We start from the raw sequence: 55,950 nt of genomic DNA on the forward strand, positions 1-55,950 counted from the left end.
AGCAGCAGCAGGATCGAGCCGACGATGTCGAAGGATCGCTTCGCGAAGCGCCGGTACCCCTCGAGCCGAGGGAAGTCGACGTGAACCAGGGGAAGGCCGGCCACGGGCTTCGCGTGGATGCGCGGGCCCGCGACGTCGGTGAGCGCGGGCGCGACGACCCAGCTCACATCCCGTTCGGCCATCGCCCAGCCGAGCCGGCGCATCGCGGTCGGATTGATCTCGTCGGCACCGGTGAGGATGAGGGTGTCGGCGCCGGTGGCGTCGATGGCCTCTTTCGCCTCATGCAGCGGGGCGAGCACCGGCACGTCGCCGATCATGTCCGAGACGCCGTGCGGGGTGACGGCGCCGACGATCACGTACCCCGTGCCGTGGGTGCTGCGGATCTGCTTCACGACATGCGCGATCTTCTCGCGATCCCCGAGGATGACCGCTCGATAGACGTATTCTCCGGCCGACTGGCGTCTGCGCAGCCACTGGCGGCACCACCACCGTCCCAGCAGCAGCCCGGTGAGTCCGACGGGCAGCGCGAAGAGGAAGAGCGTACGGGCGACCTCGATGCGCAGGAAGAACGCGAAGATCACGATCGCCGCGAAGACGAACAGGGTCGAATCGACCACGCGCCTGTACTCGAGCACCCCGTGGCCGACGATGTGACGGTCGCGAGTGTCGAACGCCGCGAGCGTGAGCATCCAGAGCAGGCCGACGATGGTGAGCGGCACGAAGTACGGCACGTCGTCGGGCCCGTTCGGCCACACGATGCTGGCCTGCAGACCAGGCAGCATCAGCAGGCCGAAGACCACCAATGTGGCGACGAGGATGATCACATCCGTGTAGAGGAGTCGTCTCGAGTAGCGGCGCACCCACGATGGCACACGCCGTCGCTGGATCGTCGCGCCCGCCGCACCGGAGATGGACGGGGCTGCGGGGGCAGTCCTCGGTCTGGTTCCGGAGTACGAGGGTCGTGGGAGGAACGCACTGTTCCCCTTGTTCGACTCGGTCGTCACGTCATCCGCTCTGCATTCTTGTACTGCAGCACCTCGCCGCCCCTCAGCGGCCGGGTGGATATACCAGGATAATACTCATCACCGCTCATTTTCGGCCGAGCGGCGCGTCGGATCCGGCCGCTGGGCGTCAGTCTCGCCCGAAGATGTCGCGGGTGTAGACCTTCTCGGCGACATCGTCGAGGGCATCCGTCGCCCGGTTCGCGATGATCACGTCCGAGCGCCGCTTGAAGTCGTCGAAGTCGCGCACGACCTCCGAGTGGAAGAACTCCTCGTCTTCGAGCGTGGGTTCGTAGATCACGACGGTCAGCCCCTTGGCCTTGAGCCGCTTCATGATGCCCTGGATCGACGACTGCCGGAAGTTGTCGGAACCGGACTTCATCACCAGACGGTAGATGCCGACCGTCTCGGGGCCGCGGGAGAGGATATCGGCGGCGACGAAGTCCTTACGGGTGCTGTTCGCCTCGACGATCGCCGCGATGAGGTTCTGCGGCACCTCGGAGTAGTTCGCGAGGAGCTGCTTCGTGTCCTTCGGCAGGCAGTATCCGCCATAGCCGAACGACGGGTTGTTGTAATGCGAGCCGATGCGCGGATCGAGCCCCACGCCCTCGATGATCTGACGCGTGTCCAGCCCGTGCACGGCGGCGTAGGTGTCGAGCTCGTTGAAGTAGGCGACGCGCAGCGCGAGATAGGTGTTGGCGAAGAGCTTGATCGCCTCGGCCTCGGTCGAATCGGTGAGCAGCACCGGCACGTCGGTGTCGATGGCTCCCTCGACGAGCAGATCGGCGAAGCGCCGGCCGGCGGGGCCGCGGTCTCCCACCACGATGCGCGACGGATGCAGGTTGTCATAGAGCGCGCGACCCTCGCGCAGGAACTCGGGCGAGAAGATGATGGTCGCTTCGGGGTGCTGTGCAGCCAGCCCCGCGGTGAAGCCGACAGGCACGGTCGACTTGATGACGACGATCGCGCGAGGGTTGACCTCGAGCACGACGCGCACGACCGACTCGACCGAAGAGGTGTCGAAGAAGTTCGCGACCTCGTCGTAGTTGGTCGGCGTCGCGACGACCACGAAGTCGGCGTCACGGTAGGCGGCCTCGGCATCGAGCGTCGCGGTCAGATCGAGCTCGCCAGTGGTGAGGTACTCCTGCAGCTCGTCATCGATGATGGGCGAGAGCCTGTCGTTGAGAAGATCGACCTTGTGCGGGTCGATGTCGACAGCCACGACTTCGTGGTGCTGAGCGAGGATGACGGCGTTCGACAGGCCCACGTAGCCGGTGCCGGCGATGGCGATCTTCATGACGTCAAGGCTATCTGGCCGAAAGGGGTCAGATTACCCGCGTAACTGCCGCAGATAGACTCGAGTGCCATGGCCGTGCCTCCTCTGACCTCGATCGTCATCCCGGTCTTCAACGACGAGAGCACGATATCTGCCGCGCTGCGGAGTGCACGCAGGCAGACGGTAGAGCAGATCGAGATCATCTGCGTCGACGACGCGTCGACCGACGGCACGGCAGCGGTGGTCGAGAGGCACCGAGCCGAGGATCCTCGGGTGCGACTGGTGACGCATCCCCGGAACCTCTCGGCTTTCCAGTCGCGACGCACGGGCATCCTGGCCGCTCGGTCGGAGCGCGTGCTGTTCCTCGACGGCGATGATGAACTCGCGCTCGATGCGGTTGAGAAGGCCCTGACTGCGGCGGATGCCTCCGAGGCCGACCTCATCGGCTTCGGCGTCACCGTGATCGAGAAGGACGGCCGCACGGGCGGCTCGTACGAGCGCAGGCTGCAGCCGGCGCACCGGCACCTCGACGGCACCGAGGTGCTGCGCGGACTGTTCCCGGTCGGGCGAGCCGCACAGGGCCAGCTGTGGCGCATGATGTTCCGCACCCGTCTCCTGAGGGAGGCGTATGCGCTGCTCGACGACGACCTGGTGTTCCCTCGCGTGAACGACCTGCCCCTGATGCTCCTCGTCGCGGCGCTCGCCTCGTCGTACGTGTCGATCGACGACCGGCTCTACCTCTACCACTTCGGTCGCGGGGGGAGCGGACACGACGTCGACAGCGTGGAACGTGCGCGCTTCTACACCTCGGCGATCGACCCGATCACCGCCATCGCCCCCGCTGTCGACGAGCTCGCGTCGAGGCATCCCGACCCCGGGCTTCTACGCGAGACGTACGAATCGGCGCGCCTGTCGATCGTCGGCTACGTGTGCTCTCAGCTCATCGACCGCAGCGACGGGGCCATGCTCGGCGCCGCGCTCGCCCATCTGCACACCGTCGCTACGGCGCACGACATCGTGCATGCGGCTGCGCGGTTCTACCCCCGCACGCTGAGCACACTGAAGTTCCACACGCCGCCGCAACCCGCCGAGCGGATCGCCGCGCGCAACGTGCTGCTCGTGACCTCGACGCTGCGCACAGGCGGGGTCACGGCGGTGATCTCCTCTCAGGCGCAGTACCTTCGCGCGGGCGGGCACCGTGTGACAGTGGTCGCCCGAAGTGCGGGGAGTGAGCCGGCAGCCGTCCCCCCTGGTGTCGAGTTCGTCGAGTTGACCGGTCGCACCCTCGTCGACCGCCTCGAGAACTGGGGTCGGATCATCCGCGATCGTCGCGTCGACGTCGTGATCGACCATCAGGTGCTCTACACCGATTCGTGGCCTGAGTTCGCCCTGATGGCTCGGGCCGAAGGTGCCGCGACCGTCGGATGGATGCACAACTTCGTGGGCCGCCCGCTCTACGAGGGCAACGGCCGGCTGTCACTCATCGAACGCTGCGCCGCCACTCTCGACCGGCTCGTGGTGCTGTCGCCCCTGGATGTCGCGTACTTCCGGCTGCGAGGAGTGCGGAACGTCGCGTGGCTGCCGAACCCGCCCTCCCCGCTGCTGCTCGAGTCGTCCGTGAACCCGGTGCAGAAGCAGGCGCCCTCGGGACGCATCGAGCTGCTGTGGTGGGGCCGACTCGAGCAGCGCACCAAGCAGGTGTACGAGCTGATCGAGATCGGCGCCCAGCTGCGCTCTCTGGGCGCAGACTTCCGTCTCACCATCGTCGGACCCGACTGGGACGACGTCACGGCGGCCAGGTTCAACGCGCGGTCGCGTCGGCGGGGCCTCGGTGCGCAGGTCGTCGCGGTGGGTCCGCTGCGAGGTGCGGCGCTGCGAGACGCCATCGACTCCGCGCACATGTTCGTCTCGACGAGCATCATCGAGGGCTACCAGCTGACCATCGCCGAGGCACAGGCCCGAGGGCTGCCTGTGGCGATGTACGAGCTGCCGTGGCTGACGCTCGTGCAGGGGAACGAGGGCATCGTCTCGGTGCCGCAAGGGGACGCACGCGGGTTGGCGCGGCGGATCGTCGAACTCAGCGGCGCTCCCGAGCGCTACGTCCGACTGTCGCGAGCGTCGCAGGAGGCTGCTGATCGAGCGGTGTCATACGACTTCGCGCGGCTGTACGAAGACGTCGTCGCCGGCACTCTGCCGGATGAGTTCACGCCCGAGCCGAACCAGGACGATGCCCGGCGGCTGCTGGGGCTGCTCGTCTTCTTCGCGGAGCGCGGACGGGGCGGACAGCGTGCATCGACGCCGGATGCGGGGCTCGCGACGCGACTGTGGAGGTCGGCAGCACCGGCCGGTCGGGCGGCGCTGAAGCTCGCCCCCGGGCTCCGGCCTGTCGCGCATCGCGCGAAGAAGTGGCTCGGCGCCCGCTAGCGGACCCGGCCGTCCGGCGGGAAGGGCTATGTCGCCGGCGGTTCCTCGGAGCCGACGGGAGGCGGTTCTTCCGTGATGGGAGGGGGCTCCTCCGAGGGGGGAGGCGGCTCTTCGGTGGGCTCGGGCGCCGGAACGGTGGGCTCCGCGGTGGGCACGGGAATCGTCGGCAGTGAGGGCACGGTCGGCGCGGGCGCAGGCGACGTCGGAGGCTGCGACGGGCTGCTGGCCGGTGGCTGCTGCGGTGAGACGGGCAGGGGGAAAGTGGGCTGACGCGGGTCCTCGGGCGGCGCGGTCGGATCGATCTGACGCGTCACCGTCACAGCCTTCGAGACACGCGTGCCGTCTTCGCCGAGCGCAGTGAGCGTGTAGCTCTCGGAGTCGCTCGCACAGGGGAAGGGGAGCGTGGCGTTCGTCGCCTTCGGCGGCATGGTCGCCGGTGGAGCGGAAGAGTCGATCACCGTCGAGGTCAGGGCGACCTGAACGTTGGTCGCGTCGGTGACCTCCCAGCTGAAGGTGGCCAGCGCGGATGCGTCCTCGCTCGCGCACACGACCGGAGCCTTGGCCGCGCTGAACGTGACGACGGCCGGCTGGGCAGCCGCGGGCTGACCAGTGCTCGCGGCGGGGCGCGGAGAGGACGAACCGGCAGGAGCGGCTGCTGCGCCGCTCGTTGCGAGGGCGAAGGCCGCGCCGATGCCGATGGCGGCGAGGATCGCGCCCCCGGTGATGATCGCTGCGATGACACGTCTGCGGACGCGTCTGTCCGCCTCGCGCTGATAGCGCTCGCGGCGGGTCGCTGCACGGGCGTCGCTCTCGGCACGCGCGAGGGAGCGCTTCGTCTCCTCCGCGGCCTCACGAGGACTCGCGGGCTCGAGTCCTCGCAGCAGCTCGTCGAAGATCGACAGGCCCGCATCTGCTTCGGCGGCCTTGCCGGCAGCGGGTCCGCCGGGTGCGCTTGCGGTCGCCGGTCCGAGGCCAGCGGATGCCGGCTTCTCCGTCTTGGTCGCCGGTTTCGTGACGGGCTTCGAAGCCGCGCCGACGGCGACGCTCTTCGGATCCTTGGTCCACTTCACGTAGTCGGCGATCACGTCCTCGGCCGGGCCGTCGGCTCGGAGCTCGCCCTTGTGCACCCACAGCACACGATCGCAGGTGTCTCGGAGCGAACCGACCGAGTGGCTCACGATCATGACGAGCCCGGCGCTCTTGCGCAGCTCGGCGATGCGCTTCTCGCTCTTGAGCCGGAAGCGGCGATCGCCGACGGCAAGGGCCTCATCGACGAGCAGGATCGAGTGCGCCTTCGCCGAGGCGATGGCGAAGCGCAGCCGGGCGCCCATCCCGGCCGAGTAGGTGCGCATCGGGTGGTGGATGAACTCGTTCAGCTCGGCGAAGTCGGCGATCGGGTCGACCTGGGCCGCAGCCTCTTCGGCGCTGAAGCCCATCGCGAGAAGGCCGAGCTTGATGTTGTTCTCGCCCGAGAGGGAAGGAACCAGGGCCGCGTTGACGCCGAGAAGCACAGGCCTGTCGCGTGCCCAGATGGTGCCTTCGGAGGTGGGGACGAGACCGCTCATCGCGCGGAAGAGGGTCGACTTGCCTGAGCCGTTATGGCCGACGACGCCGATCGTCTCGCCCTCGGATGCCGTGAAGGTCACCCCGCGCAGAGCCGGCACTGTCTTCAGGCCACGCCCACCGCGGAGGGCGGCGGCGCTGAACAGGCGCTCTCGGGGGCCCATCCGCTTGCCCGAGGCGTAGACGCGGTAGTTGACGTGCGCGTTGTCGGCGACGATCATCGGCCGGGGCATCGCGGGCTCCAGCAGCTCCAGCCGGCCGTTCTGAGCGGATTCACTCGCCAAGGCCGTACCTCGCTTCAGCACGCCAGAAGAAGACCACGCCGAACAGCAGTGTGACAACGGCCCACACGGGCGCGAGGATCCATGCGATCGGCGGAGCCGTGTATGACTGCAGCAAGACGTCGCGTGCGATCCCGATGAACCCGTACGTCGGGATCATCTGAACGAATCCGAGGATCACGGGATGATCGGCGAGCGCGCCGTCGACGTCGAAGAAGATGCCCGTGGCGTACAGCAGCACGCGATTCATGATCGGGATGATCAGCTGCACATCGCGTGCATGCACTGAGAGGCGCGCAGCGATGAGCGCGCAGCCGAAGTTGAAGACCGCCATCACCGCGAGCAGGGGGAAGATCAGCAGCCACGACCAGGCGAGAGGCTCGCCGAACGCGAGAAGAATGACGAAGATCAGCCCGACGACGGGGATCATGCGCAGGGTCTCCTCGATCACGATCGAGGTCGGCAGCAGGATCCGCGGGAAGCCGAGGCTCTGCACGAGTTTGCCGTTGTTCGTGATCGATTTCGCCCCGCCCAGCAGCGACTGCGTGAAGAACTCGAAGAGGCAGATTCCGATGATGATGAACTGCGCGTACCCATCGGGTCTGGCCGAGCTCGACAGGATGAAGCTGAACATCGTGCCGTAGATGAGCGCCATCGAAAGCGGCCGCATGACCAGCCACAGGATGCCGAGCCGGTTCTCGAGCAGGCTGCCGATCAGGCGGTGGGCGGCGAAGGTGGAGGCGAACTGGCGTCGTCGCCATGCCTCGACCAGGTAGGCGCCCAGAGGAGGACGCTGGCCGACCGGGTGCAGCCCATCGAGTCCGGGGGACGACACGTCAGCCATGTTGCCGTGCCTCTTTCGTGATCGGATTCCGCCGCGGGCTCCGCGTGCGGGCTGGGGTGGCCTGGCACGGGGGACGGAGCGGGCGGCAACGTGCTGGGGGAGGTCGGGCGCGCGAGCGTGACCCGGATCCACGCGGGAAATCCGCGTAGATAGGATCTAATCTAACCCGTGTCTCCCGAATACGGGATCCGCGAGAGCGCCCGCTCCGCGAACGTAAGCCTGGAGGGCATGTGGCCGACGACGCGCGGATCTCCATCGTCATGCCGCTTTTCGACGATGAGAAGCATGTGTCGGCGGCTCTGCAGAGCTGTCTGGACCAGACGCTCCGTGAGATCGAGATCATCTGCGTCGACGACGCGTCGACCGACGGCACCGTCGGCATCGTGGAGCAATTCCAGCAGCGGGATTCGCGGATCACGCTGATCCGCCAGGCCGAGAACAGGTCGGCTTTCCAGGCCCGTCGGGCGGGAATAGCGGCGGCGTCCGCCCCGTACGTGCTCTTTCTCGACGGCGACGACGAACTCGACGCTCGCACCGCGCAGCTTGCTCTCGCCGCGGCGATGTCGACCGACTCCGATGTCGTCGGCTTCGGAGTCGAGATCGTCGCTCCCGACGGTGTGCCGACCCGTCTCGAGAAGGCGCTTCAGCCGACGTTCTCAGAACTGCGCACCCCGCACATCGTCCCGAACCTGTTCCCGGTCGGCGAGGTGGCGAACGGCCACCTCTGGCGGTACCTCTTCTCGACGGACCTGCTGCGCGCGGCCTACGACGGATTCGGGGAAGATCTGCGCTTCTACCGTGCGAACGACCTCCCGATCTCGTTTCTCGCACTCGCGCAGGCGAAGAAGTACACATCGATCCCGGATCGGCTCTATCGCTACCACTTCCGTCGGGGCACTAGCGGGCATCGCGTCGACGGCACGGATAGATTCGCGTTCCTGCTGAGCGGCATCGCACCCATCGTCGCGATCGCCGACCGGGTTCAGCTGATGGCGAGGGAATCCGAGTCGGGCGACTCGCTTCTGGCCGCCTACGAATCCGCGCGGCTGCACATCATCGCGAACGTGCTCCGCTATGCGATTCGCGATACCTCCGGTTCACTGCAGCGGGCGTGCATGTCGATGATGTCGACGAAAGTAGGCCTGCTCGATCTGGTGCGCGCAGCCGCGGCATTCTGCCCTGACGCTCTCACCGCGATCTCGGCGCACGCCGAAGCGCCACCGGCGCCGCAGTCTCCGCAGCGCGTGCTTCTGACGACGCGCCGGTTGGACACCGGTGGGCTTCAGAACGTGCTCGTCGACCAGGCGGCCCGGCTGACAGCCGCAGGTCATGAGGTCACGATCGCGGTGCTCGAGACTGCCGACAGCCAGCTCGAGGTGCCGGACGGCGTCGAGGTGGTGGAGCTGACGAACGCGAACACCCTCAGGCGGGTGGATGAGTGGGTCGCGCTGTGCCGGGAGCGATCGATCGACATCGTGATCGATCATCACATCCTCTACAACGAGCACTGGCCGTGGCGGACGCTCGCTGCGATCGCGATCGGCATTCCGACCATCGGCTGGTTGCACAACTTCGCCCTTCGGCCGCTCTTCGACCAGAGCAACCGCATCTCATTCCTCGACGAGCATCTGCAGACGCTCCTGTCCGTGGTGACCCTCTCGCCGACGGACGTGGTGTTCTGGAAGCTGCGAGGTCAGAACCAGGCCGTCCATCTGCCCAACCCTCCGTCGCCGCTCGCCATCAGCGCACTCGCGGGCGACCTGCAGCCGCGCCGGCTCGCCGGGCGTCTCGAACTGGCATGGTGGGGCCGGCTGAACGCCACCACCAAGCAGGTTCAGCATCTCGTCGACATCGCGGCCGAACTTCGCGCCAGAGAAATCGACTTCCGGCTGACGATCGTCGGACCTGGTTCCAAGGACCTTTCGGCGATGGACGTTCGCCGGTATGCGCAGCAGCGGGGCGTGGGCGATGCGGTGGAGCTGCTCGGCGAACTGAACGCATCTGAGTTGCAGAGGGCAGTGGCCGACGCGCATCTTCTCGTGTCGACGAGCGCGATCGAGGGCTACCAGCTGACCCTCGTCGAGGCGCAGGCGATGGGGATGCCGGTCGCCATGTACGACCTGCCCTGGCTCGCGACCGTTCGAGGCAACCCGGCGGTGCTGACGTCGCAGCCAGACGACCCGGCAGCGCTCGCCGACCTCATCGCAGGGCTTGCACGCGATCCCGAGCGGTACGCGCAGCTTTCGCAGCACGCCCGTGAACACGCGCAGCGGATCGCGGATGTCGATCTCGGCCTGCTGCTCGAGCAGCTGGTCGCCGGCGCGCTGCCCGCCGAGTACTCACCGGCCCCGAGTCTCGCCGAGGCGAGCCTGCTTCTCGACTGGTCGGTGCGAATCGGCGAGCGCAACGTGAAGACGGCTGCGGCGGAGCTCGCCGGCACCGATGCGGATGCACTGCGGCGCGACCGTGATCTGGCGCGAGCGCAGCTGAGACAGATCACCGAGGGACCGTCGTTCCGCATCGGGCGCGCGATCACGAAGCTGCCGCGCCGAGTGCGCGACCTGGTGCGCCCGGCGAAGAAGAGCTCGCTGTTCGCCGGCACCGCGACCGTCGTTCGCGCTGCGGTGTCGGCCCCACCGCCTCCCTTGCGGGCGAATCCGAGCATCCCGACGCCCGGCCGGGCGACCGTACCCGACGTGTCGTTCGTCATCCCGGTCTACAACGCCGAGGCCTGGCTCGAGGACTGCGTGACCAGTGTTCTTGCGCAGACGGGCATCGACGTCGAAGTGATCTGCATCGACGACGGCTCGACCGACGGTTCCGGCCGGATTCTGAGCAGGCTCGCTGATGCCGATCCGCGAGTGACGGTGATAGAGCAGGCGAACAGCGGGCAGTCGGTCGGTCGCAACAGAGGCCTGGATGCTGCCGCCGGGCGCTACCTCATCTATCTCGACAGCGATGACTACTGGCCGGGCGACGTGGCCAAGCGGCTGGTGCGGAGCGCGGACGAGAGCGATCTCGATCTGCTGCTGTTCGACTGCATCGCCTTCCGCGACGGTGACATCGACGACAAGGTCTGGAAGCGCTACTCGACCTACTATCAGCGCGCGCACACCTATCGAGAGGTGCGCAGCGGAGTGCAGCTGATGGCCGACATGCGCCGCAGCAAGGACTATCGACCGCACGTGGGGCTCTACATGGCGCGTACGAGCTTCGTGCGCACGCAGGGGGTGCGGTTCATCCCGGGGATCGTGCACCAGGACAACCCGTACACGTTCCGCCTGATGCTGCACGCGTCGCGCGCGGCTCACGAGAGCATCGATGCGTACGCACGTCGAATGCGTCCTGGTTCGACCATCACGACGCTGAACGCCGAGCGATCGGCGAGGGGCTACTACTTGTCGTACCTGGAGATGACACGCGAGATGAAGAACCATCGGCTGCCCGCGCAGGTGACCGATCCCGTGAACAACATCGTCGACTATGTGTACGACGGAGCACGAAAGCAGTTCGCACTGCTCGACCCGGCCGCGCTCGACGAGCTCCGGTCACTCGACCTGAGCGACGACGCGCAGCGGATCTTCGCCTCGCTCCTCGAGAGCAGCAGGGACGCATGATGGGCCCGCACTGTGCGGACGCGAGGAGCGATTCGGATGACTGAAAGACGGCGCGCGCTGATCGTCGGACCGTACAAGGCGCACAACTTCGGTGACGACCTCGTCGGCGGCATCCTCGCGAAGCACCTGCAGCAGCACGGCTATGACGTCAGCATCCCTCGCCTGAGCGAGGCCAACAGCGCCTGGCTCGGCACCGCGCATGCCGAGGGCTACGACGGCCTGTTCGAGTCCGCCGACCTCGTGGTCGTCGGCGGGGGCGGCATCATGAGCGACACGTCCGGCGCCAAGCCGGGGGCCTCGCACCTGCAGTTCGTCGCCGATGCGCAGCAGTCGGGAGCGCTCGCCGGCTCGACGCCGGTCGTCGTCACGAGCGTCGGGGCAGGGCCATGGCTGCGCGATCGTTCCCGCAAGCTGGCGCTGGGAGTCTCTTCGCGCGCCGACGCGGTCGGCGTGCGCGACCAGGAGTCCTACGACCACCTGCACGGTCTGGGCGTGCCGGCCGAGAAGATCGTGCTGGGTGCGGATGTGGCCCTGCTGACGCCGGAGTACCTCGATTTCGTGCCCACTCGCAGCGGCAAGCTCGGCCTGCAGTTCGACGTGAGCGCGTTCGAAGATGTGCAGGGCAACCCGGAGCTGCCAGCTATCGTGCAGACGCTGGGGGCATATGCCCGCAAGTGGCGGAAGGACGTCATCCTCATCCGCAACGGCCGGGCACGATCAGAGATCGCCCCGGCGGCGCCCGGTGCCGAACTGCTGAGTTACACGGCGCTGGAGGACTTCCTGCCGCGTCTCGCCGGCATGCGGGCCCTGTTCACCTCGCACCTGCACCTTGCGATCACGTCGTACTCGCAGCGGATCCCGACGTTCTCGCTCTACGTGCGTGAGAAGACCCGCAGGTTCTACGAGCAGATCGGGCACCCCGAGCGAGCTCTCGACCTGCGCGTGGCCACCGTGAAGGACCTGAAGCGCTTTCTCGCCGCGGCGGAGAAGGCGAAGTGGACCGATGCTGACGAGGCGACGCTGAGCAGGCTGAAGTGCGAAGCGCAGACGCTGGTCGATCTAGCGAATTAAGACTCGGTGGCGGAGTATCGGCATGCGCCGAACGTGCCGAGTGCACCCTGTGTGACGGGGTAGCCATGTGGACGTCGAGCATTCGCAATCGCGGGGTCAGCTCGTGGACCGCTGCGCCATGGTCTTGAGAGGTGGCGGGATCTGTATCGGGGATTCAGCCGAGCAGCGCGTCGATTCTCGCGTAGAAAGCGGCCGGGCTGAACTGCTTGGCTACGAAGTCCACGGCTCGCGCCCTTTGAGCGAAGTACAGTTCCGGCTCTTCGATGAACTTGTCGATCGTGGCAGTCACATCCTGGGCCTCGCAGTAGACGGCACCGTCCTCAAAGGTCGGTCGCGTGTAAGGCGGCATGATCACGACGCAGCCCGCGGCCATCGCCTCTACAGCGGCCATTCCGAATGACTCTGTCAAGGACGAATGATGCTGGTAGACCCAGAAGGGAAGTTGGCGCAGGAACTCCATAGGCGCGATGGAGCCGAAGTCATGGACCGTCCAATTCTGGGGCAACTCGCCCAGAACGTTTTCAGCGGTTTCTGCTCCGCCCAGTATTCGAACGTCGTATTCCGCGGAGTCCGGGTAACTTCCGAGCAAGCGAGACGCCGTTTCCGGCCACTTGAGAGCATGATCGCGGCTGTGGCGCCCGATTGTGCGAGTCGGAGCGGGGGCCTCGCCCGCCGTCGGCGGAGCCGTGATGATCCCAGGCCAGGTGGTCGCAAGCACCGAGCCGGGGGAGATGAGTCCTCTCAGGCTTGCTTTGATCACGGCCGATTCCGCGACGTACTTGGCGGGCCGGCCGAAGATGACCTCAGCAGTTTCGACCGTCCGAGGGAGGTCGTAGATCGATCCCAGACCATCCCGACCGAAAGGTGCGTGATTGACGATCACCACCAGCTCGTCGGTTTCGACTCCAGAGCGGGCTGCCTCCGGGTACTGCAGCACGGAAGGGTGCCGAACGATCGTCAGACGCGCTCGCACCTCATCAACGGGCGACACGATCGAAACCAGCGGATCATTGGAGATGGCTAGGAATCGAGGCTGGATGACCGCGCGCGCGGAGTTCACCGGGGAGGCCATCTGCATGAGTGCTACACGGTGGCCCTTCGCGACGAGAAGCTCGATCTCGGTGGCAGCAAGGGAGGAGTTGCCGCCGGGGAACCTGAAGTCGGTGACGTAGAGAATATCGACCTCGAGCGCACCCTTGTCGTGCTTGGAGCCGATCATGTTCGTGGGAGCAGAGAATGGCCTTGCGGTGTCTGGGAAAGCAGGCATGAACAGTGCCCGCCGATCACCGGCAGCGCGCTGGTGCCAGTCGCGCGACGACTGCTGATACCAGACTCTTCGCCGGTCGATGTATCCCCGGGCGATCTCCCCTGATGTCAGTGATCCGGATCTCACCCGCAGGAAGGAGAGCACATCCGTTCCCGCGACGGATGTGCCCGTCGGGTAGGCCGTTCTGAGACGATCGTGGAACTCCGCATCTGCACTTCGGTTGACGAGGTCCCAATGACCAATTTCGTCGACCACCGGATCGCGCCGGAACATCAGCGACGAATAGTTCGGCTGGGTGAACACCGGGTTGTTGTTGATGCGCGTGAAGATGAGCTCGGGGGTCGCCCGCGACAAGAGTGACATGTTGGCGACGAGAGACGGGTCAGCGAGAAGTTCCGAAACCTGCGTTTCGATCTTCCGAGGGTGTGACCAGTCGTCATCATCGTGCACGGTGATGAACTGCCCCGTCGCCAACTGGGTGACTGCGAAGTTGCGCGCTCTGTACGTGCCGCCGTTCTCCGGCATCCGATGAACCCGGATACGCGAATCCCGCTCCTGCCACTCGAGGAGGAAACGGTCGTTCTCTGCGGGCGAGGCGTCGTCCATCACGAGGATCTCGAGGTTTCGCCATGTCTGATTGACCAGAGACCGAAGAGCCGTCGCGATGCGAGGACCGCTGTTGAACGTGGGAACGATCACTGTGACCTTAGGGCCGTCCAGAATATGCTCGGCGGCGCCGCAGAGGATGCGATCGAACAGCGGATCATCGCCAGGGGCGAACGAGAGGGTCTCGATGCCGGTCTGGCGATAGCCGGCGTTGACGAGGTCGAGCCACGCGTCGGAGGGTTTGCGAGAGTGCTCTGCCAGTCGGTTCGCAGCGAGACTGTTGGCGGCGAGAAGATTGAGTTGATTGCGGTCCAGCGACTTCACTTTCAGGAGCTGTGCGTATTTCTGCACATCCTTGGCGTGACCAAGCGACGCGATGGCCTCCAGGAAAATCAGGCGGTCGGTGCGCGAGAGTGTCTTCAGACCGAACGCTCGCATTCCGGCCTTGTACATCTGTACTGCTTCGTAGGTCTCGCTCGCACCAGTCGCCTGATTCGCCATTATGCGAGTCAACGAAAAGAACGACTTGGGGTCGAACTGCGACATCGGCATCGACTGCGCAAGAGGTTCGTTCGCGGCCTCGTAGAACACGCGCGCGAGCAGTGCTCCGTAGTGCAAGGTGCCACGGGATATCGCCAGCGCGTAAGCGTCACGCGTCGCACGAGTGCGATTCTGAAGCGTGAATGTTTCGAGGTTCCCATGGCCACCGATCAGCAGGCGGCGCGCATACTCGGCGTCGGCTCCCTGCATGTTGGCCAGTGCGCCCAACTTCGTCACGTGAGGTCTCCATTCCGGGCGAAATTCAGCACGAGAGATCTGCCGACGAAGCCGCCCCGAGAGACCCCTGGGAGGTTCAGCCAGGTCTTGATGACCTCAGACTCGCCGGGTCGATCGGCATCGTCCACGAAGATCGTTGCGCGGTCAGCCAGCCGATCCATCAGGAGCGGGAGCGCCGGGTATCGGGCGCCGGGACTCTGTCCAGCAGGCGGACCATCGACGATGAGGAGGCCGATGTTCTCGACCGACTTAACCCACTGCGTGCTGTACCAGCGATGTTCGGTGCCATCGACATCGATGCCGGTGAGTGGAGCGAGGACTACCTGCGCGACGTGATCCGCATCAATTTCGGAGAGGTAGGTGCGCGTGGTCTCCGCATACATCGGATCGTGGTCGATCGCGATCAGGGCCGGGGGCTCGCTCATCTGCGCGAGTGCGGAGGCGATCCACGCTGTAGACACTCCAGAGCCGAGCTCGACGATGTCGTGGCGAGAATCGAGCCTTTCGGCGACCGTGCGGATGTACTGGACTGACAGGGGCGACATCGCCCAGCTGGCGAAGGTCGGCAGCCGCCGAGATATGCCCTGATCGTAGAGAGACGCGACAGCGGAGACCTCGGCCACGATTCTGCGCTCCAGAGAATGGGAGTTGCCACCGTCGAAGGCGACGGCGATCTTCTTGCCGACCGCATCCACGGATTCGGTGATGCTCGTCGTGCTCTCGAGCGTGCGCTGGAGCGCGGTGTGCTGCTGTGACAGGATCCCCCTCAGTTCGGCGAGGGCGGCGATCTGACGGTCTGTCGCCGCGCTCAGCGTTTCGTCGCCAGACGCTCGCAGCGCTTCAAGGACGTCAGACTGCCTGACGATCTGTGCGAGCACATCGTTCACGCTTCGCTGCAGCAGCTCTTCGGCCGAGTCGGCGGCGACGGCGCGTTCGGCCAGCCACTCGAACTGGGCATTCGTGCGCCCGGCCTGCTCGCGAATCAGACCAAGTTGTTCGCGGGTGAGGGACACCGTTCGCTTGTGCGCTTTGAGTTCGTCGGCGATCGCGCGCTGCGTACGGGTAACCTCTCGGCGCACGCTGATCAACCGCGCGCTGCTCCCTCGTTCTGCAGACGACAGCTTGATGAGGAACACACCGATGAGGGTGCACATGGCAACAAGCGGCAGCAGCTCTAGCGGACCGAAGGTGAGCATGATGATCGCTTGGGTCGCAGCGAGCGCGACAAGCAATGCGAGCGCGGCTTGGCGGACACGACCCAGCGCCTTCCACGCGGCGGACATGCGACGCACGACTGACTCAACCGGCAATGCCGCCCCCTGTGTTTCGACCCTGTTCGCGCTCTATTGACGCGCTCCTGGTGGCCGTGGAGATGGCCTGCACCAGAATATCAGCAGCGGTTACGCGCGTTGCTCGCGGGAGGATCACAAGGTAGGGATCCGGTACCTTCGGATGATGCAGCGTGTCTTCATCTACGGGTCCTGCGTCACGAGGGACGGGGTCGAGCTCTGGCCTGACTACGGCCTAGAGCTGGCTGGCTATGTCGCGCGTCAGTCGCTGATCTCAGCAGTCGCCCCTTCTCGCCCGAACGATTTCGATACGTCGACGATCTCATCGCCGTTCCAGCGCCGGATGGCGGAGGGAGACATCAGAGGCAACGTGGTTGCCAAACTGACCTCGAACCCGGACGACATCGACCTCATCCTCTGGGACCTCACCGATGAGCGACTCGGTGTCTATCGAGTGCCTTCCGGCGGATACGTCAGCAGAGTCGTCGACTACACGACCGGGATCTACAAAGGGCGGCCCGCGCTGGACACTCCGATACGCATAGGGACGAACGAGCACCGCACGCTGTGGGAACAGGCGTTGGTCGAGTTCCTTGCCTCCCTTGAGAACTCGAGGGTCCGAGACCGCCTCGTCCTGAACGCGATGCCGTGGGCGCTTCACGATGAAGAGGGTGCCAGCACCAGAACCACAGCGAACGATCCGGAGGCCTTCAACGCCGTACTCGCCGAATACTCCGCGATCGCCGAGCGCCATGGTGTGCGGATCGCTCGCCCGGACGTTCAGCGTATCCGCGGTGCTCGCGAACATCAGTGGGGTGCGGCACCTTTCCACTACACGCAAGACAGCTATCGGGCGTCCCTCGACGCGATTCTCCAGGTGCTCTGAATCCATGCGTTCCGCTGCTGGCGATAGGTACGTCCGCACCAGAGCGACCCGCACTTTCGTCTCGCTCACCGGACCCGCGGGAAACATCGGCGACGCCCTCATCCGGCGCGCAACTCTTGCCTGGGCGCTCGGCACGTCAGACGAACTGGTCGTCTACACGGGCGATTCGCCTGACGTGTGGTTGCGGCAGCTCGGCGTACCTGACGATGCGACCGTGCTGCGTTCCAAGCGCAGCGTTGCTCGCTGGCTGTGGATGCTGGCGACGGCGCCGGCCCGCCCCGTGCTCGTCTTCGAGGCGGGGGAGGTGCCGCTGCACAAGGGCAACGGGCTGCGCGAGTTCGTCTTCCTCGCAGAGACGGTCATCGTGCGGCTGAAGGGCGGCGTCGTGGTTCGTCCGCCTCGCGGGATCAGATCGCCGTCGAACCCGTCGACATGGCTGCATGCGCGCGCGGCTCGGCTGTCGCAGGTCGCGCTCTGGCGCGATGCGGCCAGTGCCGCGCTCGTCGGCGGGGGCGTTGTGGCACCCGACATCGGATTCGCCGCGGCGAAGGGGCATCCCGCAGCGGAAGCGCGAGATGAGCTCATCGTGAGCCTTCGCGGATCCCGCCCCATGCCCGGCGACGAGTGGATCGAGGCGGTGCGGCTCACCGCCGAGGCCGCAGGGCTGCGAGTGCGCACGGTCGTGCAGGTGCGGGAAGACGAGCCGCGGGCCCGCGAGCTCGCCGATGCGCTCGGTGGCGATTTCGAGGCGTGGGGCGATACGGACTCCGTCGCACACGAAGAGAACCTGCGAGCGCGATACTCCCGTGCGCGGCTCGTGATCAGTGACCGGATGCACGTGCTCGTGCTCGCCGCCATCGACGGCGCGGCGCCGGCCGAGCTCGTGCCGGCGCCCACAAGAAAGATCACCGACGCGTTCGCCGCGGTCGGCATCCGCGACATCACCCTCGACGCGGCGAATGCGCGGTCGAGCGACATGCAGGAGTTCCTGACAACCCAGCTGGGCCGCAGCGGCCATATCGGGGAACGCGTCGACGCCGCGCGCCGACGCCTCGACGAGCTCGAGCAGCAGGTGCGCGAGACGATCCGGATGAAGCGCGCATGACCGGGGGTCTGCGACGGGTGCTGTTCCTCTCTCACAGCCACGCCTTCCGCGCCTTCCGCGTCGGCAGCCACCACTACGCCCGCGAGCTCGCTCGGCGCGGCGCAGAGGTCGTGCACCTCTCGACTCCCATCTCCCACGTGCACCGTCGGCTGGGCCGGGTCAGCCACAGCGAAGAGTCGCGCGTTCCGCGCGGACCGCACCGCGATCGCGACGGCGTCACGCACCTCGTCCCGCGCACGACGATGCCGACGCCCTTCGGCACGCTCACCGCAGGTCGCGCACTGCGTCAGCACGGCATAGACACTCGCTTCGATGCCGTGCTGATCGATCAGCCCCTTCTCTGGGACGACTCCGTCCGCGGGCTCTCCGACCGGCTCGTATACCGGCCCACCGATCTCTATCCGGCTGGGGTGAAAGCCCGCATGCAGAAGGACATCATCGCTGCGGCCGACGGCGTGACCGCGACCTCGGGCGAGGTGCTGCGTGGTCTCGGCCCTCTCCGTCAGCCGCACCTCGTGGTGGGCAACGGCGTCGATACCGAACACTTCGTCGCCTCGGCGGAATCAGAGCGATCGGACGTGTGCATCTACGTCGGGGCCCTCGACCGTCGCTTCGACTGGCAGCAGGTCTGCGCGTGGGCGCAGGCCCGCCCGCGTGTGCGCTTCGTCGTCGTGGGCCCCTCGCCGGAACCGCCCGTCCCGCTGCCGGAGAACATCGAGCTCCCGGGCGGCGTGGCCTACTCGACGCTGCCCACGCTTCTGCACAGCGCGCGAGTGGGGATGCTGCCGCTGTCAGACGATCCGCTCAACGCGGGACGAAGCCCGATGAAGCTGTACGAGTACCTCGCCGCCGGGCTCTCTGTGGTCGCTCGTGAGACGCCGGTGCTCAGCGACGATGTGAGCGCGGGCCTCTTCACCTACTCCGACGAAGGCACTGCCATCGCTGCGCTGGACGACGCGCTGTCGCACGCTTCTCCCAACGTGGCAGGTGTCGGGCGAGCCCGGCAGCAGTCCTGGTCGACGAAGACGGATCTCCTCGTCGACTTCGTGCTGAAGCTACCGCGACGCTGAATCGGCAGCTACCGCGACGCTGAATCGGCGCGGCCGCGCCTGCGCCGCACGAGTCTCCACGCGATCCACACCAGCACGACGATCGTCGCGATCACCCCCACCAGCGCGAAGGCAGAGGTCACGACATCCAGCGGCATCGCGGGGGCGTCCTCGGCGCTCGGCGTCGCATCGTCAGCATTCTTCTGATCGGGAGCAGGCGTCGCTGTTCCGGAGGGTCCGCCTGCACTGGCCAGGCTGTGAGTCACCGCGTCCCACGCCGTCACATTGCCGGCGTAGCCTCGAACCGAGCCCTGCGCGGCGATGAAGTCCGCCAGCGGATCACTTCCGCGCTCCGGTGCCGGGTAGCCCGGAATCGAGATGGCAGGCATCTCTGCTCCCTTGCGGATGGCATACGCGTTGTACACCGCGTGGGCCGGCAGCTCGACCAGCGAGAGCGACGGGTCGAGATCGTCTGTGCCGCCGCAGAAGGATGCCGGCCACCCGCGCGTCTCATGATTCAGCGAGACCTGAACCGCATAGAGAACGCCGCTGATGATGCGCGCCTGCTGCTCTGCGTAGAGATCGTCGCCCTGGATCCATGCCGTCTCGGCAGTGTTGACGATGGCGCCGAGTCCCATGGACGCGTGTCCGAAATCGCGGCACGATTCCTGAACCTGTCCGTTCTGGAAGCGGATGCCCGGATCGGTGGGCGGATCGGTCTGGCAGCCTTTCGCCTTGCCGTCGAGCCACTGGCATCGAAGAGCTGTCGGCGTCCGGTAGAGGCCGGCGGCGCTGGCCGGCGCCACGGGAAGCTCGCCGTCCGTGGACAGATAGACGTAGGACTCCACCCGTTCACGCCACATCGCCAGAGCGCGATCGTAGAGGCGGCGATCATCGAGGAAGACAGCGATGCCGATCAGGCCTTCTGCGGCGGACAGCTTCCAGTTGCCGTTGAAGCGGCCATAGTCGAATGTCGTCAGCGTCGGGACGAACACCTTGCGCAGCATGGTGCCGAACGCCGTGACGTCGAACTCGTGCTTCTTCGAACTCGGCGTGTAGCTGTAGCGGATGAGCTCCGCCCCGCGGACCATCTGCCCGGCGGTCCAGGCCGTCATCAACGGCCCGTTCGAGCCTCGGCTGCCCGCGAAGCGCGCCGAGTACGCGTTGAGGATGGCGACCGCGCGCTGCGCATAGCGCTCATCGCCGGTGTAGAAGTACGCGAGCGCCTGGGCGTACACAGCTCGACCGTCTGCCTGCTGGTCCGCGCAGCCGACATCGGGGTTCTTGTTGAAGGAGCCGCAGACGCTGATGCACCCACCGCGATCGTCGGCACCGCACGTCTTGGCCGTCGGGGCGGACGCGGAGCCGAAGCTCGTGAAGTCCGGTGCACCGCGCTTCGCGTACGGCGACGAGGTGAGCTGCTCGAAGCTCTCAGCCCAGGGTGAGTCACCCGCGACGATGTGCTTCTTGGTCGCAGTGAGGTTCTCGAGACTGTTGAACACGCCGGGGTGGGTGAAGCCTGCAGACGAGACCACGGGCTGCAGCCCGTCCCGCGCTGGTGTCTCCTCAGCGTGCACGGCTGGGGCGACGGCCACGGAGACCACCAGCATCATGGTGAGCATCAGCAGAGCAGCCGCACGACGCACGTGCTCCAGGCCTCCAGCGCCTGACCCTGATCTGCTCAGCACGTTCGTCCCCTCATCAGTACGCATATTCGTCTCGGGGTATCCACTCTGGCTGACGGCCGATGCGGCACCAAACTGCGATCAGCCGAGCCCGCGCTCCAGCACGTCCGAGGCGACACGGGCGGTGCGGTCCCAGTCGTGGGCATTCGCCGGCGGTGACACACGACGCCGCGACATCGCCGCGTCTGTCATCGCACTGGCCCACTCCTCGGCATCCGACCACGACTCGAGCGCCCACCCGCGGTCTCCGGTCACCTCGGCCACCGCTTCGCATCCGCGCCAGAAGATCACCGGCACCCCGCAGGCGACCGATTCGAGGGCGGGCAGGCCGAAGCCTTCGATCGTCGACGGCATGACGGTGGCCGCGGCGCCACGGTAGATGGCCGCGAGCCGCTCGTCGTCGACGCCGTGCAGCCACTCGACGCGGTTCTCGACGCCGAGCGCGGCGGCCCGTGCAGCGGCCTCCGCGATCTCGCGATCGGGAACGACCGCTCGCAACCGCACGTCCGAGGCGAGTGCGAGAGCCCGAAGCACGACATCGAGGTTCTTGTGCCGACGCACATTGCCGACGAACACGACATAGGGGTCAACGGAGGCATCCGTCGCCCCGTCCGCCCGAAACGCGTCGGAGCACCCGTTTCCGGCGTCGACGATCTCGACGGCGTCATCACCGATCCACTCGCGAATCGCGCGGGCCGATGTCTGCGACACCGTGAGCACGACGCCCGCCTTGCGAATCGCGTGGCGCACAGGGCCGCGATAGTACGCCTCGAATTTCGCGCGCCCGGGCCACGGCATGCGCAGGTGGATGAGGTCGTGCACCGTCAGGATCTGCCGGGGCGCGCGGACGAGCGCGCCGTACCCAGGGGAGTAGACCAGAGCACCGGGGCCGACCCCTGGCAGCGAGCGGAACGCGTCGAGTGCCGAGTGGGCGTGCCCGCTGAGACCGAGGGAGCGCCACTCGGGACGCAGCCGCGGAAGGACCTCGCTCGCGTACCGTCCGATGCCGTGCGCTCCGCGGTAGCGGTCATCGACGTAGAGCTCGGTCACGGCTCAACCCTCTCATGGCGCTCGACGCTCTCCGGTTCGTTCGGATCCCTCGCAAAATGCGCCGCTTATTCTTGAGTCCATGTGTGGAATCGTCGGATACGTGGGCCCGCGGCCCAGCCAGGACATCCTTCTCGCGGGCCTCGCCCGCCTCGAGTACCGCGGCTATGACTCGGCGGGCATCGCCGTCATCGACGAGCAGGGTGACCTGGGCATGCGCAAGAAGGCAGGCAAGCTCGCCGTGCTGCGCGACTCGCTCGCCGAGCATGCTCTCGGCGACGGCACCACCGGCATCGGGCACACCCGCTGGGCCACGCACGGTGGCCCGACCGACGTGAACGCGCACCCGCACCTCGCCGACGACGACAAGCTGGCCGTCATCCACAACGGCATCATCGAGAACTTCAGCGCCCTGCGCGAAGAGCTCACGGGCGAAGGCGTCACCTTCCGCAGCGAGACCGACACCGAGGTTGCCGCAGCCCTGCTCGGTCGCGAGTACCGCCGAACGGGCGACCTGGCATCCGCATTCCGCGCCGTGGTCAACCGCCTCGAGGGCGCCTTCACGCTTCTCGCCATGCACGAGGACCAGCCCGGCGTCGTCGTCGGCGCCCGTCGCAACTCGCCGCTGGTGATCGGCCTCGGCGAGGGCGAGAACTTCCTCGGCTCCGACGTCGCCGCCTTCGTCGAGCACACCCGCAAGGCGCTCGCCATCGGCCAGGACCAGATGGTCACGATCACCCCTGACGAGGTCGTCGTCACCGACTTCGACGGCAACCCCGTCGAGGCGCAGCCGTTCGATGTCTCGTGGGACGCCGCCGCCGCCGAGAAGGGCGGATGGCCGTCGTTCATGGCCAAGGAGGTCGCAGAGCAGCCCGAGGCCGTCGCCAATACGATCCGCGGCCGCGTGCAGGGCGACGAGGTCGTGATCCCCGAGCTCGACGGACTCGACGAGCTGTTCATCGGCATCGACCGCGTCATCATCACCGCCTGCGGCACCGCCTCGTACGCGGCGCTGGTCGGCAAGTACGCGATCGAGCAGTGGGCGCGCGTGCCGGTCGACGTCGAGCTTGCGCACGAGTTCCGCTACCGCGACCCGGTCATCGGCGACCGCACCCTGGTGATCTCGATCAGCCAGTCGGGCGAGACCATGGACACGCTGATGGCCGTGAAGTACGCCCGCGAGCGCGGCGCACGCACGCTGTCGGTCTGCAACACCCAGGGCGCCACCATCCCGCGCGAGTCGGATGCCGTCGTCTACACGCACGCCGGCCCGGAGGTCGCCGTCGCATCGACCAAGGCGTTCTCGGCCCAGATCACCGCCCTGCTGCTGCTCGGACTGCACATGGGCCGTGTGCGCGGCACCCTGGCATCCGGAGCCGCCGCCGACGTCGCCGAGCTGCAGGCCCTGCCCGAGAAGATCGCCCAAGTTCTCGCGAACGAGAAGGAGCACGTCTCGCAGCTGGCCGGCTGGATGGCCGACACCCGCTCGGTGCTGTTCCTCGGCCGCCACGTGGGGTACCCGATCGCTCTCGAGGGCGCGCTCAAGCTCAAGGAGATCTCGTACATCCACGCCGAGGGCTTCGCCGCCGGCGAGCTGAAGCACGGACCGATCGCCCTGATCGAGCCCGGTCAGCCCGTGTTCGTGCTCGTGCCGTCGCCGCGTCATTCGGCGCTGGTGCACTCGAAGGTCGTCTCGAACATCCAGGAGATCCGCGCACGCGGGGCTCGCGTCATCGTCATCGCGGAGGAGGGTGACGCCGCCGTGCTGCCCTTTGCCGACGAGGTCATCCACATCCCGCTCGCCGGTGCCATGTTCGAGCCCGTGCTCGCCGTCGTGCCGCTGCAGATCTTCGCGATGGCGCTCGCCACCGCGAAGGGCCTCGACGTCGACCAGCCGCGCAACCTCGCGAAGTCCGTCACCGTCGAGTGAGCTGACCTCCAGCCCTCGCGTTTCAGGGGCCGGCACGCCGGATGTCAGACGGAATCACGCGCTCCGTCTGACATCCGGAGTGCCGGCCCCGTTTCACGTCCCGGCAGCGGATGGGTCCGGATGCCGCGGGCTAGGCTGAACGGGTGATCATCGGCACCGGCATCGACCTCGTCGACATCGCGCGGTTCGAGCGCTCGGTCGTGCGCACCCCGGGGCTGCTTCCGCGGCTGTTCACCGATGCCGAGCAGCAGCTCAAGCTGCGCTCGCTCGCCGCGCGGTATGCCGCGAAAGAGGCGCTGATCAAGGCCCTCGGCGGCAGCGACGGCGTGTACTGGACCGAGATCGAGATCGGCTCGGAGCCTTCGGGCAAACCCCACTTCGTGCTCAGCGGCTCGACGGCCGCGGTCGTCGCCGAGCGCGGCATCACGGCGCTGCATCTGAGCATGTCTCACGATGCGGGCCTGGCCATCGCGTACGTCGTGGCCGAGGGGACGGATGCCCGATGACCTCGGCCCTCTCTTCGCCCAGACCTGCACCTCTTGCCCATACCTGCCGTTGCTGCTGCAGGTCTCGCCGGCAGGCGCAGGTCTCGGCGATGGGGGAGAGGGCGACGACCACCGACTCGGGGGTCGGACAGACGGAGGAGAGAGGGACAGCATGAGCGTCGCGTTCCGTCAGGCGTCGATCGACCTCAGTGCCATCGCGCACAACGTGGCTCGCTTCCGCGCGCTCACCGGAGTGCAGGTGATCGGCGTCGTCAAGGCCAACGCGTACGGCCACGGCGCGCCCGAGGTGGCGACCGCCGCGCTCGCCGGAGGAGCCACCCGCCTCGGCACGGCAACGCTCGAGGAGTCGCTGGCGCTGCGCAAGGCGGGCATCACGGCTCCGCTGATGGCCTGGCTGCATGCGAACGACCGCCGCTTCGACGACGCCGTCGAGGCGCGCATCGAGATCGGCATCTCGTCTTACGAGCAGCTGCTCTCGGCATCCGCTGTCGCCCAGCCGCCGGCATCCGTGCACCTCAAGGTCGACACCGGTCTGTCGCGCAACGGCATCGCGACCGACGATCTCGACCGGGTCTTCGCCGAAGCCGCCCGCCTCGAGCGCATCGGCCGCATCCGCGTGCTCAGCATCTTCAGTCACCTGTCGGGCGCCAGCGGCGACGACGACCGCGCCCAGCTGGCCCGGTACCGGCAGATCGTCGCGCAGGCCGAGGCCCACGGCATCCACCCCGAGTTCCGCCATCTCGCGGCGACGGCCGGCGCGATCGACATCCCCGAAGCGCGACTCGACGCCGTGCGGGTCGGCATCGGGATGTACGGACTCTCTCCTTTCGCCGACCGCACGTCGGCCGAACTGGGCCTGCGTCCCGCCATGCGGCTGAGCGCCGCCATCGCCGCCGTGCGCCGCGTGCCGGCGGGCACCGGGGTCTCGTACGACTACGCCTACCGCTGCGAGAACGAGACGACGCTCGCGCTCGTGCCCCTCGGCTATGCAGACGGGGTTCCGCGCCAGGCATCCGACCGCGGCCCTGTCATGATCAACGGGCGCCGGTACACCGTCTCCGGTCGCATCGCCATGGATCAGTTCGTCGTCGACGTCGGCGACGACGAAGTGCACCCCGGTGACGAGGTCGTGCTGTTCGGCGACCCGGCGGATGCCCTTCCCAGCGCCACCGACTGGGCGGATGCCGCTGGCACGATCAACTACGAGATCGTCACCCGCATCGGTTCGCGCGTGCCCCGGAGGTCGCACTCGTGAGCATCGATCCCGCCTTCCTCGGACGGCTCGAGGTGCGCACCGCGGATGCCATGGAGAACCTCGGCCTGCGCATCGGCGAGCAGCTGCAGCCGGGCGACCTGCTGATCCTCACGGGCCCGCTCGGCGCCGGGAAGACGACCTTCACGCGCGGTCTCGCCGAGGGGCTCGGGGTGCGCGGTCCCGTGCAGAGCCCGACATTCGTGATCGCGCGCACGCACCCCTCGCTGGTCGGGGGAGCGCCCCTCGTGCACGTCGACGCGTATCGACTCGGCTCGGCGGCCGAGCTCGATGACCTCGACATCGACTTCGCACGCTCGGTGGTGGTGATCGAGTGGGGCCGGCCCATGGCATCCGCCGTGGCCGACGCCTGGTGGGACATCGAGTTCGAGCGCCCGGTCGGCGGCGATGACGACCTCGACGACGAGGATCTGGATGCCGATGCACCGCGCATCGTGACGATCGAGCGCGTAGAGGGGTGATCCGCCCGCCCACGCGCGGCGACGACGCGGCCTCAGGGATTCGCGTCGTGTCGGCGCGCGAGCGCGGCGACGATCGCGTCGGCTCCGGAGGCAGCGGCAGAGACGTTCTCGTCTTCGACGGCTCTGACGATCTCGGAGCGCTGGATGCGTGTCTCACGAGGCGCTTTGATGCCGACCCGGATGCTGTCGCCCTTGACGTCGAGCACAGTCACCTCGATCTCGTCGCCGATCAGCACGCTCTCGCCGATTCGCCTCGTCAACACCAGCATCAGATCAGCCTATCGGCGTCGGCGGCACGGCGCCGCTGACGGCAGGCTGCGCGGTGTCTCGCACCACACCGACCGTCTCGATCGTGAAGGAGCCCGACGCCTCGGTGTACGACAGCACCGGGAGGCCGTCGGTCTGCGCCGATACGAGGCGGCGCACGGCGCTCCGCAGCGTGGGGGCGCACACGAGCACGGGTTCGCCGCCTGCGCCGGCCGCGGCGGCGGTCGCTGCGTGACGAACGGACTCGATCACCGCCTCCATGCGCTGCGGATCGAAGACGATCTGGGGGCCGTCGTCTCCCATGCGCAGGCTCTCGAGCATCGCCTGCTCGAGAAGGGGATTGATCATGATCACGCGCAGCACGCCATCTTCGGCGAAGCGCGCGGCGATCGCGGGGCCGAGCGCGGCACGCGCGGCCTCGATCAGCCCCTCGGGCTCGGTCGACGTCCTCGCGCGCAGCGCCAGGGCCTCGTAGATGCGGCTGAGGTCGTTGATCGGCACGCGCTCGGCCAGCAGCCCCTGCAGCACTCGCTGCACCTCGGCGAGCGACAGCAGGGCTGGTGTCAGCTCTTCGACGGCCGCAGGCGACACCTGCTTGAGAGCGTCGGTCAGCTGCCGCACGTCCTCACGGCTGAGCAGCCTGGCAGCACCCGCATGGATCACGCTCGACAGGTGCGTGATGACCACGCTCGCCCGGTCGACCACGGTCGCCCCGGCGAACTCGGCGCTGTGCCGCATCTCGATCGGGATCCACTTGCCCTCGAGCCCGAAGACGGGGTCGTGCACGGCCGTTCCCGGCAGCGTGTCGAGCCCTGCCCCGAGGGCGAGCAGACGGCCGGGGGGCACGATCCCGCGCCCCGCCTCGACGCCCGCGATGCGGATCACATAGGTCGATGGGGCCAGCTCGATGCTGTCGCGCGTGCGCACCGGCGGCACGACGAGGCCCAGATCCAGGGCGATGCGTCGGCGCAGCGCCTTGACCCGCGCCAGCAGGTCGTCCGGCCCTCCGGTCACCAGGTCGACCACATCGGAGGCGAGCTGTATCTCGAGAGCGTGCACGCGCATCCGCTCCATCAGCTCCTCGGGGCTGTCGGATGACACGGCTTCCACCGCCGGCTCGTCGGCTGCGGCGGCATCCGCCTGCGTCGCCTTGACGCGCTGCGCAGCGAGGATCAGCAGGGCGCCGACGACGAGGAACGGCAGCACCGGCATGCCGGGGATGAAGGCCATCACGATGGCCGCGCATCCGGCGATGCTGAGCGCGTTCACCGACTGTCCCAGCTGTGCGAACGCCGCACTGCCCATCTCGGTCTCGGCGTTCGAGCGGGTCACGATCATGCCCGTCGAGACGGCCATCAGCAGTGCCGGGATCTGCGTGACCAGACCGTCGCCGATGGTCAGCAGGCTGTAGGTGCTGACCGCCTCGTCGATGGCCATGCCGTGCGAGACCATGCCGATCGCGATGCCGCCGACGATGTTGATGATGATGATCACGAGACCGGCGATCGCGTCGCCCTTGACGAACTTCGACGCGCCGTCCATCGCGCCGTAGAAGTCGGCCTCGGCAGCGACCTCGGCGCGGCGTTCGCGCGCCTGGGCATCGGTGATCAGGCCGGCGTTGAGGTCGGCGTCGATGGCCATCTGCTTGCCGGGCATCGCGTCGAGTGTGAACCGCGCACCCACCTCGGCGACGCGCTCCGCGCCCTTGGTGACCACGACGAACTGGATGACGACGAGGATGAGGAACACGACCGCGCCGATGATGAGCGAGCCGCCCACGGCGATCGCGCCGAAGGCCTCGATCACCTGTCCCGCATACGCCTCGCCGAGCACGAGACGGGTGGATGCGACGTTGAGTCCGAGGCGGAACAGCGTCGCCACGAGCAGCAGCGAGGGGAAGACGGAGAAGTCCAGCGGGCGCCGGATGAACATCGTCGTCAGCAGGATCACCAGCGCGAACAGGATGTTCAGGATGATCAGCAGGTCCAGCAGCAGCGGTGGCACTGGCACGACCAGCAGCATGATGATGCCCACCACGGCGATGGGCACCGCGATCCTGTTCACCGTTCCCCGCATGCGTCACTCCTTCTCGTCATCAGCCCACCCGCGTCATCACGCGGTCTTCACCGGCAGCGAGTGCACACCGCGCGCGGCGCCGCGTCTGCGCAGCATGTCCACGAACACCAGCACTCTCGCCACCGCGGTGTACAGCTCTTCGGGGATCTCCTGTCCCAGTTCGCAGGCCGCGTGGAGGGCGCGGGCAAGCGGCACGTCGCGCACCATCGGCACCCCGGTCTCGACCGCCCGCTCGCGGATGCGCTCCGCCACGACGCCCTTGCCCTTGGCGACCACCTTGGGCGCCGACCGCCCGGCCTCGTAGCGCAGTGCCACGGCCACATGCGTCGGGTTGACGAGCACCACGTCCGATCCGCCCACGGCGGCGATCATGCGGTTGCGGCTCATGGCGAGCTGGCGGGACCGGCGCTGGTGGCGGATCAGCGGGTCGCCCTCCGAGTTCTTGTGCTCATCGGTCACCTCGCGCTTCGTCATGCGGGTGTGCTTGCGGTTGCGTCGCATCACGACGAACACGTCGATCGCGGCGAGGGCGAGGCCCACAGCCACCGCGACCTGGAGCAGAGCCGCGACCCCGCCGGCCGCGGTGCCCAGCAGACGAGTGATCGAGTGCGCCCCGCTGACCGAGAGCACGGGGACGAGCGACGCGATCACGGCCCACAGCGCCACCGCGATGGCGGCGGTCTTGAGCAGGGCCTTCGCGCCCTCCCAGAGCGCCTGCATGCCGAACAGGCGCCGCACGCCAGCCACGAGGTTGAACTGCTCGTAGCGGCCGGACAGCTTCCGCATCCGCACCCCGCCCTGCACGACGGCGCCGATCAGCGTGACGACAGCGACGCTGACGAGCAGCGTGCCGAGGGTGGGCAGCACCGACCCGAGGCCGAGCCCCAGCACCCCCAGCGCCGCCTCGGCGGAGGGCCTGTTCGCGATCGACGTCAGGGCGACGAGCTGCTCGGTACCAGCGCTGGCGCCAGCGGCCATGGCGGCGGGCATGGCGATCGCCGCCGCGGCGATGCCGAGCCACGCGGTGAGATCCTGGCTGCGCGAGAGCCGGCCCTTCTGACGGGCTTCGCGCAGATGCTTCTCGGTCGCCTTCTCGCTGCGCTCGCCGCTGTCGCTCACCTGCCCACCCCCTGCATCATGTGCAGCGCCTCGGAGGCGAGGGCGTTGACGATGCCCGGCAGCGCGACGAAGGTGAAGCCGGCGAGCACGAGCGTCAGGAGGATCTTGATCGGGAAGCCCATCGCGAACGCGTTCAGCGCTGGCGCTACGCGCGTGACGAGGCCGAGACCGGCATCCGCGAGGAAGAGCACGAGCAGCAGAGGGCCGGCGATCTGCACCGCGCCCAGAAACATCTGCACCACGCCGTCGACGAGCAGCTCAGCGGGCGAAGCGAGGTCGAGGACGCCGTCGAGAGGCACCGCGTCGAAGCTGCGGGCCAGGCCGCCGAGCACGATCTGGTAGCCGCCGGAGGCGAACAGCAGCGCGAAGGCGGTGACGTGGAAGAGGCGGGTGAACTGCGCGCCGTTGACCAGCGAGTGCGGGTCGAACGCCTGCGCGAGCTGGAAGCCGCCGAAGACGTCGATCAGTCCGCCGGCGGCCTGGACGGCCGAGAAGCAGACGAAGACGAGGAAGCCGAGCACCGCGCCCGTCAGCACCTGCAGCGTGAGCGCGCCCAGGAAACCCGCGGTGTCGAGGGACTCATATCCAGGCGCGACCACGCCCGACATCGCGAGTGCCAGCGCCATCGCGAGCATCGCCTTGACCCGCACGGGGAACGCGCCGTACGAGAACGGCGGTGCGATCATGATGAACGCCGTGATGCGCACCCCGGCGAGCATCGTCGCCTCCAGCCATGCGAAGTCGATCGGGATGTGCACGTCAGCCGCCGCTCAGCAGCATCGGGATGCGGTCGAACATCGTCTCTGTGAACTGCACGATCTCGGAGATCATCCAGTTGCCCGCGATGAGCAGCGCGATGCCCACCGCGACGATCTTCGGCACGAACGACAGCGTGACCTCCTGCACCTGCGTGATCGACTGCAGCAGCGAGATCGCGAACCCGACGACGAGCGCGGTGATCAGCAGGGGAGCGGCGAGCTTGGCCGCGATGAGCAGGGCCTCGCTGCCGATGTCGAGCACGGCTTCGGGAGTCATCCTGCACCGCCATAGCTCTCGATCAGCGTGCGGATGATGAGTCCCCACCCGTCGACGAGGATGAACAGGAGGATCTTGAACGGCAGCGAGATCATCACCGGCGGGAGCATCATCATGCCCATCGACATCAGCGCGGCGGCGACGACCAGGTCGATGACGAGGAAGGGGATGAAGATGACGAAGCCGATGATGAACGCCGCGCGCAGCTCCGAGATCATGAACGCGGGGATCAGGGTGTACAGCGGAACGCTCTGCGGGTCCTCAGGGTTCGGCATCCCCGCCACTCTCGTGAGCAGCGCGAGATCCTCCTCGCGGGTGTACCGCAGCATCCAGTCGCGCAGCGGGGGCTGACCGAGCTCGACCGCCTGCGTGAAGGTCAGCGACCCGTCGATGTACGGCTGCACGGCGACCGTGTTGATGTCGACGAGCACCGGCCACATGATGAACAGCGACAGGAACAGCGCGAGGCCGGCGAGCACCTGGTTCGGCGGGATCGTCGGCAGGGAGAGCGCGTTGCGTGTCATCGCCAGCACGACGAAGATCTTCGTGAACGACGACATCATCAGCAGCAGCGCGGGCGCGATCGACAGCAGGGTGATGCCCAGCAGTGTGAGGATCGACGACGAGGGCGACCCGTCGGCGCCGTTGATGTCGATGGTGATGCCCTGGTCGTCGGACCCGGGCGCGGCGGGCGGGGTCGGCGAGACGGGGTCGTCCGGCTCGTCGACCGTCGCGGACGGCGAGACGGATGCCGAGGTCGCCGGCGTCGCCTGCTCGACTCCTGCGTGCGCTGCGCCCCCGGTCCACAGCACGAACGCCCCGATCAGTGCCGCGCAGATCAGCATCAGCAGGGCGCCGCGACGGACGCCTCCCACGGCGGCGCTCATCGCGCGCGTCGCAGGAACTCTGCGGTCTGCCGCCAGGTCTGCGGAGAGAGGATCGACCCGCTGAGCGGATCAGGAGAGCCCGGGCGGTGCGGGGCAGCTGCGGCAGGACGGCGGTGGCGCCGGAGAGACGGCTGCGCGGATGCCCGCTCGGTCGCCAGCAGCTGATCGAACGAGTCGCCTTCGGCGCCAGACTCCGCGCGCGCGGAGTTCTCGCCCAGATGCACGACGGGGCGGGTGACATGGTCGGCGGCCGCGCGCTCGATGAGATTCACACCGTGCTCGGTGACTCCGAGCACATAGCGCGCGTCATCGGTCTCGACGATGACGAGCTGGGCCTTCCCGCTGAGCGCGCGCCGCGCGACGACGGTGATCTCGACGCCTTCGCGGCGCTGCTGCATCTTCTTGCCGACCCGGCGCTGCAGGTACCAGAGCAGCCCGAGCACCGCCGCCAGTGACAGGGCGACGCGCAGCAGCAGGAGCAGCTCGTCCAGATCAGGCCTCGGCGTTCTCGAGGATGCGGGTGATGCGCACCGCGTAGTCCTGATCGACGACGACGATCTCGCCGTGCGCAATGACGCGGCCGTTGAGCAGCACATCCGCGGGGGCGCCGGCGGAGCGGTCGAGTTCGACGATGCGGCCCGGTTCGAGATCGAGCACGTCTCGTACGGCCATGCGGGTGCGACCCACTTCGACGGTGAGATCCATCTCGACGCCCGCGATGCGCTGCAGTCGGCGTGACGCAGCCGGCGCGGCCTGCGGGGCGCGCGTGAGGCGCACGGCAAGACGGCCCAGCACACGGCCGGCGTCATCCTGCAGGTCGAACACCCGGGCGGCGGGGTGCGCGAACACCGCAGAGGCGTCTCCGAGGGCCGCGGGATCGAGCCGGCCGGCGCCGAGCACTCCGACCGCTGCTTCCAGAGGACCCTGCAGGCGCTCGGTGAGCGGCGCCTCTCCGAGCCCGTCGATCAGGGCATCCGGCTCGAAGATCTGCACCGCGAGCTGCGCGCTGGCCTCGCCGACGTACGCGACGATCACCGCATCGCCGGTGTCGCCGGAGGCCTGCGATGCGACGGCCGTCGCGGGCGCTGCCGTGGGCAGGCGCGCGGCGAGAGCGGCGGCGACGGCGGATTCGTAGGCGATGCTGCTGGTCACGAAGGCTCCTGGGCGGTGACGGACGTCGTCGCGGTGACGACGCAGGCGAGACGGGCGCCGCTGGCGCCCACGGCGGCCGTGGCCACGGGCTGATCCCCGACCATGAGGTCGAGCGGCCGGTCGGCGGTGTGCGGAAGCGTGAGGAGGTCGCCGACGGCGAGATCGAGCACGTCATGCGGGCGCACCCTGCGAGGGGTGAGCCGCAGCGCGAGCTCGACCGGCGTCTGCTCCACCTGACGGTCGATGGCGCCGGGCGACGTGGTCTCCGGCACCCCGGTTGCGACGGCCGTCAGGGCGCGGAGGATCACGGATGCCGGAAGCATCACGCTCGCGCCGAGCGCCCTGCCGCCCGAGCGGATCGAGAGCTGGGCGACGATCACGGGTTCGTTCGCCGCAGCCACCTGGGTGAACTGCGAGCTGTGCTGGATGCCCGCGATCGTGATGCCGTCAGGCAGCAGCCCGTCGAGGGAGCGGGTGAGGTGCTCGATGGCATCCTTCATCACCGCGCCGACGAGCGCCTGCTCGATGTGGGTGAGCGGGCGTGCCTCGGCGGTGTCGACGGGCCGGCCGCCGACCATCTGCACCACCCAGGCGGTGGCGAGCGAGGCGGGGAACTGGATCACGGCCCGCGCGTCGGTGCCGGGCATGGCGCACACGACGAGCGTCGTCGCCGGCGGAAGCGATCCGCCGTACTCGTCATAGGTCTGCATCGCGACCGCCTCGACGACGACGTGCGAGCGTCCGTGGGTGCGGGCGGACAGCTGCGAGCCCCACTGCCGGGCGAACGTCTCGAACGCCATCTCGAGGATGCGGGCGTGCTCGCGCGACAGGGTCGTCGAACGCCCGAAGTCGTACAGCTCGACGCTGCGCTGCGCGCGCACGTCTGAGCGCGCGCTGTCCTCGATCACCACGCCCCCGACTATCGGGCGGTGATCTGAGCGCGTAAGCAGAACGATGGATCAGCGGGAGGGCGCTGTCGCCTGCAGAGCCGGAAGCAGCTGTCGCACCTCCTCGTCGGCATCCGAGAGCACGACGACGTCGACTCGCCTGTTCTTCGCGAGCGCTTCGGGGCTCGCCCCCTTCACCACGGGCCGCGCGTCGCCGAAACCGACCGACTGGATGACGGCGGGGTCGATACCACCCGACTCGACGAGGTGACGAAGCACCTGGGTGGAGCGACCGGCCGACAGCTCCCAGTTCGTCGCGAAGGGGGCGACGGACTGCCTGCTGTCGGCGTGCCCCTCGACGGAGATCTGGTTCGGGATGGTGACGAGCACCGAGCCGAGGGCATCCAGGATCTCGACGGCCGCGGGGGCGAGGACGGTGCTGTTCGTGGCGAAGAACGTCTCTGCGCTCACGAGGCTCACGGTGAGTCCGCGCGAGTCGATCGTGAACGTGGCGGCGTCTGCCAGACCGCGCTGGGCGAGAGCGTCGCGGATGCGGTCGCGCAGCGCCGACAGATCATCGAACTCCTTCTGCGCAGCCGACAGCTCCACGTCGGCGAAGCCCTCGCTCTTCTCGTCGAGCATGTCTGCCGGCACCACGACCCCCTGCGACGTGTCGACCTCGTCGGTCTTCTCCTGCCCGAATCCGGTCGCCAGCGAGGCGCTCAGCGCTTCGAACTTCTCCTGGTCGACGGACGACATGGCGAAGAGCACGATGAACATGCACATGAGCACGGTGATCATGTCGAGGTACGACGCCATCCACCGCTCGTCAGGGCCCGAGTGACCCTCGGGCTCTATCCGCCGGCGTCGGCGGACGCTCACAAGCCGACCTCGGCGAACGGCGACACGCCCTCGCTGTCGTCGCGGCCCTTCTTCTCGGCCTTGCGCTTGTCGCTCTTGTCGCTCTTGCCGCGCTTGCCGCCGCCGGAGTCGGACACCAGCGCGCGGAGGCGCTCTTCGACATGAGCCGGAGCCGCGCCGGCCTGCACGGCGAGCATGCCCTCCATGAGCACGGTCATGCGCTCCAGCTCCAGCTCGCCGAGCCGCTGCAGGCGGCCGCCGATCGGCAGCCAGATGAAGTTCGCCGACAGCAGGCCCCACAGGGTGGCGACGAAGGCGGCGGCGATCATGGGTCCGAGGGTGTCGGGCTCGTCGAGCTTCTCGAGCACGTGCGTGAGCGACACGACGGTGCCGATGATGCCGACAGTGGGGGCGAAGCCTCCGAGAGTCATGAAGAACCGAGACGCGGTCCGGTTGCGGGCGGCTGCTGATGCGATCTCGTCTTCGAGGAGGATGCGCAGGTCTTCGGCGTCGATCCCGTCGGCGATGCTCTGCAGCGCCTGGCGCAGGAACGGGTCCTTCTCGTCGGGGACGCCCTGCTCGAGGGAGAGCAGGCCCTCTGTGCGCGCCTTCTCGGCATGGCCGACCACGGTGCCGATCACGCCGTGCGCGGTGCGTCGCTCTCCGCGGAACGCGCGCGGCAGCGCGGCCAGTGCGTGCAGGAAGTCGCGCACCGTGCCGCTGGCGATGCCGACCGCGATGGTGCCGCCGAACACGAGCACCATCGGCGCAGGGAGGAGAAGAGCCGTGACCGACGCGCCCTCCATGTTGATCATGGCGAGCAGCGAGCCGAAGGCGAGAAGGAGGCCGAGGATGAGTCCGATGTCCATCAGAGTCCCTCCGCCTGCTGTGCGGATGAGAGACGGGAAGCCTGTGCGAGGACGGATGCGCGGAACGCGGTGATCTGCGCGATCAGCTCCTCCATGGTCTCCCGCACGACGAAACGCGCACCGTCGACCATGACGATCGTGGTGTCAGGGGAGGCCTGCACCCGTTCGATCAGGTCGGGGTTGACCGCGAACCTGCTGAGGTTCAGGCGCGTGACGACGATCATGAGCTCCATCCTGGAAGATCGGCCCCGGCGCGGAGCCGGTGCGAAGACGGCCCATCCTGGTCCGTCGCCAGTGACTGTCGGCACTCGCGGGCATCGCGTTAGCGCAGAGCAGCCACCCGCATGCGGTCGCAGGCCCCGTGCGCGGCCTCTTCAGGGGAAGGGCTGCGGCACGGGGCCTGCGAAAGGGGAGCGGACGCCGGTCGGCTGGTCAGCGCTTGAGGTTCGTGAGTTCCTGCAGCACCTCGTCGCTGGTGGTGATGATGCGAGCGTTCGCCTGGAATCCGCGCTGCGCCACGATGAGGTTCGTGAACTCCTGCGAGAGGTCGACGTTCGACATCTCGAGTGCGCCGCTGATGATCCCGCCGAGGCCATCCTGACCGGCTTGCCCGACCGTCACCTGGCCGGAGTTGGCGGTCGGGCGGAACTGCGACGAGCCCGCCTTCTCGAGTCCGCCCGGGTTGGTGAAGCCGGCGAGCGCGAGACGCGCGAGCACGCGCGTCTCGCCGTTGCTGAACGTGCCCATGAGGCTGCCGTCCTCGGTGAGCGCATAGGAGGAGAGGGTGCCGGCGGGGCGGCCGTCCTGCTCGCTCAGTGCGACGGTGCTGACCTTGCTGAAGCCGGTGAGCTTCGACAGGTCGACGGTGATGCCGTTGGAGACGAGTTCCGTCGGGCCGCTGAGCTCGCCGTCTGCAAGAGTCAGCGACACGCTGCTGCCCCCGCTCGCGATGTCCCAGCCGGTGCCTGTGCGGGTGAATGTCATCCGCAGTGTGGTCGATGCCCCGCCGGCGTCGTAGACCTGGATGTCGCGGATGAGCTGCTCGCCCACGGCGGTCTCGGCCGGAAGGTTGCCTGTGGCGCCGGCGCGGGTGGTGGTGACTGCAGGTGCCACGGCGCCGACAGGCAGGGTGATGCTGCCGAGCGCCTGTCCGCCCGTGACCACGCCGTCCTGCGCGGTCCACCCCTGCACGAGCGCGCCGTCGGCACTCGTGAGGCGCCCGGCTGCGTCGAAGGAGAACCCTCCGTTGCGGGTGTAGAGCGTCTCGCCGCCAGAGCGGAGCATGAAGAAGCCGTCACCCGCGATCATCAGGTCGGTCGGCACGCCGGTCGGCTGCGGGGCGCCGGAGGTGAAGTTCGTGCGGATGCCTGCGAGCTGCACGCCGAGGCCGACCTGTGCCGGGTTCGACCCGCCGGCGTTCGTGCCGGGGCCCATCGAGTTCTGCACGAGCTGGGACAGGGAGTCCTGGAACTGCGCGGCGGAGGACTTGAACCCGACGGTGTTGACGTTGGCGATGTTGTTTCCCGTGACGTCGAGCATGGTCTGGTGGGTGCGCAGACCGGAGATGCCGGAGAAGAGCGAGCGGAGCATGGTGTGCCTTTCAGGAGGAGATCTGGGTCAGGCCCGAGATGGCGTCGAGCGGGACGTTCTCGTCGCCGATGGTGACGAGGGGAACGGGGCCGGCGAAGGACACCGAGGTGACCGTGCCGGACTGGGTGACGCCGTCGGCGTCGACGTACTGCGCTTCCCGACTGATGAGCCCTGCCGCCGTCTGGCGCATGCTCAGCGCGAAGCTCTCGGACGTCATCGTCGTGAGCTGGGTGAGCTGCTCCATCGATGCGAGCTGAGTGGTCTGCGCGATCATCTCGTTGGTGTTCATCGGCGAGCTCGGATCCTGGTTCGACAGCTGGGTGACCAGCAGCTTGAGGAACACCTCCGAGTCGAGCACCTTCTTCTGGGCAGCGGGTGGTGCAGTGCTGCCGGTGTGCAGGCCGCTCGTGGCTGTGATCGGTTCGACGGAGGGCATCGTGCTCCTTTCTGGTCAGGCGTACACGTCTATGCGCGGCTGCGCGGGTGAGTGCAGGAGAGTGGGGGGCTGGATGTCGGCGGCGGATGCCGGGGTCGTGCCGGGTGCCGCGCGGGCGTCGCCGGGGCTTCGGCTCTGCCGGTCGTCGCGTGGCTGCGCCTCGCTGCGGCCTGGCGTCTCGAAGCGCCCCTGAGGATCGGATCGCCCCTGGGAATCGGGTGACGAACCGGACGCGGTGTCGCGGGAGGACACATCGACGGATGCTCCTGGTGCGGCGACGGAGAGGTCACGGCGTAGGTCGGCGAGGATGACACGCAGCGCCTCCCGTCCGGCATCCGAGGGGGAGTGCAGCTCAAGGCGGATGCTGCTGCCGGAGATGTGCGCGCGGACCGTGACGGGCCCGAGGTTCTCGGGCGACACCGTGAGGGTGATGCTGTGCTGACCTTGCGGGTACCGAGCGAGGGCGATCACGGGCGACGTCACCTGTGGCAGCAGGGCTGGGCGCGGCGATCCGGCCGCGGCCGGCTCGGCGGCGTTCGACGCCGCTGTGGGGGCAGACGACGCGACGGGCTGCGGCGCGAGGGCGAGGCTCTCCGCGATGCGCGGGGCGTGCGGCGGCTCGGGGGTCGTGGGGGTGTTCGACACGATTCGAGCACCCGTGCTCAGGCCGGTGGCAGGTGCGCCCCGCGTCCGCTCAGCGCTCGCGCCCGGCTGCGCACCGACGGGCGTCAGGCCGGTCGTGCTTCTCTCGGCGACGACGGGCGCAGCCGGTTGAGAAGCGCGGGTGGCGTCCGCAGCGCGGATCGGGTCGGAAACGGCCGCGATCGGCTGCCCGGAGATGGGCGCCTGAGCAGGCCAGGGAGCCGCGCCCTCGAGCACCGCGCCTGTCACCGCGGTGCCGCCGGCGCTCGCAGGCCGCACAGCCGTTCGCGGGGGCTGTCCAGGCATCGACACCTCCGTCGCAGCCTCCGACGGGGGCTCGACGGCGTTGCTCGCGGCAGGCAGTCCTGCACGCCCCTGAGCGGCCAGGAGCCCCTGCCCAACTGCGGGCAGCCCCGCCTGCATGAGCGGCCGAGCGGGCGTGCCGTCCTGGGCGGTCGCGGCATCAGCGTGCGCTGTGCGGGCCGTGTCCGCGGCAGCCATGGCACCCTCTCCTGCAGCCAGGCGAGCAGACGGCGGATCCGTGCGCGCGGGCTCGAGGGCCTCCCCGATCATCGGAGAACACGAGGTCGCGATCTCCGCGCCGGCCGTCGACGTGTCGGACTGCTCCGGGTCAGACGCGGATTCCGGCCTGCGATGGGCATCCGGCGCGGCGTCGCGGATGGCCGCGGCGAAGTCCTCGGCGGATCCGCCGACGGCGCCGCGCGTCGCCGAGATGCTGGGCGCTGGCGGGGATGCGGTGACGATCAGGGCGCTCATGCGCTGCCCTCGGCCCCGCGGCGCAGCGCCATCTCATCCAGCTCGTGCTGCTCGGCGCGGAGCGCGTCGGCACGCATGCGCGACGCGTGCGCGGCTGCGAGCCGGTCGAGGCCGCGCACCTCGCGTCGGGCATCGCTGTGCGCGGACTGTGCGTCATCGACAGCCTGCCGCTGCGCCTGCGCCAGCGTTTCGAGGTCTGCGAGCATGCTGCGACCCGCCACGCGCGCCGCGGCCATCGCCGCCAGCGAGCGCACATCGACGGCCTCCGAGTCGGTCGCGGCCAGCGCGGCGCGCAGGTGCCGCTCACGCGCGCGGGTCTGGTTCTCTTCGATGACGGCGCGCGACAGCTGCTGTGCGGCGGCGCGCTCCTGGATCGACCGCACGCGCAGCAGCCCGGCGAGCGAGAACGAACGGGTCATGATGCACCTCCGATGCCTGCGACGATCCGCTGCAGCCGGTCCCACGCCTCGGCGGGCGAAGAGATCTCGTCGAGCGGCTGAGTCAGGAAGTCCGAGATCGCGCGCTCATGCGCGATGGCGGCATCGACCCTGGGGTTCGCCCCGGGCTGGTACGCGCCGATGTCGATGAGGTCGTTCGCGGAGCGTCTCGCGGCGAGCACCGCGCGCAGAGTGCTCGTCATGGCGCGCTGCTCGGCGGAGGTGATCTTGCCCGCCACACGCGATACCGACGCCAGCACATCGATCGCGGGGTGGTGCCCCGAGAGCGCGAGAGAGCGGTCGAGCACCACGTGTCCGTCGAGGATCGAGCGCACGGCGTCGGCGATGGGCTCGTTGTGGTCGTCGCCGTCGACCAGCACGGTGTAGATGCCGGTCAGTGAGCCGCCGCTGTCGGTGCCCGCTCGCTCGAGCAACCCGGCCAGGATCGAGAAGGTCGATGGCGGGTATCCGCGCGTGGCCGGTGGCTCCCCGGCGGACAGCCCGATCTCGCGCTGCGCCATCGCCACGCGCGTCAGGGAGTCCATCATGATGATCGCGTGGGCGCCGTCATCGCGGAACCCCTCGGCGATGCGCGTCGCCGTGTACGCCGCGCGGAGCCGGGCCATGGCCGGCTGGTCCGATGTCGAGACGACGACGACCGACCGGGCGAGGCCCTCGGGCCCCAGGTCGTCCTCGAGGAACTCGCGCACCTCACGGCCGCGCTCGCCGACGAGGGCGATCACCGTGGCATCCGCCTCCGTGCCGCGCGTGATCATCGACAGCAGCGACGACTTGCCCACGCCCGACCCCGCGAAGAGGCCTATGCGCTGCCCGCGTCCGACCGCTATCAGCGTGTCGAGGGCGCGGACACCCAGCGGAAGCGGACTCTCGATGCGGTCGCGTCCGAGGATCGACGGCGGCGCGTGGTCGAGGTCGGCCATCCGCGCATCGAGCGGGCCCTTGCCGTCGATCGGACGCCCCATGCCGTCGAGCACCCGGCCGAGCAGTCCGGGCCCGATGGGCACACGAAGGCGCCCGCCACGGCTGCGCACGGGCATCCCGAGGGTGAGCCCCGACATGGGCGAGAGAGGCATGCAGCTCAGTCCGTCGGGACCTGCGGCGACCACCTCGGCGTCGACGCCGTCGCCGAGCTCGACCAGATCGCCCACGGCACCGTCGATGCCGCGCACGTCGACCCCGAGGCCGCGCACCCGCGACACCCGGCCGACCCTCTCCGGGCGTGCGGCGTCGAGCACTGCTCCCCAGGCGCTCATGGCGATACCGCCTCGAGCGCACGGCGTGCCCGTTCCAGCGCGGCGCCGATCCTCGCGTCGACGATGCCGTCCTGCAGGACGACCACGGCGTCGCCGGAGGTGAGCGCGTCATCGACGGCGACGGAGACACCAGCGGGCACGGCACCGTGTCCGCGCAGGACCCGCTCGTCGGCCGGGCTGAACCTCACCTCGACCGAGCGCTCGCCGTCACTCGCCGTCAGCGCCCGGCGCAGGGCGCTCAGCGCCGCGAACTCGCGGTCGATCAGCGCTTCGCCCACGATCGTCTGAGCCAGGTCCACGGCGCGCGCCGAGATCGTCTGCTCATCCGCGCGTGCGAGTTCGGTGACGCGTGCGGAGAGCGCGGCTGCTGCGGACTCGAGGGCACCGAGGGCGGATGCCAGGGCGCGGGCTGCCTGTGCCTCTGTCTGCTCGTGCTCGGCGCGTGCCTGCGCGGCAGCGGCGGCGGCCTCGGCGCTCGCCACCCGGAATCCTTCGGCATGTCCTTCGGCGTACCCGAGCCGCCGTGCCCGCCGGCGCTCGGCGTCGGAGTCGGTGTCACGCAGACGAGGGAAGACGGCGGGCGCGAAGGCGTCAGTAGACATACTCGTCCTCGTCGCTGCGCTGCACCGAGATCTCGCCGGCCGCCTCCATGCCCCGCAGCATGTGCACGATCTCGGCGCGTGCCTCCTCGACCTGCGAGATGCGGACAGGACCGAGGCTGCGGCTCTCGAAGTCGAGGTTCTCGCGATTGCGCTCGGACACGTTGCGGCGGATCACCTCGGCGATGCCCTCGTTCGCGCCCTTCAGGGCGAGTGCGAGGGTGCGGATGTCGACGCCGCGCAGCACGCGCTGCGCGTCTCGGTCGTCGAGACGCACGATGTCGGCGAACGTGAACATCCGCGAGCGGATGTCGTCGGCGAGAGACCGGTCCCGACTCTCGATGCTCTCGAGCAGCGCCTTCTCGATCGACGCGTCCGAGCGGTTGATGATCTCGACGAGCGGCTCGACACCGCCCAGACGCTCGGGGGCGTCGCGGGTCGCGAGCAGACCGGTGCGCGCCTTCAGCGACTCGGCGACGATCGCGATCGCATCCTGCGTCGCGGTGCCCATGGTGGCGATCGCATGCGCGACGTCGGTGCGGGCCGCCTCGGGCAGCGCTGCGAGCACTGCCGCCGCGCGGTCGGTGGGCAGGTGCGCGAGCACCAGGGCGACCGTCTGCGGCAGCTCGCCGTCGAGCAGGCCGGCCACCTGTGCGGGGTCGGCCGCGGAGAGGAAGTCGAAGGCGGAGTTACTCGAGCCGACGCGCCCCAGCAGGGCAGCGGCGCGCTCCGACCCGAACGACGCCTCGAGCAGGGTCGCGGCGATGTCCCTGCCGCCGCGACCAGGGGGGAGGTGACCGGCGGCGATGCGCTGGAAGTCGCCGAGCGCCTGCGCGGTGGTGGTCGCATCCAGGCTGTGCAGGCCGATGATCTCGGCCGTGATCGCCTCGGCCTCGGCCTCGGAGAGGTGCTTCATGACCTCGATAGCGGCCGCCCGGTCGATGTTCATCAGCACGACGGCGGCCTTCTGCCGTCCGCTCAGGTTCTTCATACGCCCGCCCGGTCCGAGAGCATCGTGCGCAGCAGCTCGGCGGTGCGCTGAGGATCGCGGCGGCTGAGCGTCTCGATCTCGCTGCGCCGGCGCTCGAGGCTCACCTGCGCCGGCTCAGCCTCGATCTCGAGCTCGGGAGGCACGTCGCTCGGCAGCACGGCGGTGGGCTCAGGGGCCGTGAGCGGCAGCTGCACTGTCGGCTGCTGCTCGAGCGGCACGGCGCCGGCGTATGCGGCCACAGACGCAGCGCGCTCTCCGAACATCAGATCGAACTCGTCAGGCTGCCGCGCCTTCCGGCGTGCGCGGATGATGAGGAAGACGACCACGGCCAGCAGGGGCGCCGCGATGGCGACGACCAGCAGCGCGGTGCCGAGCAGCGCCATGCGCTGCTCGTCCTCGGCGGCCTTCTTCGCCGCATCCAGGGCGGCTTGCGCTGCTTTCGCATCCTGCTCGCTGAACGGCACCATCTCGACGCTCAGCTGGTCGCCTCGAGTGCGGTCGATCCCGGCTGCTGCAGCGACCAGGTCACTGAGCTGACCGGCACCGATCTTCTCTCCGACCTCGGCGTCGACGGCGACCGAGATGGACTGCCGGGTGATCGAACCCGCGGGGGTGCTCGTCGTCTGAGTGGCCTTGTTCACGTAGTTGTTGCGGGTCTCCTCGGTCACCTCATAGCTGCCTTCGCCGTTCGAGGGCACGGCGATGTTGTCGGGACCGAGCACGCCCGCGCCGCCCTGACCACCGCTGCCGGTCTCGGTGCGCGTGTGCTCGGACGACGACGCGCCGCCCTCGATGGGGGTGTACGTCTCCTCGAGCCGCTCGTTGACCGATCTGTCGATCTCGGCCGCGACGGTGACCGTGGCGTTCCCCGGACCGACCACTTTGTCCAGAAGCTCCTGCACGCTGGCGGCTACTCTGGCCTCGTAGTCACCGGCCTGACGATCGACTCCGCCGGTGGCTCCGACCCCGACCGATGACAGCGTGCGCCCGTTCTCGTCAACGACCGCGACGTTCTCGGGCTTGAGTCCGCTCACCGCAGCGGAGGTCAGGTGGACGATCGCCTCGATCTGAGTGGGCGACAGCGATGTGCGCCCGGTCTCGACGAAGACCGACGCGGTCGGGTCGACGGTCTCGGAGACGAACACGCTCTCCTCGGGGATGGCCAGGCGAACCGATGCTGCGGAGATGCCCTTGAGCGACGAGATCGTGGCGGCGAGCTCGCCCTCGATCGCGCGCTTGTATGCGACCGACTGCTGGAACTCCGAGGTGGTCACACCGAGGTCGTCGAGCAGCGAGTACCCGTCCGAGCTGTCGCTCGGAAGACCGGACGCCGCTGCCGCGAGCCGCTGATCGTAGACGTCGGATTCGGGTACGAGCACGGTCGCGCCGCCGTCGGTCAGCTCGTACGAGACGGATGCCGAGCGCAGCTGCTCGACGACGGCGTTGGCGTCAGAGGCGCTCAGCCCGGTGAACAGCGGCGTCATGGTGGGGCGCGAGGCCCAGCTGAGCAGCGCGGCGATCCCGAGGGCGAGCACGGCCAGGCCGATGATCGCGATGGTGCGCTGCGCCATCGTGAAGCCGGCGACCGCGCGCCGGGCGCGCTGGAAGATGTTCGTGACGGCCGTGGGCATCAGGCCTGCATCCGCATGATCTCGTTGAACGCGTCGACGCCCTTGTTGCGCACGGCGGCGACGAGTTCGAGCGTCACGGCGGCGCGTGTCGAGGCGATCATCGCGGAGTGGATGTCGTCGAGGTCACCCGTGACGGCGGCGACCTTCAGCGCGTCGGACTGCGACTGCAGTCCGCGCAGCTCGTCGATCGCGCCGGTGATGCTCGACGCGAACGCGGGGCCGCCACCCGCAGGTGCCGGCTCAGCGCGGAGCGAGGAGGGGAGCGCAGAGGAGAGCGCGTCGACTCCGGAGACGGGATCCATCAGCTGCGTCCGATCTGCAGGGCGGCCTCATACGCGTTGCGCACGCGGTCGACGATGCCGGCGCTGGCCTGATATCCGCGCTGCGCCATGATCAGCTGGCTCATCTGATCGCCGAGGTCGATGTCGGGGTAGCGGACGTACCCGTCCGCATCGGCGAGCGGGTGGTCCGGCTGGTGCACGAGCCGCCCCTCCGGGCTGCCCAGCTCGGTGCCGGCGACGTACACCCCCGGCGACAGGGCGCTGTTCTCGACGACGACGTACCGCTCCTGGAACGCGGGGGCGGCGGGGGTGACCGCGGTGTTGATGTTGGCGATGTTGTCGCTGAGCGCGTCGAGCCACTTGCGGTGCGTGGTCAGCCCGGTGCCGGCGATGCCGATCGCGTCGAAGGTCATGAGGTCCTCATCGCTGCGCGCAGGGACGAGAACGAGCCGTTGATCGCCTGGGTGGCGAACTGGTAGCGGAGCATCGTGTCGATGCTCGAGAGCGTCTCGGTGTCGAGGTTGACGTTGTTGCCGTTGAGGCGGGTCGGCTCGAGCGATTCGCCGACCGTGGCGGATGCCCGACCGTGTCCGGCCTTGACGGCATCAGCCAGAGCCTCTTCGAACTGCACGCGCTTGGCGTGATAGTCAGGGGTGTTGATATTGGCGATGTTGTCGGCGATCGCGCGCTGGCGCAGAGACAGGCCGTCGAGCGCGCTCGAGAGCGCGGACATGGTCACAGAGTCGAACACGAACCGGCTTCCATCCGTCAGTGAGGTGAGGCCTATCCGTGGCCGATCCTTGCGAGCGCTCCCTGCTCGTCACCCTCTATCGGCTGCTGCCCGAGGTTCGTTAGGCGGTTCACCCCACGACGTCGAGATACGCGGACGCTCCGGCGCCGGCATCCGGGACACGGCGCAACGTGACCAGCTGATGCGCGATCGCGTCCTGCTGTCCGCGGATGTCGGCGATCCGCTCCTGCTGCCGCAGAAGCAGGGCCCTCGCGCGGTCGGCCACCTCCTCCGGCATCGGCGTGGTCGGCGGATGCCAGGGCTCATCGAGCAGCTCGCCGTCATCGAGCTCGCGTTCGAAGCGGTCGAGAAGCGCCGCCCATGCCGTGGCGCTCATGCCCGGGCGGCGCTCGTCGACTCGGCCGGCACCATCGCCTCGGCCGCCTCGTGCCACGCTTCACGCAGCGGAGCGACCAGCTCTGCGCAGGCCCTCGTGCGTTCCGGGTCGCGGCCGATGTTGGCGCCGATGAGGGTCTGCGTGAGGAAGGTGTAGACCCCGCGCAGGCCCGCACTGCCCTCCCACGCGTCGGTGAGCGACGAGTTCAGCTCGGCGACGATCGACTGCGCGTGCTGCAGCTGAGCGTTCGCCTCCGCCCAGTCGCAGGCGCGCTGCGCGGCCTCGCCGCGTTCGATGTCGAGCAGCAGACGGTCGTACAGCATGGTCAGCAGTCGTTCGGGCCCCGCGGAGAGGATGGCCAGTTCCCGGTACCGCTGCTGTGCCTTGAGTGCGGCGTTCATGTCAGGATCCCTTCTGCTGCGGCGCCAGTGCCGCGAGCTGCGAAGTCAGGTACGACGACTGCGACTGCATGCGCGACAGCTGCACCTCGAGCTGCGCATAGGTGCGTTCGAGCGACGCCTTGCGCTGGGCGAGGCGCACATCCCATCGCTCGACCTGCTCGCCGAGCACGTCGACCTCGTTCTGCTGACCGGTGATGCGTGCGGTCAGCAGTCCGTCGTACTTGTCGGAGTAGGTGTCTGTGACCTCCTGCACACGGGCGGCGAGCCCCGAGAAGACGGTCGCGACCTGCGCGGGGTCCGCGGCCAGTGCCGCCGAGAAGCGCTCCTCGTCGAACGACAGGACTCCATACCTGTCGATCGAGATGCCCATGGTCGAGGGGGAGACCCCATCGACCGGATACTGCACCGCATCCGCCAGTGAGCGCCGGAGAGAGCGCACCGTGCTGTCGCCGGTGAAGACACCGAGCGTGGTGGCTCCGCCGCCGGTGGGAACCGTCGCCGTGGATCCCTTGTCGATGCCGCTGAGGATCTTCGCGATCTGCGTCACGAAGGCCTCGTGAGCCTTCGCCTGCTCGGCGACGTCGGTGGTCACGGTGACGGTGACGGGCTGCGCCGACGCGGCGCTCACTGTCACGTCGACGCCGGGGAGAAGATCCGTGAAGGTGCCGTTCGCCGAGGTCACGATCTGCTCGGCGGCGGTGCCGGCCCACAGTCGCACCTGGGCATCCGTCCCGGTCGAGACCGTCGCCGCGCCCGGGTCGGCGAGGATGTCGGCGGCTGTGCCCGCCTCGACCGACGCGATGTCGCCGCGGAGCACGGAGAACGACCCAGCCGCTCCCGGCTCTGCGGCGTTCAGCTGCAGTCGGTACAGGGGAGTGCCGTCGGCGTTGGACCCGGCCCGCACGGCCGCGGCGGTGACGCCGAACCCGGCGCGGTTGATCGCCTGCGCCACATCCTGCATCGAGGTCGACGCGGCCGTCACCTCGACCCGCTCGCCCTTCGAGTTCTGCAGGGTGACGACCGGCGGGGAGTCCGGCCACGCGGCGTGAGGTGCGGAGACGATGGAGTGACGCCCCGCGACGCTGTCGACGACGATGTCGACGGAGCCCGCCGTGGCGTTCGCTCCGGCGGTGACGGTCACGGTGTTCGCTGAGGAGGTCGCGGTGAACTGCGACATGGCGCCGCGCACGCTCGCGCTCTTCGCCTTGACGGCGAGGTCCTGCAGAGAGGCGTTCAGCGACTGCAGGTTCGAGATGACGACGCCCTTGTCGGCGATCTTCGACTTCAGCAGGTTCTTCGGGATGGAGTGCACGTCCATCAGGGCCTTGATGAGCTCGGTCGTCTTCAGACCGGAGACGAGACCGTCGAGCGAGAGTGCCATGCCAGCCTTTCGGAGAGGGTGACTCCGGGTGAGCGTTCGGGTCGCTCACCCGGAGTCGATCGATCAGGATCAGCGCAGCAGCTGCAGCACGCCCTGGGTCGACTGGTTGGCCTGAGCAAGCATGGCGGTGCCCGCCTGCGACAGGATGTTCTTCGCCGTGAACTTGACCATCTCCGACGCCATGTCCGTCTCGCGGATGCGGCTCTCGGCTGCGCCGAGGTTCTCCGAGGCGACGTTGAGGCTGTTGATGGTCGACTCGAAGCGGTTCTGCTTCGCACCGAGGTCGGCACGAGCGGTCGACACGTTGGTGATGGCCGCGTCGATGAGCTCCACGCCGGCAGCGGCGGAAGCGGCGCTGCTGACGTCGATCGCGACGCTGCCCGCAGCGAGGTCCGCTCCGGTCGACTCGAGGGTCGCGACACCGGCGACGGCGGTCGCCAGGTCGGCCAGGTTGACGGTGATGGTGTTCGAGAGGTCGGTGCCGGCGACGTTTCCGTTCGCGCCGACCTGGAACGACAGCGCAGCGCCGTCCATCAGGTTGATGCCGTTGAACTGCGTGTTCGCGCCGATCCGGTTGAGCTCAGAGGCGAGGCCGTTGATCTCTCCCTGAAGCGCGGTGCGGGAATCGGTGTTGTTCGAGTCGCTTCCGGCCTGCACCGCGAGGTCGCGCATGCGCTGCAGGATGGAGTGCACCTCGGTCAGGGCGCCTTCTGCGGTCTGGATGACCGAGATGCCGTCCTGAGCGTTGCGCGCGGCGACGTTCAGACCGCCGACCTGCGCGCGCAGGCCCTCGGAGATCGCGAGGCCCGCTGCGTCGTCGGCAGCGCGGTTGATGCGGAATCCGCTCGAGAGCTTCTCGAGCGACTTCGACAGGTCGTTCTGCGTGTTCGACAGGTTGCGGTAGGCGTTGAGCGCCGACACGTTGGTGTTGATCTGCATACCCATGGTGTGTTCCTCCGTGATGGGATTCGTACGGAGCCCGTCCGTGGGCTCCACCCACACCTATCGGCGCACGCAGGCGGGCCGTAAGCCGTCAGGAGGTGATGGAAGCGGAGCCCGCGAGCGCCCGGGCGATGCGCGACCCGCCGGTCTCGGCGATGCGGGCGAAGAAGCCGTCTCGCACCGATGCAGAGACGCGGGACGTCGTCGGGGCCTCCTCGCCGTCACGGTAGAACCGCTCGAGCGCGTCGCGGAGCAGGCGGATGGCCTCGGCCCGCTGCTGAGACACGGCGGAGTGCGATACGCCCAGCTCCTCGGCGATCTCCTTCACGGGGCGCTCGTCGATGTACACGGCGTGCACGATCATCCGCATCCGCTCGGGCAGCGCCCTGATCGCGTGGTCGAGCACGGTTCGTCGCTCGGCGACAGCCGCCGCCTCATCGGGCAGGGGCGTGTACGAGGCGAGATCGGACTCGTGCACGTCGTCGAGCGTCGTGACGGAGCGGGTGGCGTCGGCGAGAGCCGCCAGCACCTCTTCCTGGGAGACGCCCATCGCGGTGGCGATCTCTGCGGCGGTCGCCGGACGGCCGAGGCCCGAAGACAGGGTGTCCTGCACCGCTGTGGTCTCTTTGATGCGTCGGCGGATGCCCCGGGATGCCCAGTCCATCGACCGCATCTCGTCGGCGAAGGCCCCGAGGATGCGCCGACGGGCGTAGGCTCCGAACGGCACGCCGAGCGACGGGTCGTACGCCTCGGCCGCCGTGACCAGCGCGAGGGCGCCGGCGGATGCCAGTTCTTCACGCGGCACGTGCGTCGCGCGCGCATGGGTGTCTGAGGCGAGATAACCCACCAGCGGCAGGTTCTCCTCGATCAGGCGATTGCGCTCTTCACGCGTCGTCATGGCTGGTGGCCCCCTCGTAGAACACAGGAACGGACTGCTCCTGCATGGTGGGTCCCCTCCCATACCATGTCCTGAATGATAGTGGCATGGGGAGAACTACCCATGCCAGCGCGGATAACGATCTGCGCTCGCCGGTCGATAGATGCAGTCGACCGGTCGAACGACGCGTCACTCACTGGGGAAGAGAGTCAATGGGAGCCAACGAATTGTCTGCGCAGCTATGGCGAGAACGTGAGCTGCTCGAGCTGCTGCTGTTCAAGCTCGAGGAGCAGGAGCTTCTGCTCGCCGCCGGCCGCACACGCTGGATGCAGTTCGCCACGCGTGAGATCGAGCAGGTGCTCGATGGACTCCGCACGGCCGGGATCGCCCGCGTCGTCGAGGCCGAGACCGTCGCCGCCGAATGGGGCGCGCCTGAGGGTGCCAGCATCAGGCAGCTCATCGACAGCGCGCCGGAGGGGGCCTGGCGCGACGTCCTCATCGAGCACCTGAACGCGCTGACGAAGCTGACCGATGAGATCGGCCGCCTGCGCGACGCGAACTCAGAGCAGCTGCGCGCGGTCATGCGGGCCACGCAGGAGACGATCGCCGGCCTCGGTGACGACACCGGCGAGTACACCACCCACGGTGAGCGCGCGCGCGAGGACTCCGCGCGCATCATCGACACGGAGATGTGAGGAACATGTCGACATTCAGCGGACTCGGCACCGCCGCCAGCGCCCTCGCCGCGGCTCGGCGGGGGATGGATGTGGTGGGGCAGAACATCGCCAACCAGGCGACCGATGGCTACACGCGTCAGCGTGTCAGCACGTCGGCGATCGCGGCGGTCGCCCAGTCGGGACGCTTCAGCCTCGGAGCACTTCCCGGGCACGGCGTCTCGGTCGACGGCGTCGCCCGCCTGGGGGACGTGCTTCTCGATGCGCGCGTCCGCGATACGGCCGGCGCCGCCGGCTTCTGGTCTGCGCGCGCACTCGCCGCCACCACTGCTGAGACCGCTCTGGCCGAGCCGACCGAGCACGGTCTGGCAGCGCGTCTCTCGCAGTTCTGGAACGCGTGGCAGGATCTGGGCAACACGCCTGATCAGGGCGCTGCCGCAGCGACGGTGCTGCAGTCGGCATCGGAGCTCGCGACCCGGATCGCCGGCGGGTACCGCGCCGTGGCGACGCAGTGGGCGGATGCCAGGCAGTCCGCCGAACGCACGGTCGCTCAGCTCAACACCGCCGCGTCGCAGATCGCCCAGCTGAACACCGAGATCCGTGACGCGCTCGGCGCCGGCAGCTCTGCGAACGAGCTGATCGACAGGCGCGACGCTCTCGTGCAGACCACCGCGCGACTCGCGGGCGCCAGAGGCACACTCGAGGCCGACGGCACCATGACCGTGCGCATCGACGGCAACGCCCTCGTCGCGGGCGGCGACGCCAGGTCGCTGACCCTCGCGGGGCCGGTCACCATCGAGCAGGGCGGAGCGCTGTCGGTGTCGTGGAGCGGCGCCGACGGCTTCGCGGTGTCGGTCGACGGAGGTGAGCTGGGCGGGCTGCTGAGCGTGCTCGCGCCGGCGGACGACGGCGGCACGCTGGCGAGACTGGCCGGGTCGTACGACGACGTGGCCCGAGCTCTCGCCTCCAGCGTCAACGAGCGGCACCGCGCGGGAGTGACGGCCGCCGGTCAGACCGGAGGGGACTTCTTCGCCCTGTCGGGGTCTGGCCCCGCCGCGCTCGGGCTCTCAGTGGCCGTCGGGAGTGCATCCGATCTCGCCGTCGCCAAGCCGGGAGGCGGGCCCCTGGATTCAAGCAATGCGGATGCGATCTCTCAGATCGGGCGCAGCGCGGGCGGACCCGACTCCATCTGGGCGGATGTTGTCGCCGGCTTCGCCGTCGCCACCGCCGGCGACATCCAGCGCGCGACCCTCTCGGACGTCGCGTCGACGGCCGCGGTCGGCGCGCAGCGATCTGTGGCGGGAGTCGACGGCGACGAGGAGACGATCAGCCTGCTCACGTTCCAGACGGCCTACCAGGCGGCGGCCAGGGTTCTCACGGCCGTGGACGAATCGCTCGACGTGCTCATCAACCGCACCGGCCTCGTGGGCCGCTAGGAGGAGGACGACCATGATCTCCCGGGTGACAGCGTCTTCCATGACGCACACGGCCATGCGCCAGCTGCAGGCCAATCTGTCGGAGTTGTCGCGGCTGCAGGAGCAGGCGAACTCGCAGCGTGCGTTCCTCGCGCCCTCCGACGACCCCCATGCGGCAGCCACCACGCTGCGGCTGCACTCCGAGCAGCGCCGCACCGAGCAGCACGCCCGCAACATCGACGATGGCATCGCCTGGCTCGCGACCGCGGACTCGGCGATCACCGCGAGCACCGCCCTGCTCGCCCGTGTAAGGAACCTGACGGTGCAGGGAGCCAATGACGGGGCGATGGATGCGACGGCGAAAGAAGCCATCGCGGTCGAGCTCGAAGGCATCCGCGATGAGCTGCTCGCGCAGGCGAACACCACCGTGCTGGGGCGCTCGGTCTTCGCCGGCACGTCCGACACCGCGGCGTTCGACCCGACCGGCGCGTTCAGCGGACATCCCGGAGCGGAGGTCGTCCGTCGTGTCTCCGACGAGGCATCCATCCGCGTCGACACCGACGGCGCCGCGGTCTTCGGAACGGGAGCAGGGTCGGTGTTCGCCCTGATCACCGATATCGTGGCCGATCTGCGGGGTGGGCAGAATGTCGGTCCCCGCCTGACCGAGATCGATGAGCGCCGCGACGCGATGCTCAGCGTGCAGGGCTCGGTGGGCGCAAGGCAGTCGCAGCTGGAGCGAGCCAAGGAGGCGACAGTGCAGGACTCCGTGTCACTCGAGGCGCGACGAGCCGCCGTCGAGGACGTCGACTCCGTCGAGGTGCTCGTGAGGCTGCAGGCTCAGGAGCTCGTGTACCGATCCGCGCTCGCCGTCACCGGCCGCGTTCTGCAGCCCACGCTCCTGGAGTTCCTGCGATGACCGCTCTTCTCGATTTCCTCGCCCCTCCGCTCGGACTCGCTCCGCACACGCGGTTCCGGCTCGACCCCATCGACGGGGCCGACGGGCTCTTCTCGCTCGGCGCCGTCGACGACGACGGTCTGCGGCTCTACCTCGTCGACCCGCAGACGGTCGTGTCGGGCTACGCTCCGACACTCGCGGAGGAGCACGCCGACGCCCTCGGTCTGACTGCAGCAGATGATGCGCTGGTGCTGGTCGTGGCGAGCCACACCGGCGAGGGCGTGCACGTGAACCTGCTCGCCCCGATCATCGCCAACAAGGTCACGGGCGCTACGGCCCAGGTCATCCTCGAGGGCCAGGACTACCCGCTGCGGGCACCGCTCGGCTGACCGGGCGGCGCGGACTAACCTGGAAGGGTGATCCTCGCCGTCGACACCTCTCTCGGAACGGCCGTCGCCGTCATCGACGCCGACGGGCGCACCGTCGCCGAGGCCGGCACCCCCGATCCGCTCGGTCACGCCGAGGTGATCGGAGACCTGCTGGCCCAGGTGGCGGGTCATGAGATCACGCACGTCGTCGCCGGAATGGGCCCTGGCCCGTTCACCGGCCTGCGCATCGGCATCGCCGCCGCGCGGGCGTTCGCGCTCGGCCGGGGCATCCCCCTCGTCCCGGTGCCCAGCCACTTCGCGATCGCCCTCGAGCACGCGGCCGACGGTCCATTCGCGGTGGTGACCGATGCGCGACGGCGAGAGATCGCCGTCAGCGTCTTCGATGGGACCGATGCCGACGGCATCCCGGATCTGACCCAGCCGACGCGCCTCGAGAAGCGCGGCGCCGAGATAGATGAGCCGGTGCACGAGGTGACCGAGCTGTCGGCCGCGGCGCTCGCCCGCGTCGGCGCCCGTGCCATCGCAAGCGGCCGCGTTCTGGCCGACGCCGAGCCGCTCTATCTGCGCTCGCCCGATGTGGTGCAGCCCGGCGCCCCGAAGCGGGTGGGCTCATGACCCTGCGCCCCGCGACCCTCGACGACCTGCCCGCGATCATGGGCCTCGAGCAGCGCAGCTTTCCCACCGATGCGTGGAGCGAGCAGACGATGGGCACCGAGATCGCGAGCCTGCACAACGTCTACCTGGTCGACGTGGAGGGCGAACGCGTCGTCGGCTACGGAGGAGTGCGGGCTCTGCAGGGCTCGGCTGATTCCGACATCCAGACGATCGCGCTCGACACCTCCCTTCGAGGGCAGGGGCGAGGACGCGCGCTGCTGCGCGCGCTGATCGTCACCGCGCTCGAGCGCGGCGCGCGCGAGCTCTTCCTCGAGGTGCGGGACGACAACATCCCGGCTCATACGCTCTACGCCTCGGAGGGCTTCGCCGAGATAGGCCGCAGGCAGGGCTACTACCAGCCTGACAACGTGGATGCGGTGATCATGCGCCTCGACCTGTGGTCGTGGGCGCGCAGTTCGACCGATGCAGCAGAGGAGACGAGCGCATGACCGGTCCCCTGGTGCTCGGAATCGAGACGAGCTGCGACGAGACCGGCATCGGGATCGTACGCGGACGGACGCTGCTGTCGAACACGATCGCGTCGAGCATGGACGAGCATGCACGCTACGGCGGGGTCGTGCCGGAGGTCGCTGCACGGGCCCACCTCGAGGCCCTGCAGCCGTCGATCGAGCGGGCCCTCGCCGAGGCGCGGGTGACGCTCGACGAGCTGGATGCGATCGCCGTGACCAGCGGCCCCGGACTCGCGGGAGCGCTGATGGTGGGCGTCGGCGCGGCGAAGGGTCTCGCGGTGAGCCTCGGCAAGCCGCTGTACGCGGTGAACCACCTCGTCGGTCACATCGCCGCCGACATCCTCACCTCCGAGGATCGCGCCACGGCTCCGCTCGAGTACCCGACCATCGCGCTGCTCGTCTCGGGCGGGCACACCTCGCTCCTGCACGTGCGCGACCTGACGACCGACGTCGAGCTGCTCGGCGAGACGGTCGACGATGCGGCAGGCGAGGCCTTCGACAAGGTCGCCAGGCTGCTGGGCCTGCCCTACCCCGGCGGACCGCAGATCGATAGGGCAGCAGCCGACGGCGACCCGAAGGCGATCCGCTTCCCGAGGGGGCTCTCGAAGGCGTCCGACATGGCGAAGCATCGCTACGACTTCTCGTTCTCGGGCCTGAAGACCGCGGTCGCGCGCTGGGTCGAGCGCGCCGAGGCGGCCGGTGAAGAGGTTCCGGTGGCCGACGTCGCCGCGAGCTTCCGTGAGGCCGTGATCGACGTGCTCGTCACCAAGGCCCTCGCCGCCTGCGAAGACCGCGGTGTGCCGCGTCTGCTGCTCGGTGGCGGCGTGATCGCCAACAGGCGCCTGCGCGAGGTGGCCCTCGAGCGGGCGGCGGCGGCCGGCGTCGCCGTGCGCATCCCGCCGCTGTCGCTGTGCACCGACAACGGCGCCATGATCGCCGGTCTCGCAGCCGAGCTGATCGTGAGCGGACGCGGCGCCTCGACCCTCGCGTTCGGCGCCGATTCGACGCTCCCTGTGACCGAGATCCAGGTGAGCCCGGCATGAGCGACCCGCGCATCGAGCAGCCCACCCCCGAGGTCGAGAAGCCCGGTGGCGGCGCTGAGCTGCCTGGTGCGGCGAAGGGCTACGGCAAGCTGCCCACCGGGCCCGTGCCGGTCGGGCAGGTCGCCGCGCATCCGGATGCGGATGAGCAGCCGGTCATGGAATGGGCGCCCACCACGAGCGATCAGCCCGTCGATGATGCACGGCTCGCGCCGTGGGCGCTGGTCGCCGCGATCGTCGCACTCGCGACATCGATGTTCGTCGGCTGGGGGATCCCGGTAGCGATCATCGCCGTGATCGCGGCGATCATGTCGCTGCGAAGACCGATCGAGAATCGCGGCGTCGCGATGTGGGCGCTGGTGCTCGGATTGTGTGCCACGCTGTTCAGCGCAGGGTGGCTGCTGTGGGCCGCGATGCAGCTCGAGAGTCTGGGGTGACGCATGCTGGACGAGGCGAAGAGCTCACGACGACGTGAGCTGCAGCGCCGGGCGTATGCCCCCGGTGGGGGAATCACCGAAGCGGAGCACGCCGAACTGCGAGAACTCGATGCCCTGGCTGCGACCGCTGCGCCTGCAGAACCGGCTCCGGCACCCGCTCCCGAGCGAGGCGCGGAGCGACGGGACGGGCCTGCAGGTCCCGACGCGGCCGCCCGGTCCGAACGCCCTTCACCCCGCATCGACGGCTCAGGAGCCGGCGAGGTCCCGGCGCATGACGAGATCTCGCATGAGCAGGTGAGTGAGCCCACCGGCACCGATGCGACCTCGGGACGGCGGCGGCCGGGCATCCCGATCCTCGCCCTGTCGACGCTGGTCGCGCTGCTCATCGGCTTCGGCGGAGGATGGGTGCTGCTGGGCCGCTCCGACGCCCCGGCGATGAACGCTGCGCAGGCGAGCGCGCTGGCGGAGATCGAGAAGACCGGGCGGTTCGACCCGGGCTCGATCGTCTATCTCGGCGAGAAATATGACGCCTCGGTGTGGCGCGCGACCAGCGAAGACGGCGCGAAGACCTGCCTGGCCATCAGTGTCGCCGATCAGAATCGGTTCGAGTGCATGACGCCGCCGGAGCCTGACGACGAGACGCCGTTCGCCCAGCCCATCGGCGTCTCGATCGATCGCGCCGAGGGCGAGCACCACTGGTCCTACTGGGCGACGCTCATCGATGACATCGCCGGCCGCGAGACGCTGCTCGTCCAGCGGCATGACATGTCTGCCGGCATGGACTGGACATCGCAGTTCACCGACGAGGAGCAGGCGCAGATCGAGAAGATCGCGGCGCAGGGCGTCGACCCGCGGTACATCCAGATCGTCGGCTACGACGGAGAGGTGCCCGTCTTCATCTCACAGGCGATGAAGACGTGCGTCTACGTCGTCGATCCCGAGGGCGATGCCGTCATCGAGTCGTGCGAGCCCACCGATGAGGGCGTCTTCCTCCTCTCACGGGGCAGCACGGTGTACGAGGTGCGCGAGACGCCGTCGCGGGGTCCGGTGCTCACCGTCGTGCGGAACGGCGGATGACGACATGGCGGACGCGGGCAACGAGGCCAGACGTCGAGAGCTGCAGCGGCGCGCCTTCGCGCCGAATGGCGCACTGACGGATGCCGAGGCCGCCGAGCTGCGTGAGCTGAGCGCTCGGGTCGTGGCACCAGCGCCGCGCCCAGTCGCAGCGAGCGGGGAGTCCGATTCCCCAGCGGCCCCGGCCGCCCCGGCGGCGCCAGGCGCCCCGGCCGCACCGGACCCCGTGCGCGCGGACACACGTTCGGATCAGGAGTCCGAGGCGGAACCAGAGGAGGTGACGGGGCGCTCGCTGCCCGACCGGCCCGACCGTGCGCGTCGCATGCCGGGCATCCCGATCCTCGTCCTCTCGGCGCTCGTGGCCGTGCTGCTGGGAGTGGGCGTCGGCTGGCTCGCCTTCGGCCG

At 68.8% G+C, this 55,950-nt stretch carries 56 protein-coding genes (2 of these 56 cut by a window edge); 20 read left to right on the forward strand and 36 right to left on the reverse strand.

What is annotated here, in order from left to right; genetic code table 11:
* On the reverse strand, positions 1–872 hold the 5' portion of the coding sequence (locus JOE67_RS11875; protein WP_338041592.1) for a sugar transferase. It extends 550 nt beyond the left edge of the window; the window shows 872 of its 1,422 coding nt (coding positions 1–872); the start codon lies at positions 870–872; its stop codon lies off the left edge, out of view.
* Between the two features lie 259 nt (positions 873–1,131).
* A complete protein-coding gene (locus tag JOE67_RS11880; RefSeq protein WP_204975760.1) occupies positions 1,132–2,298 on the reverse strand; it encodes a nucleotide sugar dehydrogenase in 1,167 nt (388 codons plus the stop codon).
* Positions 2,299–2,367: 69 nt separating this feature from the next.
* Here JOE67_RS11880 and JOE67_RS11885 point away from each other — a divergent pair, with 69 nt between their 5' ends.
* The gene (locus JOE67_RS11885) at positions 2,368–4,701 is read left to right on the forward strand and encodes a glycosyltransferase (RefSeq protein ID WP_204975761.1); all 2,334 of its coding nucleotides are present in this window, start codon (positions 2,368–2,370) and stop codon (positions 4,699–4,701) included.
* Between the two features lie 26 nt (positions 4,702–4,727).
* Here the strand turns inward: JOE67_RS11885 and JOE67_RS11890 are convergent, their stop codons facing one another.
* Positions 4,728–6,548 (reverse strand): ABC transporter ATP-binding protein, encoded by a 1,821-nt coding sequence (locus JOE67_RS11890; protein ID WP_239528119.1) that lies wholly within the window; start codon positions 6,546–6,548, stop codon positions 4,728–4,730.
* Entirely contained in the window at positions 6,538–7,389 is an 852-nt protein-coding gene (locus tag JOE67_RS11895; protein ID WP_204975762.1) for an ABC transporter permease, read from the reverse strand. Before JOE67_RS11895 ends, JOE67_RS11890 begins: the two co-directional genes overlap by 11 nt.
* A 230-nt stretch (positions 7,390–7,619) precedes the next feature.
* On the opposite strand from JOE67_RS11895, the gene JOE67_RS11900 reads away from it, so the two are divergent.
* Positions 7,620–11,006, forward strand: coding sequence for a glycosyltransferase (locus JOE67_RS11900; RefSeq protein ID WP_204975763.1), 3,387 nt, complete (start codon positions 7,620–7,622; stop codon positions 11,004–11,006).
* Between the two features lie 36 nt (positions 11,007–11,042).
* The gene (locus JOE67_RS11905; protein WP_204975764.1) at positions 11,043–12,077 is read left to right on the forward strand and encodes a polysaccharide pyruvyl transferase family protein; all 1,035 of its coding nucleotides are present in this window, start codon (positions 11,043–11,045) and stop codon (positions 12,075–12,077) included.
* A 154-nt stretch (positions 12,078–12,231) separates the two neighbouring features.
* Here the strand turns inward: JOE67_RS11905 and JOE67_RS11910 are convergent, their stop codons facing one another.
* Both JOE67_RS11910 and JOE67_RS11915 read right to left on the reverse strand, forming a co-directional pair.
* Positions 12,232–14,727 (reverse strand): glycosyltransferase, encoded by a 2,496-nt coding sequence (locus JOE67_RS11910; RefSeq protein ID WP_204975765.1) that lies wholly within the window; start codon positions 14,725–14,727, stop codon positions 12,232–12,234.
* On the reverse strand, positions 14,724–16,010 hold the full coding sequence (locus JOE67_RS11915) for a class I SAM-dependent methyltransferase (RefSeq protein ID WP_204975766.1): 1,287 nt from the start codon (positions 16,008–16,010) through the stop codon (positions 14,724–14,726). Before JOE67_RS11915 ends, JOE67_RS11910 begins: the two co-directional genes overlap by 4 nt.
* 172 nt (positions 16,011–16,182) lie before the next feature.
* On the opposite strand from JOE67_RS11915, the gene JOE67_RS11920 reads away from it, so the two are divergent.
* The 3 genes from JOE67_RS11920 to JOE67_RS11930 are packed head-to-tail and all read left to right on the forward strand — an operon-like array spanning position 16,183 to position 19,077.
* Entirely contained in the window at positions 16,183–16,902 is a 720-nt protein-coding gene (locus JOE67_RS11920) for a DUF6270 domain-containing protein (RefSeq protein ID WP_204975767.1), read from the forward strand.
* A gap of 4 nt (positions 16,903–16,906) precedes the next feature.
* On the forward strand, positions 16,907–18,007 hold the full coding sequence (locus tag JOE67_RS11925) for a hypothetical protein (protein WP_204975768.1): 1,101 nt from the start codon (positions 16,907–16,909) through the stop codon (positions 18,005–18,007).
* On the forward strand, positions 18,004–19,077 hold the full coding sequence (locus tag JOE67_RS11930) for a glycosyltransferase (protein WP_204975769.1): 1,074 nt from the start codon (positions 18,004–18,006) through the stop codon (positions 19,075–19,077). The genes JOE67_RS11925 and JOE67_RS11930 overlap by 4 nt, the downstream gene beginning before the upstream one ends.
* An 8-nt stretch (positions 19,078–19,085) precedes the next feature.
* On the opposite strand, the gene JOE67_RS11935 is transcribed toward JOE67_RS11930, so the two are convergent.
* Together JOE67_RS11935 and JOE67_RS11940 are read right to left on the reverse strand one after the other, a co-directional pair.
* Complete coding sequence (locus JOE67_RS11935) at positions 19,086–20,744, reverse strand: alginate lyase family protein (protein WP_204975770.1); 1,659 nt, start codon at positions 20,742–20,744, stop codon at positions 19,086–19,088.
* Positions 20,745–20,822: 78 nt separating this feature from the next.
* Positions 20,823–21,791: a glycosyltransferase gene (locus tag JOE67_RS11940; RefSeq protein ID WP_204975771.1), complete on the reverse strand. Its 969-nt coding sequence runs from the start codon at positions 21,789–21,791 to the stop codon at positions 20,823–20,825.
* Positions 21,792–21,870: 79 nt separating this feature from the next.
* Between JOE67_RS11940 and glmS the strand changes: the two genes are divergently transcribed.
* From glmS to tsaE, 4 genes are all read left to right on the forward strand, one after another.
* Positions 21,871–23,718, forward strand: coding sequence for a glutamine--fructose-6-phosphate transaminase (isomerizing) (glmS, locus tag JOE67_RS11945; RefSeq protein ID WP_204975772.1), 1,848 nt, complete (start codon positions 21,871–21,873; stop codon positions 23,716–23,718).
* Positions 23,719–23,861: 143 nt separating this feature from the next.
* A complete protein-coding gene (locus JOE67_RS11950; protein ID WP_204975773.1) occupies positions 23,862–24,224 on the forward strand; it encodes a holo-ACP synthase in 363 nt (120 codons plus the stop codon).
* A gap of 151 nt (positions 24,225–24,375) precedes the next feature.
* Entirely contained in the window at positions 24,376–25,479 is a 1,104-nt protein-coding gene (gene alr / locus JOE67_RS11955) for an alanine racemase (RefSeq protein ID WP_204975774.1), read from the forward strand.
* Positions 25,476–25,958 (forward strand): tRNA (adenosine(37)-N6)-threonylcarbamoyltransferase complex ATPase subunit type 1 TsaE, encoded by a 483-nt coding sequence (gene tsaE, locus JOE67_RS11960; RefSeq protein WP_420827647.1) that lies wholly within the window; start codon positions 25,476–25,478, stop codon positions 25,956–25,958. The genes alr and tsaE overlap by 4 nt, the downstream gene beginning before the upstream one ends.
* Before the next feature lie 32 nt (positions 25,959–25,990).
* Here tsaE and csrA read toward each other — a convergent pair whose 3' ends face one another.
* The 28 genes from csrA to JOE67_RS12100 all read right to left on the reverse strand — a co-directional run bounded on the left by csrA (position 25,991) and on the right by JOE67_RS12100 (position 48,518).
* Positions 25,991–26,227, reverse strand: coding sequence for a carbon storage regulator CsrA (gene csrA / locus JOE67_RS11965; RefSeq protein ID WP_204975775.1), 237 nt, complete (start codon positions 26,225–26,227; stop codon positions 25,991–25,993).
* A gap of 4 nt (positions 26,228–26,231) precedes the next feature.
* Positions 26,232–28,301, reverse strand: a complete 2,070-nt coding sequence (locus JOE67_RS11970) for a flagellar biosynthesis protein FlhA (RefSeq protein ID WP_204975776.1) — start codon at positions 28,299–28,301, stop codon at positions 26,232–26,234.
* Positions 28,302–28,337: 36 nt separating this feature from the next.
* Positions 28,338–29,420: an EscU/YscU/HrcU family type III secretion system export apparatus switch protein gene (locus tag JOE67_RS11975; RefSeq protein WP_204975777.1), complete on the reverse strand. Its 1,083-nt coding sequence runs from the start codon at positions 29,418–29,420 to the stop codon at positions 28,338–28,340.
* Positions 29,417–30,178: a flagellar biosynthetic protein FliR gene (locus JOE67_RS11980; RefSeq protein ID WP_204975778.1), complete on the reverse strand. Its 762-nt coding sequence runs from the start codon at positions 30,176–30,178 to the stop codon at positions 29,417–29,419. The genes JOE67_RS11975 and JOE67_RS11980 overlap by 4 nt, the downstream gene beginning before the upstream one ends.
* Position 30,179: 1 nt before the next feature.
* Positions 30,180–30,455, reverse strand: a complete 276-nt coding sequence (gene fliQ / locus JOE67_RS11985) for a flagellar biosynthesis protein FliQ (RefSeq protein WP_204975779.1) — start codon at positions 30,453–30,455, stop codon at positions 30,180–30,182.
* Positions 30,452–31,342, reverse strand: a complete 891-nt coding sequence (gene fliP, locus JOE67_RS11990) for a flagellar type III secretion system pore protein FliP (RefSeq protein WP_274606822.1) — start codon at positions 31,340–31,342, stop codon at positions 30,452–30,454. The genes fliQ and fliP overlap by 4 nt, the downstream gene beginning before the upstream one ends.
* Complete coding sequence (locus JOE67_RS11995) at positions 31,339–31,785, reverse strand: FliO/MopB family protein (RefSeq protein ID WP_338041594.1); 447 nt, start codon at positions 31,783–31,785, stop codon at positions 31,339–31,341. Before JOE67_RS11995 ends, fliP begins: the two co-directional genes overlap by 4 nt.
* Positions 31,786–31,834: 49 nt before the next feature.
* Positions 31,835–32,494: a flagellar motor switch protein FliN gene (gene fliN / locus JOE67_RS12000; protein WP_204975781.1), complete on the reverse strand. Its 660-nt coding sequence runs from the start codon at positions 32,492–32,494 to the stop codon at positions 31,835–31,837.
* Complete coding sequence (locus JOE67_RS12005) at positions 32,491–33,405, reverse strand: FliM/FliN family flagellar motor switch protein (RefSeq protein WP_204975782.1); 915 nt, start codon at positions 33,403–33,405, stop codon at positions 32,491–32,493. Before JOE67_RS12005 ends, fliN begins: the two co-directional genes overlap by 4 nt.
* A gap of 48 nt (positions 33,406–33,453) precedes the next feature.
* Positions 33,454–34,263: a flagellar motor protein MotB gene (locus JOE67_RS12010; protein WP_204975783.1), complete on the reverse strand. Its 810-nt coding sequence runs from the start codon at positions 34,261–34,263 to the stop codon at positions 33,454–33,456.
* Complete coding sequence (locus tag JOE67_RS12015; protein WP_204975784.1) at positions 34,260–35,111, reverse strand: motility protein A; 852 nt, start codon at positions 35,109–35,111, stop codon at positions 34,260–34,262. Before JOE67_RS12015 ends, JOE67_RS12010 begins: the two co-directional genes overlap by 4 nt.
* On the reverse strand, positions 35,111–35,335 hold the full coding sequence (locus JOE67_RS12020) for a flagellar FlbD family protein (RefSeq protein ID WP_204975785.1): 225 nt from the start codon (positions 35,333–35,335) through the stop codon (positions 35,111–35,113). The genes JOE67_RS12015 and JOE67_RS12020 overlap by 1 nt, the downstream gene beginning before the upstream one ends.
* 208 nt (positions 35,336–35,543) lie before the next feature.
* Entirely contained in the window at positions 35,544–36,701 is a 1,158-nt protein-coding gene (locus JOE67_RS12025; RefSeq protein WP_204975786.1) for a flagellar hook protein FlgE, read from the reverse strand.
* A 10-nt stretch (positions 36,702–36,711) separates the two neighbouring features.
* The gene (locus JOE67_RS12030; protein WP_204975787.1) at positions 36,712–37,137 is read right to left on the reverse strand and encodes a flagellar hook assembly protein FlgD; all 426 of its coding nucleotides are present in this window, start codon (positions 37,135–37,137) and stop codon (positions 36,712–36,714) included.
* Between the two features lie 15 nt (positions 37,138–37,152).
* Positions 37,153–38,556: a flagellar hook-length control protein FliK gene (locus JOE67_RS12035; protein WP_204975788.1), complete on the reverse strand. Its 1,404-nt coding sequence runs from the start codon at positions 38,554–38,556 to the stop codon at positions 37,153–37,155.
* On the reverse strand, positions 38,553–38,975 hold the full coding sequence (locus JOE67_RS12040) for a flagellar export protein FliJ (RefSeq protein WP_204975789.1): 423 nt from the start codon (positions 38,973–38,975) through the stop codon (positions 38,553–38,555). The genes JOE67_RS12035 and JOE67_RS12040 overlap by 4 nt, the downstream gene beginning before the upstream one ends.
* Positions 38,972–40,267, reverse strand: a complete 1,296-nt coding sequence (locus JOE67_RS12045; RefSeq protein ID WP_204975790.1) for a FliI/YscN family ATPase — start codon at positions 40,265–40,267, stop codon at positions 38,972–38,974. The genes JOE67_RS12040 and JOE67_RS12045 overlap by 4 nt, the downstream gene beginning before the upstream one ends.
* Complete coding sequence (locus JOE67_RS12050; protein ID WP_204975791.1) at positions 40,264–40,869, reverse strand: FliH/SctL family protein; 606 nt, start codon at positions 40,867–40,869, stop codon at positions 40,264–40,266. The genes JOE67_RS12045 and JOE67_RS12050 overlap by 4 nt, the downstream gene beginning before the upstream one ends.
* The gene (gene fliG / locus JOE67_RS12055; protein WP_204975792.1) at positions 40,859–41,857 is read right to left on the reverse strand and encodes a flagellar motor switch protein FliG; all 999 of its coding nucleotides are present in this window, start codon (positions 41,855–41,857) and stop codon (positions 40,859–40,861) included. Before fliG ends, JOE67_RS12050 begins: the two co-directional genes overlap by 11 nt.
* Positions 41,854–43,488: a flagellar basal-body MS-ring/collar protein FliF gene (fliF, locus tag JOE67_RS12060; RefSeq protein ID WP_204975793.1), complete on the reverse strand. Its 1,635-nt coding sequence runs from the start codon at positions 43,486–43,488 to the stop codon at positions 41,854–41,856. Before fliF ends, fliG begins: the two co-directional genes overlap by 4 nt.
* Complete coding sequence (fliE, locus tag JOE67_RS12065; RefSeq protein ID WP_204975794.1) at positions 43,488–43,790, reverse strand: flagellar hook-basal body complex protein FliE; 303 nt, start codon at positions 43,788–43,790, stop codon at positions 43,488–43,490. Before fliE ends, fliF begins: the two co-directional genes overlap by 1 nt.
* A complete protein-coding gene (locus JOE67_RS12070) occupies positions 43,790–44,182 on the reverse strand; it encodes a flagellar basal body rod protein FlgC (RefSeq protein WP_204975795.1) in 393 nt (130 codons plus the stop codon). The genes fliE and JOE67_RS12070 overlap by 1 nt, the downstream gene beginning before the upstream one ends.
* Complete coding sequence (locus JOE67_RS12075) at positions 44,179–44,520, reverse strand: flagellar basal body protein (RefSeq protein ID WP_204975796.1); 342 nt, start codon at positions 44,518–44,520, stop codon at positions 44,179–44,181. Before JOE67_RS12075 ends, JOE67_RS12070 begins: the two co-directional genes overlap by 4 nt.
* A gap of 109 nt (positions 44,521–44,629) precedes the next feature.
* The gene (locus JOE67_RS12080) at positions 44,630–44,896 is read right to left on the reverse strand and encodes a hypothetical protein (RefSeq protein WP_204975797.1); all 267 of its coding nucleotides are present in this window, start codon (positions 44,894–44,896) and stop codon (positions 44,630–44,632) included.
* Complete coding sequence (fliS, locus tag JOE67_RS12085; RefSeq protein ID WP_204975798.1) at positions 44,893–45,297, reverse strand: flagellar export chaperone FliS; 405 nt, start codon at positions 45,295–45,297, stop codon at positions 44,893–44,895. Before fliS ends, JOE67_RS12080 begins: the two co-directional genes overlap by 4 nt.
* A gap of 1 nt (position 45,298) precedes the next feature.
* The gene (gene fliD / locus JOE67_RS12090) at positions 45,299–46,678 is read right to left on the reverse strand and encodes a flagellar filament capping protein FliD (RefSeq protein WP_204975799.1); all 1,380 of its coding nucleotides are present in this window, start codon (positions 46,676–46,678) and stop codon (positions 45,299–45,301) included.
* Between the two features lie 69 nt (positions 46,679–46,747).
* Complete coding sequence (locus JOE67_RS12095) at positions 46,748–47,623, reverse strand: flagellin N-terminal helical domain-containing protein (protein ID WP_274606823.1); 876 nt, start codon at positions 47,621–47,623, stop codon at positions 46,748–46,750.
* An 88-nt stretch (positions 47,624–47,711) separates the two neighbouring features.
* Positions 47,712–48,518, reverse strand: a complete 807-nt coding sequence (locus JOE67_RS12100) for a sigma-70 family RNA polymerase sigma factor (RefSeq protein WP_204975800.1) — start codon at positions 48,516–48,518, stop codon at positions 47,712–47,714.
* A 191-nt stretch (positions 48,519–48,709) separates the two neighbouring features.
* On the opposite strand from JOE67_RS12100, the gene flgN reads away from it, so the two are divergent.
* The 10 genes in view from flgN to JOE67_RS12150 are tightly spaced (at most 27 nt apart) and all read left to right on the forward strand, a layout consistent with a single transcriptional unit that may run on beyond the window.
* Entirely contained in the window at positions 48,710–49,192 is a 483-nt protein-coding gene (gene flgN, locus JOE67_RS12105) for a flagellar export chaperone FlgN (RefSeq protein ID WP_204975801.1), read from the forward strand.
* Positions 49,193–49,197: 5 nt separating this feature from the next.
* On the forward strand, positions 49,198–50,607 hold the full coding sequence (gene flgK, locus JOE67_RS12110; protein WP_204975802.1) for a flagellar hook-associated protein FlgK: 1,410 nt from the start codon (positions 49,198–49,200) through the stop codon (positions 50,605–50,607).
* Between the two features lie 13 nt (positions 50,608–50,620).
* Positions 50,621–51,502, forward strand: a complete 882-nt coding sequence (flgL, locus tag JOE67_RS12115; RefSeq protein WP_204975803.1) for a flagellar hook-associated protein FlgL — start codon at positions 50,621–50,623, stop codon at positions 51,500–51,502.
* A complete protein-coding gene (locus JOE67_RS12120; RefSeq protein ID WP_204975804.1) occupies positions 51,499–51,870 on the forward strand; it encodes a flagellar assembly protein FliW in 372 nt (123 codons plus the stop codon). Before flgL ends, JOE67_RS12120 begins: the two co-directional genes overlap by 4 nt.
* 27 nt (positions 51,871–51,897) lie before the next feature.
* On the forward strand, positions 51,898–52,485 hold the full coding sequence (tsaB, locus tag JOE67_RS12125; RefSeq protein WP_204975805.1) for a tRNA (adenosine(37)-N6)-threonylcarbamoyltransferase complex dimerization subunit type 1 TsaB: 588 nt from the start codon (positions 51,898–51,900) through the stop codon (positions 52,483–52,485).
* Positions 52,482–52,973, forward strand: coding sequence for a ribosomal protein S18-alanine N-acetyltransferase (gene rimI / locus JOE67_RS12130; RefSeq protein ID WP_204975806.1), 492 nt, complete (start codon positions 52,482–52,484; stop codon positions 52,971–52,973). Before tsaB ends, rimI begins: the two co-directional genes overlap by 4 nt.
* Positions 52,970–54,037, forward strand: a complete 1,068-nt coding sequence (tsaD, locus tag JOE67_RS12135) for a tRNA (adenosine(37)-N6)-threonylcarbamoyltransferase complex transferase subunit TsaD (protein WP_204975807.1) — start codon at positions 52,970–52,972, stop codon at positions 54,035–54,037. Before rimI ends, tsaD begins: the two co-directional genes overlap by 4 nt.
* Positions 54,034–54,471, forward strand: a complete 438-nt coding sequence (locus JOE67_RS12140; protein WP_204975808.1) for a hypothetical protein — start codon at positions 54,034–54,036, stop codon at positions 54,469–54,471. The genes tsaD and JOE67_RS12140 overlap by 4 nt, the downstream gene beginning before the upstream one ends.
* A gap of 3 nt (positions 54,472–54,474) precedes the next feature.
* A complete protein-coding gene (locus JOE67_RS12145) occupies positions 54,475–55,548 on the forward strand; it encodes a hypothetical protein (protein ID WP_204975809.1) in 1,074 nt (357 codons plus the stop codon).
* Positions 55,549–55,552: 4 nt separating this feature from the next.
* Positions 55,553–55,950 carry the beginning of a hypothetical protein gene (locus JOE67_RS12150; protein ID WP_204975810.1) on the forward strand. 772 nt of this gene lie beyond the right edge of the window, so the window shows 398 of its 1,170 coding nt (coding positions 1–398); it begins with the start codon at positions 55,553–55,555; its stop codon lies off the right edge, out of view.

The sequence above is a fragment of the Microbacterium esteraromaticum genome, from assembly GCF_016907315.1.
Classification (GTDB): domain Bacteria; phylum Actinomycetota; class Actinomycetes; order Actinomycetales; family Microbacteriaceae; genus Microbacterium; species Microbacterium esteraromaticum.

Excerpts from the sequence above, each read along its gene's own strand:
- JOE67_RS11880 (WP_204975760.1), bottom strand. The coding sequence starts at position 2,298 with ATGAAGATCGCCATCGCCGGCACCGGCTACGTGGGCCTGTCGAACGCC.
- JOE67_RS11885 (WP_204975761.1), top strand. The coding sequence starts at position 2,368 with ATGGCCGTGCCTCCTCTGACCTCGATCGTCATCCCGGTCTTCAACGAC.
- JOE67_RS11895 (WP_204975762.1), bottom strand. The coding sequence starts at position 7,389 with ATGGCTGACGTGTCGTCCCCCGGACTCGATGGGCTGCACCCGGTCGGC.
- JOE67_RS11905 (WP_204975764.1), top strand. The coding sequence starts at position 11,043 with ATGACTGAAAGACGGCGCGCGCTGATCGTCGGACCGTACAAGGCGCAC.
- JOE67_RS11915 (WP_204975766.1), bottom strand. The coding sequence starts at position 16,010 with ATGTCCGCCGCGTGGAAGGCGCTGGGTCGTGTCCGCCAAGCCGCGCTC.
- JOE67_RS11920 (WP_204975767.1), top strand. The coding sequence starts at position 16,183 with ATGCAGCGTGTCTTCATCTACGGGTCCTGCGTCACGAGGGACGGGGTC.
- JOE67_RS11925 (WP_204975768.1), top strand. The coding sequence starts at position 16,907 with ATGCGTTCCGCTGCTGGCGATAGGTACGTCCGCACCAGAGCGACCCGC.
- JOE67_RS11930 (WP_204975769.1), top strand. The coding sequence starts at position 18,004 with ATGACCGGGGGTCTGCGACGGGTGCTGTTCCTCTCTCACAGCCACGCC.
- glmS (WP_204975772.1), top strand. The coding sequence starts at position 21,871 with ATGTGTGGAATCGTCGGATACGTGGGCCCGCGGCCCAGCCAGGACATC.
- alr (WP_204975774.1), top strand. The coding sequence starts at position 24,376 with ATGAGCGTCGCGTTCCGTCAGGCGTCGATCGACCTCAGTGCCATCGCG.
- csrA (WP_204975775.1), bottom strand. The coding sequence starts at position 26,227 with ATGCTGGTGTTGACGAGGCGAATCGGCGAGAGCGTGCTGATCGGCGAC.
- JOE67_RS11970 (WP_204975776.1), bottom strand. The coding sequence starts at position 28,301 with ATGCGGGGAACGGTGAACAGGATCGCGGTGCCCATCGCCGTGGTGGGC.
- fliQ (WP_204975779.1), bottom strand. The coding sequence starts at position 30,455 with ATGACTCCCGAAGCCGTGCTCGACATCGGCAGCGAGGCCCTGCTCATC.
- fliP (WP_274606822.1), bottom strand. The coding sequence starts at position 31,342 with ATGAGCGCCGCCGTGGGAGGCGTCCGTCGCGGCGCCCTGCTGATGCTG.
- JOE67_RS12015 (WP_204975784.1), bottom strand. The coding sequence starts at position 35,111 with ATGGACATCGGACTCATCCTCGGCCTCCTTCTCGCCTTCGGCTCGCTG.
- JOE67_RS12020 (WP_204975785.1), bottom strand. The coding sequence starts at position 35,335 with ATGATCGTCGTCACGCGCCTGAACCTCAGCAGGTTCGCGGTCAACCCC.
- JOE67_RS12025 (WP_204975786.1), bottom strand. The coding sequence starts at position 36,701 with ATGCTCCGCTCGCTCTTCTCCGGCATCTCCGGTCTGCGCACCCACCAG.
- JOE67_RS12030 (WP_204975787.1), bottom strand. The coding sequence starts at position 37,137 with ATGCCCTCCGTCGAACCGATCACAGCCACGAGCGGCCTGCACACCGGC.
- JOE67_RS12035 (WP_204975788.1), bottom strand. The coding sequence starts at position 38,556 with ATGAGCGCCCTGATCGTCACCGCATCCCCGCCAGCGCCCAGCATCTCG.
- JOE67_RS12040 (WP_204975789.1), bottom strand. The coding sequence starts at position 38,975 with ATGACCCGTTCGTTCTCGCTCGCCGGGCTGCTGCGCGTGCGGTCGATC.
- JOE67_RS12045 (WP_204975790.1), bottom strand. The coding sequence starts at position 40,267 with ATGAGCGCCTGGGGAGCAGTGCTCGACGCCGCACGCCCGGAGAGGGTC.
- JOE67_RS12050 (WP_204975791.1), bottom strand. The coding sequence starts at position 40,869 with ATGTCTACTGACGCCTTCGCGCCCGCCGTCTTCCCTCGTCTGCGTGAC.
- fliG (WP_204975792.1), bottom strand. The coding sequence starts at position 41,857 with ATGAAGAACCTGAGCGGACGGCAGAAGGCCGCCGTCGTGCTGATGAAC.
- fliF (WP_204975793.1), bottom strand. The coding sequence starts at position 43,488 with ATGCCCACGGCCGTCACGAACATCTTCCAGCGCGCCCGGCGCGCGGTC.
- fliE (WP_204975794.1), bottom strand. The coding sequence starts at position 43,790 with ATGGATCCCGTCTCCGGAGTCGACGCGCTCTCCTCTGCGCTCCCCTCC.
- JOE67_RS12070 (WP_204975795.1), bottom strand. The coding sequence starts at position 44,182 with ATGACCTTCGACGCGATCGGCATCGCCGGCACCGGGCTGACCACGCAC.
- JOE67_RS12080 (WP_204975797.1), bottom strand. The coding sequence starts at position 44,896 with ATGAGCGCCACGGCATGGGCGGCGCTTCTCGACCGCTTCGAACGCGAG.
- fliS (WP_204975798.1), bottom strand. The coding sequence starts at position 45,297 with ATGAACGCCGCACTCAAGGCACAGCAGCGGTACCGGGAACTGGCCATC.
- fliD (WP_204975799.1), bottom strand. The coding sequence starts at position 46,678 with ATGGCACTCTCGCTCGACGGTCTCGTCTCCGGTCTGAAGACGACCGAG.
- JOE67_RS12095 (WP_274606823.1), bottom strand. The coding sequence starts at position 47,623 with ATGGGTATGCAGATCAACACCAACGTGTCGGCGCTCAACGCCTACCGC.
- JOE67_RS12100 (WP_204975800.1), bottom strand. The coding sequence starts at position 48,518 with ATGACGACGCGTGAAGAGCGCAATCGCCTGATCGAGGAGAACCTGCCG.
- flgN (WP_204975801.1), top strand. The coding sequence starts at position 48,710 with ATGGGAGCCAACGAATTGTCTGCGCAGCTATGGCGAGAACGTGAGCTG.
- flgK (WP_204975802.1), top strand. The coding sequence starts at position 49,198 with ATGTCGACATTCAGCGGACTCGGCACCGCCGCCAGCGCCCTCGCCGCG.
- flgL (WP_204975803.1), top strand. The coding sequence starts at position 50,621 with ATGATCTCCCGGGTGACAGCGTCTTCCATGACGCACACGGCCATGCGC.
- JOE67_RS12120 (WP_204975804.1), top strand. The coding sequence starts at position 51,499 with ATGACCGCTCTTCTCGATTTCCTCGCCCCTCCGCTCGGACTCGCTCCG.
- rimI (WP_204975806.1), top strand. The coding sequence starts at position 52,482 with ATGACCCTGCGCCCCGCGACCCTCGACGACCTGCCCGCGATCATGGGC.
- tsaD (WP_204975807.1), top strand. The coding sequence starts at position 52,970 with ATGACCGGTCCCCTGGTGCTCGGAATCGAGACGAGCTGCGACGAGACC.
- JOE67_RS12140 (WP_204975808.1), top strand. The coding sequence starts at position 54,034 with ATGAGCGACCCGCGCATCGAGCAGCCCACCCCCGAGGTCGAGAAGCCC.
- JOE67_RS12145 (WP_204975809.1), top strand. The coding sequence starts at position 54,475 with ATGCTGGACGAGGCGAAGAGCTCACGACGACGTGAGCTGCAGCGCCGG.